Annotated in this window: 43 protein-coding genes (2 of these 43 cut by a window edge); 26 read left to right on the top strand and 17 right to left on the bottom strand. The window is 72.1% G+C overall.

Annotation, left to right across the window (positions count from 1 at the left end; all coding sequences use genetic code 11):
- From ACFQS1_RS00970 to ACFQS1_RS00960, 3 genes are all read left to right on the top strand, one after another.
- A protein-coding gene (locus tag ACFQS1_RS00970) for a right-handed parallel beta-helix repeat-containing protein (protein WP_378963918.1) crosses the window boundary here: on the top strand, positions 1 to 750 show its final stretch. It extends 1215 nt beyond the left edge of the window; only the last 750 of its 1965 coding nucleotides appear in the window; its start codon lies off the left edge, out of view; its stop codon occupies positions 748 to 750.
- A gap of 195 nt (positions 751 to 945) precedes the next feature.
- Entirely contained in the window at positions 946 to 3711 is a 2766-nt protein-coding gene (locus ACFQS1_RS00965) for an AAA family ATPase (protein WP_378963917.1), read from the top strand.
- A gap of 142 nt (positions 3712 to 3853) precedes the next feature.
- Positions 3854 to 4096, top strand: coding sequence for a hypothetical protein (locus ACFQS1_RS00960; protein WP_378963916.1), 243 nt, complete (start codon positions 3854 to 3856; stop codon positions 4094 to 4096).
- Here the strand turns inward: ACFQS1_RS00960 and ACFQS1_RS00955 are convergent.
- Together ACFQS1_RS00955 and ACFQS1_RS00950 are read right to left on the bottom strand one after the other, a co-directional pair.
- Complete coding sequence (locus ACFQS1_RS00955; protein ID WP_465263191.1) at positions 4084 to 5097, bottom strand: TerC family protein; 1014 nt, start codon at positions 5095 to 5097, stop codon at positions 4084 to 4086. The genes ACFQS1_RS00960 and ACFQS1_RS00955 overlap by 13 nt on opposite strands.
- A 1238-nt stretch (positions 5098 to 6335) precedes the next feature.
- Positions 6336 to 7097 carry a dioxygenase family protein gene (locus tag ACFQS1_RS00950; RefSeq protein ID WP_378964621.1) on the bottom strand — a complete coding sequence of 254 codons (762 nt, stop codon included), beginning with the start codon at positions 7095 to 7097 and terminating at the stop codon, positions 6336 to 6338.
- Between the two features lie 448 nt (positions 7098 to 7545).
- Between ACFQS1_RS00950 and ACFQS1_RS00945 the strand changes: the two genes are divergently transcribed.
- Genes ACFQS1_RS00945 through ACFQS1_RS00935 form a run of 3 tightly spaced genes read left to right on the top strand, consistent with a single transcriptional unit; the run spans position 7546 to position 10355 of the window.
- Positions 7546 to 8196, top strand: coding sequence for a GOLPH3/VPS74 family protein (locus ACFQS1_RS00945; RefSeq protein ID WP_378963914.1), 651 nt, complete (start codon positions 7546 to 7548; stop codon positions 8194 to 8196).
- 45 nt (positions 8197 to 8241) lie between these two features.
- Entirely contained in the window at positions 8242 to 9756 is a 1515-nt protein-coding gene (locus ACFQS1_RS00940) for an APC family permease (protein ID WP_378963913.1), read from the top strand.
- The gene (locus ACFQS1_RS00935; protein ID WP_378963912.1) at positions 9753 to 10355 is read left to right on the top strand and encodes a GNAT family N-acetyltransferase; all 603 of its coding nucleotides are present in this window, start codon (positions 9753 to 9755) and stop codon (positions 10353 to 10355) included. Before ACFQS1_RS00940 ends, ACFQS1_RS00935 begins: the two co-directional genes overlap by 4 nt.
- 55 nt (positions 10356 to 10410) lie before the next feature.
- Here ACFQS1_RS00935 and ACFQS1_RS00930 read toward each other — a convergent pair whose 3' ends face one another.
- Both ACFQS1_RS00930 and ACFQS1_RS00925 read right to left on the bottom strand, forming a co-directional pair.
- On the bottom strand, positions 10411 to 12180 hold the full coding sequence (locus ACFQS1_RS00930; protein WP_378963911.1) for a serine/threonine-protein kinase: 1770 nt from the start codon (positions 12178 to 12180) through the stop codon (positions 10411 to 10413).
- A 119-nt stretch (positions 12181 to 12299) separates the two neighbouring features.
- Entirely contained in the window at positions 12300 to 13559 is a 1260-nt protein-coding gene (locus ACFQS1_RS00925; RefSeq protein WP_378963910.1) for an alpha/beta fold hydrolase, read from the bottom strand.
- A gap of 115 nt (positions 13560 to 13674) precedes the next feature.
- On the opposite strand from ACFQS1_RS00925, the gene ACFQS1_RS00920 reads away from it, so the two are divergent.
- Both ACFQS1_RS00920 and ACFQS1_RS00915 read left to right on the top strand, forming a co-directional pair.
- Positions 13675 to 14094, top strand: coding sequence for a YciI family protein (locus tag ACFQS1_RS00920; RefSeq protein ID WP_378963909.1), 420 nt, complete (start codon positions 13675 to 13677; stop codon positions 14092 to 14094).
- The gene (locus ACFQS1_RS00915) at positions 14072 to 15364 is read left to right on the top strand and encodes an RNA polymerase sigma factor (protein ID WP_465263190.1); all 1293 of its coding nucleotides are present in this window, start codon (positions 14072 to 14074) and stop codon (positions 15362 to 15364) included. Before ACFQS1_RS00920 ends, ACFQS1_RS00915 begins: the two co-directional genes overlap by 23 nt.
- Before the next feature lie 18 nt (positions 15365 to 15382).
- Here the strand turns inward: ACFQS1_RS00915 and ACFQS1_RS00910 are convergent, their stop codons facing one another.
- Complete coding sequence (locus tag ACFQS1_RS00910) at positions 15383 to 15649, bottom strand: ABC transporter permease (protein ID WP_378963908.1); 267 nt, start codon at positions 15647 to 15649, stop codon at positions 15383 to 15385.
- A 119-nt stretch (positions 15650 to 15768) separates the two neighbouring features.
- Between ACFQS1_RS00910 and ACFQS1_RS00905 the strand changes: the two genes are divergently transcribed.
- The 3 genes from ACFQS1_RS00905 to ACFQS1_RS00895 all read left to right on the top strand — a co-directional run bounded on the left by ACFQS1_RS00905 (position 15769) and on the right by ACFQS1_RS00895 (position 19014).
- On the top strand, positions 15769 to 17235 hold the full coding sequence (locus ACFQS1_RS00905) for a WD40/YVTN/BNR-like repeat-containing protein (RefSeq protein ID WP_378963907.1): 1467 nt from the start codon (positions 15769 to 15771) through the stop codon (positions 17233 to 17235).
- Between the two features lie 1134 nt (positions 17236 to 18369).
- A complete protein-coding gene (locus tag ACFQS1_RS00900; RefSeq protein WP_378963906.1) occupies positions 18370 to 18675 on the top strand; it encodes a hypothetical protein in 306 nt (101 codons plus the stop codon).
- Positions 18676 to 18735: 60 nt separating this feature from the next.
- Positions 18736 to 19014, top strand: coding sequence for a hypothetical protein (locus tag ACFQS1_RS00895; protein WP_378963905.1), 279 nt, complete (start codon positions 18736 to 18738; stop codon positions 19012 to 19014).
- A 37-nt stretch (positions 19015 to 19051) separates the two neighbouring features.
- Here the strand turns inward: ACFQS1_RS00895 and ACFQS1_RS00890 are convergent, their stop codons facing one another.
- Positions 19052 to 19804, bottom strand: a complete 753-nt coding sequence (locus ACFQS1_RS00890) for a GntR family transcriptional regulator (RefSeq protein WP_378963904.1) — start codon at positions 19802 to 19804, stop codon at positions 19052 to 19054.
- A gap of 139 nt (positions 19805 to 19943) precedes the next feature.
- Here ACFQS1_RS00890 and iolC point away from each other — a divergent pair, with 139 nt between their 5' ends.
- The 12 genes from iolC (at position 19944) to ftsH (ending at position 34180) form a co-directional block, all read left to right on the top strand.
- Positions 19944 to 20963 carry a 5-dehydro-2-deoxygluconokinase gene (gene iolC, locus ACFQS1_RS00885; RefSeq protein ID WP_378963903.1) on the top strand — a complete coding sequence of 340 codons (1020 nt, stop codon included), beginning with the start codon at positions 19944 to 19946 and terminating at the stop codon, positions 20961 to 20963.
- Complete coding sequence (locus tag ACFQS1_RS00880) at positions 20956 to 21825, top strand: Cgl0159 family (beta/alpha)8-fold protein (protein ID WP_378963902.1); 870 nt, start codon at positions 20956 to 20958, stop codon at positions 21823 to 21825. The genes iolC and ACFQS1_RS00880 overlap by 8 nt, the downstream gene beginning before the upstream one ends.
- Positions 21822 to 22730, top strand: a complete 909-nt coding sequence (gene iolB / locus ACFQS1_RS00875; protein ID WP_378963901.1) for a 5-deoxy-glucuronate isomerase — start codon at positions 21822 to 21824, stop codon at positions 22728 to 22730. The genes ACFQS1_RS00880 and iolB overlap by 4 nt, the downstream gene beginning before the upstream one ends.
- Positions 22727 to 24580, top strand: coding sequence for a 3D-(3,5/4)-trihydroxycyclohexane-1,2-dione acylhydrolase (decyclizing) (gene iolD, locus ACFQS1_RS00870; protein ID WP_378963900.1), 1854 nt, complete (start codon positions 22727 to 22729; stop codon positions 24578 to 24580). Before iolB ends, iolD begins: the two co-directional genes overlap by 4 nt.
- An 8-nt stretch (positions 24581 to 24588) precedes the next feature.
- Positions 24589 to 25536, top strand: coding sequence for a TIM barrel protein (locus tag ACFQS1_RS00865; RefSeq protein WP_378963899.1), 948 nt, complete (start codon positions 24589 to 24591; stop codon positions 25534 to 25536).
- Entirely contained in the window at positions 25523 to 26515 is a 993-nt protein-coding gene (locus ACFQS1_RS00860; protein WP_378963898.1) for a substrate-binding domain-containing protein, read from the top strand. The genes ACFQS1_RS00865 and ACFQS1_RS00860 overlap by 14 nt, the downstream gene beginning before the upstream one ends.
- Before the next feature lie 14 nt (positions 26516 to 26529).
- The gene (locus ACFQS1_RS00855; protein WP_378963897.1) at positions 26530 to 27579 is read left to right on the top strand and encodes an ABC transporter permease; all 1050 of its coding nucleotides are present in this window, start codon (positions 26530 to 26532) and stop codon (positions 27577 to 27579) included.
- A 3-nt stretch (positions 27580 to 27582) separates the two neighbouring features.
- Entirely contained in the window at positions 27583 to 28401 is an 819-nt protein-coding gene (locus tag ACFQS1_RS00850; protein WP_378963896.1) for an ATP-binding cassette domain-containing protein, read from the top strand.
- Positions 28401 to 29411 (top strand): Gfo/Idh/MocA family protein, encoded by a 1011-nt coding sequence (locus ACFQS1_RS00845; protein ID WP_378964618.1) that lies wholly within the window; start codon positions 28401 to 28403, stop codon positions 29409 to 29411. Before ACFQS1_RS00850 ends, ACFQS1_RS00845 begins: the two co-directional genes overlap by 1 nt.
- 44 nt (positions 29412 to 29455) lie before the next feature.
- A complete protein-coding gene (locus tag ACFQS1_RS00840; RefSeq protein WP_378963895.1) occupies positions 29456 to 30694 on the top strand; it encodes an FAD-binding protein in 1239 nt (412 codons plus the stop codon).
- Positions 30695 to 30813: 119 nt separating this feature from the next.
- Positions 30814 to 31995, top strand: a complete 1182-nt coding sequence (locus ACFQS1_RS00835; protein WP_378963894.1) for a hypothetical protein — start codon at positions 30814 to 30816, stop codon at positions 31993 to 31995.
- A 124-nt stretch (positions 31996 to 32119) separates the two neighbouring features.
- Positions 32120 to 34180: an ATP-dependent zinc metalloprotease FtsH gene (ftsH, locus tag ACFQS1_RS00830; protein ID WP_378963893.1), complete on the top strand. Its 2061-nt coding sequence runs from the start codon at positions 32120 to 32122 to the stop codon at positions 34178 to 34180.
- 137 nt (positions 34181 to 34317) lie between these two features.
- Here ftsH and ACFQS1_RS00825 read toward each other — a convergent pair whose 3' ends face one another.
- From ACFQS1_RS00825 to ACFQS1_RS00815, 3 genes are read right to left on the bottom strand one after another with little or no spacing between them, the layout of a single operon-like run.
- On the bottom strand, positions 34318 to 39147 hold the full coding sequence (locus tag ACFQS1_RS00825; protein ID WP_378963892.1) for a DUF4011 domain-containing protein: 4830 nt from the start codon (positions 39145 to 39147) through the stop codon (positions 34318 to 34320).
- Between the two features lie 48 nt (positions 39148 to 39195).
- Entirely contained in the window at positions 39196 to 41358 is a 2163-nt protein-coding gene (locus tag ACFQS1_RS00820; RefSeq protein WP_378963891.1) for an MMPL family transporter, read from the bottom strand.
- Positions 41359 to 41404: 46 nt separating this feature from the next.
- Positions 41405 to 41965, bottom strand: a complete 561-nt coding sequence (locus ACFQS1_RS00815; protein ID WP_378963890.1) for a TetR/AcrR family transcriptional regulator — start codon at positions 41963 to 41965, stop codon at positions 41405 to 41407.
- Between the two features lie 273 nt (positions 41966 to 42238).
- On the opposite strand from ACFQS1_RS00815, the gene ACFQS1_RS00810 reads away from it, so the two are divergent.
- The gene (locus ACFQS1_RS00810; RefSeq protein WP_378963889.1) at positions 42239 to 44497 is read left to right on the top strand and encodes an MMPL family transporter; all 2259 of its coding nucleotides are present in this window, start codon (positions 42239 to 42241) and stop codon (positions 44495 to 44497) included.
- A 259-nt stretch (positions 44498 to 44756) separates the two neighbouring features.
- On the opposite strand, the gene ACFQS1_RS00805 is transcribed toward ACFQS1_RS00810, so the two are convergent.
- The gene (locus ACFQS1_RS00805; RefSeq protein ID WP_378963888.1) at positions 44757 to 45968 is read right to left on the bottom strand and encodes a YncE family protein; all 1212 of its coding nucleotides are present in this window, start codon (positions 45966 to 45968) and stop codon (positions 44757 to 44759) included.
- A gap of 137 nt (positions 45969 to 46105) precedes the next feature.
- Here ACFQS1_RS00805 and ACFQS1_RS00800 point away from each other — a divergent pair, with 137 nt between their 5' ends.
- Positions 46106 to 47257, top strand: coding sequence for an RsbRD N-terminal domain-containing protein (locus ACFQS1_RS00800; RefSeq protein ID WP_378963887.1), 1152 nt, complete (start codon positions 46106 to 46108; stop codon positions 47255 to 47257).
- Here ACFQS1_RS00800 and ACFQS1_RS00795 read toward each other — a convergent pair.
- Positions 47234 to 48169, bottom strand: a complete 936-nt coding sequence (locus ACFQS1_RS00795; protein ID WP_378963886.1) for a LysR family transcriptional regulator — start codon at positions 48167 to 48169, stop codon at positions 47234 to 47236. The two genes, ACFQS1_RS00800 and ACFQS1_RS00795, sit on opposite strands and share 24 nt — an antisense overlap.
- 93 nt (positions 48170 to 48262) lie before the next feature.
- On the opposite strand from ACFQS1_RS00795, the gene ACFQS1_RS00790 reads away from it, so the two are divergent.
- A complete protein-coding gene (locus ACFQS1_RS00790; protein WP_378963885.1) occupies positions 48263 to 49600 on the top strand; it encodes an MFS transporter in 1338 nt (445 codons plus the stop codon).
- A gap of 158 nt (positions 49601 to 49758) precedes the next feature.
- Here the strand turns inward: ACFQS1_RS00790 and ACFQS1_RS00785 are convergent, their stop codons facing one another.
- The 6 genes from ACFQS1_RS00785 to ACFQS1_RS00760 form a co-directional block, all read right to left on the bottom strand.
- Positions 49759 to 50979, bottom strand: a complete 1221-nt coding sequence (locus ACFQS1_RS00785) for an alanine--tRNA ligase-related protein (RefSeq protein WP_378963884.1) — start codon at positions 50977 to 50979, stop codon at positions 49759 to 49761.
- 427 nt (positions 50980 to 51406) lie between these two features.
- Positions 51407 to 52975 (bottom strand): pectate lyase family protein, encoded by a 1569-nt coding sequence (locus ACFQS1_RS00780; protein WP_378963883.1) that lies wholly within the window; start codon positions 52973 to 52975, stop codon positions 51407 to 51409.
- Positions 52976 to 53366: 391 nt separating this feature from the next.
- Complete coding sequence (locus ACFQS1_RS00775) at positions 53367 to 54185, bottom strand: alpha/beta fold hydrolase (protein WP_378963882.1); 819 nt, start codon at positions 54183 to 54185, stop codon at positions 53367 to 53369.
- Positions 54182 to 54766, bottom strand: coding sequence for a TetR/AcrR family transcriptional regulator (locus ACFQS1_RS00770; protein ID WP_378963881.1), 585 nt, complete (start codon positions 54764 to 54766; stop codon positions 54182 to 54184). Before ACFQS1_RS00770 ends, ACFQS1_RS00775 begins: the two co-directional genes overlap by 4 nt.
- A 331-nt stretch (positions 54767 to 55097) precedes the next feature.
- Positions 55098 to 56465, bottom strand: a complete 1368-nt coding sequence (locus tag ACFQS1_RS00765) for an NAD(P)/FAD-dependent oxidoreductase (protein ID WP_378963880.1) — start codon at positions 56463 to 56465, stop codon at positions 55098 to 55100.
- A 181-nt stretch (positions 56466 to 56646) separates the two neighbouring features.
- A protein-coding gene (locus ACFQS1_RS00760; RefSeq protein WP_378963879.1) for a glycoside hydrolase family 53 protein crosses the window boundary here: on the bottom strand, positions 56647 to 57671 show its 3' portion. The gene runs 79 nt beyond the window's last position; 1025 of the gene's 1104 nt are visible here — the last part of the coding sequence; its start codon lies off the right edge, out of view; its stop codon occupies positions 56647 to 56649.

Raw genomic sequence — 57671 nt, 5'->3', positions numbered from 1 at the left:
CTGTTCGTCGAGGTGTCGCACGGGCCGTACCTGGTGGACCACAACGTGCTCGGCTCCAAGGCGTCGTTCGAGTCGTTCAGCCAGGGCGGCGCGTTCGTCAACAACCTGGTCGCCGGCACGGTCCGCCTCGAGGCGGTGCCCGACCGCGCCACCCCCTACCACCGCCCGCACAGCACCCAGGTGGCCGGGTACGCGGTGATCTGGGGCGGCGACGACCGCTGGATCGGCAACATCTTCCTGGGCGGTGACCTGGCCCAGGCGTACGGCCAGGGCGGCGACGGCCAGGCGACGCCGCACCACGGCCTGGCCGGATACGACGGCTTCCCGGCCTCGTTCGAGGAGTACCTGGAGCGCATCGAGGCCAAGGCCCCCGGCGACCACCAGAAGTTCCTCGACGTCCAGCAGGCGGTCTACGCGAGCGGCAACGTCTTCGCGGCCGGCGCCCGCCCGTTCGCCGGCGAGCGCAACCCGACCGTGCTCGAGGGCGGCAGCGTGGCGGTGGTCGAGCAGGACGGCGAGGTCTACCTGGAGGCCGACCTGCCGCCCGCGTTCGGCGACGCCCGGGTCGGCGTCGTCTCCGGTCGCGACCTGCCCCGGGTCCGCTTCGCCGACGCCGACTTCGAGGAGCCGGACGGCTCGCCCGCGATCATCGACATCGACCTGACCGGCGAGACGAAGCCGGCCGAGCCGTCGGCGGCCGGCCCGCTCGCCGGCCTGAAGCCGGGTCAGACCCGCACCCGCATCTGGTGAGCGAACCCGTCGGCGGGCCGGACCGGCTCGCCGACGGGATCCTCGAGGCCGGTGCGTTCGCCCATCTCGGGCGTCGGCTCCTAAAAGCGGCGGGCGCATCGTGATGTTTGTCAATACGTTGTCATATGTGAACCCATTGATGGCTGCCCTCCGTGTTCCTAGGCTGAATCCAGCTCGGACCGTCGGAGGTGACGCGTGCAGACCGACGCGACCTCCTTGCGCGGCCGCGGCGCGCTTCTCGCCGTCATCGACGCGCGGCTGGCGGCGGGCGGCGGCGTGGCCCTGCACGGCCCGGCCGGCATCGGCAAGACCGCCATCCTCGACGCCGTCGCGGCCCAGGCGGCCGCGCGCAACGAGCTCGTCGTCCGGTTGCGGCCCGTGCGGACCGAGCGCTCCCTCCCGTACGCGGGAATTGCCGACCTCATGTCGCAGCTCCCGGACGACGCCGCCCAGGCCCTGCCACCCGCCCAGCGCGCCGCTCTGGCCGCCCTGCGGCAAGGCCTCCCGCCGCGCGGCGGCACCCCGGCCCTGGCCCGCCGCCTGGTGCTCCCACTGCTGCTCACCCACTGTGCCCGGCGCCGCCCGGTGCTGCTGGTGCTCGACGACGCGCCATGGCTGGACGCCGAGTCGGCCGAGCTGATCGGCTTCGCCATGCGGCGGCGGCCGGGGCACCGGGTGCGGGTGCTGGCCGCGCAGCGCCGTCCCGATCCGGCCGGCAAGCGCCGCGCCGCCCGGCTGTGCCCGGCCCCGGTGCTCGAGCTGGCGGTGCCGCCGCTGGACGCCGACGACCTGACCGCGCTGCTCGAGGCGCGCGGGCTGCCCTGCCGCACGGCCAGCCGCATGCACGAGGCGAGCGCCGGCAACCCGTTCCTCGCGCTCGCGCTCGGCGGCGCGGTCGCACCCGGGCCGGCCTGGCGGCCGGCCCCGATCCCGGAGACGGTGCGCGAGCTGCTGCGCGATCGGCTGCGCGCGCTCCCCGCCGGGGTGGCCGCGACCCTGCTGGTCGCGGCGCTGGCCACCGAACCCACCACGACCATGCTGCTGCGCGCCGGGCGCGAGGACGCGGTGCGCGACCTGCGGCTGGCCGAGACCGAGGGTGTCGTGGAGCTGGACGGGGAGGCGGTCCGGTTCACCCCGCCGCTGCTCGCGCAGGTCCTCGCGGAGGAGGCCACCGTGGCCGAGCGGCACGGAGCGCACGCGGCCCTGGCGGCCGGCGCGGCCGACCCCACCGAGGCCCTGCGGCACCGGGCGCTGCGCACCGGACGGCCGGACGCGGCGGTGGCCCGGTCGCTCGCGGCCGCGGCCGACCGGCTGGGCGAGCGCGGCGCGGGCCGGGACGCGGCCGAGCTGTATCTGCTCGCCGCCGACCGCTGCCCGCACACGCTGGCCGCTCAGCGGCTCGACTGGCTGGTGGCCGCGGCCCGTGCCGCCACCACCGGCGGGGCGCCGGCGCTGGCCGGCCGGGCCGCCGAGGCGGTGATCGCCGCGGACGCGCCGGCCGGTCACCGGGTGCGGGCCCGGCTGGTGCTGCTCGACCTGGCCGGGCAGGGACTGGCCGAGATGGGGGAGACGTTCGCGGCGGCGCTGGCCGAGGCCGGCGACGACCCGGCCCTGCTCGCCCCGGTGCGGCTGCGGCTCACCTGGGCCGCGTTCCTGACCGGGGACTCCGATCGGGCCGCCATCGAGGCGGGGCGCACGGTCGAGGCCGCCCGGCGGGCCGGCGACCCGACCACCGAGGCGATGGGGCTGAGCCTGATCGCGCAGGTGCAGCGGCTGCGCGGCGAGGCGCGCTGGGCCGACACCCTGGCCCGGGCCCTGCGGCTGCCCGCCACCCCGGCGCCGGACTGGCTGCACTACGGGCCGCGCTATCTGGCGGCCCGTTTCGCGATGATCGACGACCGGCTCGACGAGGCCCGCGACGAGCTGCTGCGGCTGCTGGTGGTGGCCGAGCACGACCGGATCGGCGAGGCCCGGGTCGAGGTGCTGCGCAGCCTCTCCGAGGTGGCCACCCGGGCCGGCCGCTGCCGGGAGGCGCTGCAGTACGCGCACCGCGCCGTCGCCGCCGCCCAGCACGCGGGCCTGAGTCCCGGCCCGACCTGGTACACCGCCGCGGTCGCCGAGCTGGCCGGGGGCAGCCTGGCCGCGGCCGCCGGGTTCGCCCGCCGCGGGGTGCGCGCCAGCGAGCAGGAGGGCGACCGCCTCTACCTGCGGCGCAACCTGCACGCGCTGGGCCAGGCCGAGCTGCGGCTGGGGGAGACCCGGGCCGGGGTCGCGGCGCTGCGCCGGCTGCGCGACCTGGAGGCCGAGTCCGGCGGCGCCGACCCGATGATCGTGCGCTGGCACGGCGACCTGGCCGGCGGCCTGGCCGCCCTGGGCGAGCACGCCGAGGCGGCGGCCACCCTCGCCGAGGCCCGGGCGGCCGCGCACCGGCTCGGCAACACCCCGGGCACGGTCGGCTACCTCGACCGGGCCACCGCCGTGGTGCTGTCGGAGAGCGGGCAGGCCGACTCGGCGGTGGTGCTCTCGGCGGCCGCGGCGCAGCACTTCGAGCAGCTGCGCCAGCCGATCGAGCAGGCGCACGCGCTGCTGGTGCAGGGCGGCGCCGAGCGGCGGCGGCGCCGGTACGCGGCGGCCCGGATGGCGATCGGCGCGGCGCTGGCCATCTTCCTGGCCGCCGACGCGAAGCCGTGGGCCGAGCAGACCGAGCGGGCGCTGGCCCGTACCGAGGGCACGTCGGCGCCGGGCATCCCGCCCGCCGACCTCGGGCTGACCACCACCGAGCTGCGGATCGCCGCGCTGGTCCGGGACGGCGCCAGCAACCGGGAGATCGCCACCCAGCTCTACCTCAGCGTCAAGACCGTCGAGGCCACCCTGACCCGGGTGTACCGCAAGCTCGGCGTGCGCTCGCGGACGCAGCTCTCGTCGCGCCTGCAGGTGGCCGAGCTCAGCTCGCCGGCCTGACCGGCCGATGGGTGGACGGACAGTGACGCCCACTACAACGTTCTAGTCGAGTTTTACCTGCTCGACTTGGGGATGAAACCCCGGACGCGGAGCGTTGTAAGGGATGCCGAACCATCACGATCCGTAGAGGAGAGACACGGCCATGCTTCGCGACGTCCTGAGGGCCCTGGCGGACCGCCGGACCATGCGCATCGCCCAGCGCCGGCTCGCCGGAGAGCTGGCTTCCTTCCGCACCACCGCCGAGCGGGCCGAGCTCGACGAGCTCCTGAGCCGCCACACGGCCGAGGAGACCCGGGAGATCCGGGCCATCCTCTACCGCCAGGACGCCGAGCGTCAGCTGGCCAGCCGCCGGCAGACCGCCGGCCTCGGCGGCTACCTCGGCTGAGCCCGCTGCTCGTCCTTCTTCCGCGACACGGCCCGGACACTGCCCGCGTGGGCCTTGGTGTCCGGGTCCTTCCGTATCTTGATCAGGCTCGCGACCACCGTGATCGCGAGCACCACGACGATGACGGTGAGCGAGAGGCCGATGCTCACCTCGGGCACCGCGTGGCTGATGTCCTCGTGCGCCCAGTGCAGCACCAGCTTGACCCCGATGAACGCCAGGATCAGCGACAGCCCGGTCGACAGGTAGACCAGGCGGTCGAGCAGGCCCTTCACCAGGAAGAACAGCGCCCGCAGGCCGAGCAGCGCGAACGCGTTGGCGACGAAGACGATGTACGCCTGGTCGGTCACGCCGAACACCGCGGGGATCGAGTCGAGCGCGAACAGGATGTCGGAGCTGCCGATCGCGATCAGCACCAGGAACAGCGGGGTGAACATCCGGCGGCCGTCGACCCTGGTGATCATCTTGCCGTCCACGTAGTCGTCGGTCAGCGGCAGGAAGCGGCGGCCGGCCCGGACCAGCGCGTTGTCCTCGATGTCGGGGTCCTCGTCGCGGTGCCGGAACAGCTGGATCGCCGTCCAGATCAGCAGCAGGCCGAAGATCAGGAACATGAACGAGAACAGGCTGAGCAGGGTCGCGCCGAGCGCGATGAAGACGACCCGCAGCACCAGCGCGATGATGATGCCGAAGGTGAGCACCTCCTGCTGGTACTTCTCCGGTACCGCGAACGTGGTCATGATGATCACGAAGACGAACAGGTTGTCGACCGAGAGGCTCTTCTCGACGATGTAGCCGGCGAAGTATTGCGCGCCGAAGTCCCAGCCGGCGACGCTGCCGAAGACGACGCCGAAGGCGACCGCCACCGCGATGTAGAAGGCGGACCACAGGGCCGCCTCACGGAACCCGACGGCGTGCGGGCGCAGCACGCCGAGGGTCAGGTCGAGGGCGAGCAGGGCGACGATGACACCGATGGTCAGCGTCCAGCCGAGCGCGGTGACCTCCAGCAAGAGGGAACCTCCGAGCCGTAGTAAGCGGGGGCGATTCCCAGGAATTGTCCCCGCTTTTCCTGGGAGCTCCCTGTTAGTACCCCGTTCTGGCCGGGCTGGGCGAATTTCCCGCGCCGTTTTTCTCCGTACGGGCACGCCCCGCCCCCAACCGCAGGACAAGCCCGTCCCGCCGTCGACCGCGACGTGCGTGCGGCTCGGGCCTCTGCCGCGACCGCCGGGCTGAGCTCGGTGGTCCAGCCCCCACCTGTGGACAACGCCGATTTCTTGTCACACCCACGTGCTCTGCTGGGCCCCACCCAAGTGCTGGGGCGGGGGATGGACTGTGGGCGCCGCGGCGATCAAGTTCTTGCGGTGATCGGCCCGGCTGGGCTGGGGCTTGCCATGGCCCGGGGCGTGGTGGCAGACGTGCGGGAGCGGCCCGTCGCGCTGGGCGGGTCGAGGGTGTCACCGTGCGGCGACCAGCGTCCGCTGAGCGCGGCTCACTCCGACGGGGTAGCCGCGCGTCCCGATGACTGGGAGAAGGAGTCCACATCGTGGGCGGCGGAGCCACTGCTGCCATGATATATCATGTTAAATCGGGCGGATGCTGATCCTGCGCGACTAGCGGTGATGAAATTCCGTTCGCCGCAAGCCGTAGTTCATCAAGATCGACGGTGCGGCGCCGGCAAGCGAGCCAAACGCGGGGCCGCCGCCCGGCAAACGCCGCCCGGCAAGCGCCGGCCACCCGCCCGGCAAGCGCCGGCCACCCACCCGCACGGGTGACGGGCGCACTCGTCGTGACCACGCACGCGCCCGGGCCATGGCGCCCAGCTCGGCCACGGTCTGAGCGCGGCGGGCGGGCGGTGCGGTGACCATGCAGGTGCCGGGCCATGGCGCGCCAGCTCAGCCAACCTCTGAGCGCGGCGGGCGGCCGGTGCGGCGACCACGCACGTGCCGGGCCATGGCGCGCCCCGCCACCAGCGAGCGGCGACCGGACGCGCTCGGCGCGACCCGGCGCCGGGCCCCGCCACCGATCTCAGCCCGGCGGGCGCGGCAGAGGCCCGACCCGCACGCACGTCGCGATCAACGGCGGGCCGGGCGTCGCTGCGGTTGGGGACTGGGCGCCACCCGTACCGATAAGGCGGCATTGCCGACAACGCAGCCGCACCGACAACGCAGCCGCACTGACAACGCCGCCGCACCGATGAAGCCGGAGCGATGGAGCCGCACCGATGACGCTGCACCGATGAAGCTCGCTACGCGACCTGGAAAGAGCGTTTCGCCAAGCCCATCCAGAAGCCGTCGATCGGCTGGTCGGGCGCGCGCTCCGGGTCGTCCGCGGCGCCCAGGGTGAGGAACATCGGGGCGAAGTGCTCGATGGTCGGGTGCGCCCACGGCATGCCCGGGGCCCGGGACCGGAAGTCGGCCAGCTCGTCGACCGCGCCGCGGGCCAGCGTCTCGGCGGCCCACGCGTCGAACTCGCGGGACCAGCCGGGCGCGGCCGCGTCGGGCCGCCAGTCGCGCAGGAACGGCAGGCCGTGGGTGGTGAAGCCGGAGCCGACGATCAGTACGCCCTCGTCGCGCAGCGGGGCGAGCCGGCGGCCCAGCTCGAGCAGCCGGTCGGGCTCGAGGGTGGGCAGCGACATCTGCAGCACCGGGATGTCGGCGCCGGGGTACATGACGGTCAGCGGCACGTACGCGCCATGGTCGAGGCCTCGGCTGGTGCGGGCGACGTGCTCGCCGTCGGGCATCAGCTTCTCGACCCGCGAGGCCAGCTCGGGGGCGCCGGGGGCGGGGTAGCGCACCTCGTAGTACCGGCGCTCGAAGCCGCCGAAGTCGTAGACCAGCGGGACGGTCTCGGTGGCGCCGAGCATCAGCGGCGCGGACTCCCAGTGCGCCGAGGCCATCAGGATCGCCTTCGGCCGGGGCAGGCCGGCCGCGAGCTCGGTGAGCTGGGCGACCCAGCGCTCGTCGTCGACCAGCGGCGGGGCGCCGTGGCTCAGGAACAGGGCGGGCATGCGCGGCACGGGATCCTCCGTTGAAGCTTCAAGCAAGTACCGCCAGCGTACGCCAAATTTAGTTGTTTCGTCAAGTAACTACACAGCGTGAGTGTCGATCAGGATCGATACTGTCCGTTATTGGTCGATTGCACCCATACCTAACCATCGGTATCTATCGACATGATCGGCCGCGATCCCCCGCTCGTAGGTTAAATGTGTTTTACATCGAACGAGTGACATTTATAAAAGTCCAGGTCAGAAGTCTTTCACAGAATGCATTTGGGGAACCGCCACACCGGACCCAAACTCGCTCCGCAAAGGACATTGCGCCTGGCCTGCCGCGCTGGCATGCTACGCGATGTTGCGCAGGGGGGCGCTCACCGTAACGAATGGCGAAGACTCACCGGCATCACGGTTAGTAGTCACCACGGATAGTCAAACGCACCACAAATAAGGAGGGCCCGCAGTGGCGTCGTCGCCGCAGCTCCCCCTCGCCGATGACCTGTACTTGACCGCGCACGACACGGTCAAGGGCAAGTCGCTGCTGACGCCGGCCACTCTCGGCCTCGGGCTCGCGGCGGCGCTCATCGGCGAGCTTGTCTTCTGGCGGCGGCTGGACCTGATCGACGGCAAGCTGGCCTTGATCGACGATCGCCCGACCGGTGATCCGGCCACCACCGCCGTCCTCGACCAGCTGCTCCGCGAGGGCCACCACCGGGCGGTCCGCGACTGGATCTCGTTCCTGGCCACCGGCGTCGCCACCGACCTGGTCGAGCGCCGCCTCTCCCGGGCCGGCCTGCTGCACCGCCAGGAGAAGCGCGGCCTGCTGGGCACCAAGGTGGCGTTCGTCCCGGCCGACTCCATGGTCGCCGGCTGGCCCGCCACCCGGATCCGCACCTTCATCGGGCGCGGCGAGCTGCTCGACGTCTCCGACCTGGTCCTCGCCGGACTGATCCTCGCCACCGGCCTCGACCAGCACGTCTTCATCACCCTCGACGCCCGCGGCCGCGAGGCGTTGTTCGACCAGTTCCGGCGCCGCCTCCCGGCCATGCTGCAGGAGCTCGTCGCGCACGCGGAGGCCGCGGTGGGCGACGCCGTCATGGCCCGGCGCGCCTGACCCGATCACATCCCTCAACCCCTCAACCCCCACCCGGAGACCCACGTGTCCAGCACTACAACACCACCGCAGAGTCAGCTATCCAACGCCCTGGCTCAGGACCGCCTCGGCGTGGCCGCGGTGGTCTTCTTCGTGATGTCCGCCGCCGCCCCGCTGACCGTGGTCGCCGGCGTCGTGCCGACCGGCCTCGCCGTGACCGGCCTGACCGGCATCTCCATCGCGTTCATCGCCATGGCCGTCGTCCTGGCGATCTTCGCCGTGGGCTACGTCGCCATGGCCCGGCACATCGCCAACGCCGGCGCGTTCTACGCCTACATCTCGCGCGGCATCGGCCGGCCGTTCGGCGTGGGCGCCGCCTGGCTCGCGCTGCTGGCCTACAACTGCTTCCAGATCGCCGCGTACGGCGGTTTCGGCGCGATCGCGTCGCCGCTGTTCAAGGACTGGTTCGGCGTCGACATCCAGTGGTGGGTGCTGGCCCTGGTCTGCTGGGCGATCACCGCCATCCTGGGCGTGCGCGACGTCGCCGTCAACGGCAAGGTCCTGGCCACCCTGCTGGTCGCCGAGATCCTGCTGGTCGTCGTGTTCAGCTTCGCCGACATCTTCTCGCCGAACTTCAGCCCCTCGTCGGCCCCGCTCGACCTGGGCAGCCTCGTCGGCTCCGGCTCCGGCGCCCTGCTGGCCATGGCGATCACCGGCTTCGTCGGCTTCGAGCAGTCCGTGGTGTTCTCCGAGGAGTCGCGCGACCCGCGGCGCACCGTGCCCCGGGCCACCTACATCGCGATCGCGCTGATCGCCGTGCTGTACGGCTTCGCCTCGTGGACGATGATCTCCGCGGCCGGCGACGACGTGGTCGGCCGGGCCGGCAACGAGGGTCCCGACCTGTTCTTCAACGTCGCCTCCGACCAGCTCGGCAGCGCGGCGGTGCACCTCGGCCACGCGCTGTTCCTGACCTCGCTGATCGCCGCGATGATCTCGTTCCACAACATCATCTCGCGGTACACCTTCTCGCTCGGCCGCGAGGGCGTGCTGCCGCGGATGTTCGGCCGCACCGTGCCCGGCACCGGCGCGCCCAAGAACGGCTCGCTCGCCCAGTCGGCGCTCGGCCTGTTCATCATCGTGCTGTACGCGGTGATGGGCTGGGACCCGCTGGTGCAGATGTTCTTCTGGGGCGGCTCCTCGGGCGGCATCGGCGTGCTGCTGCTGATCACGATCACCTCGATCGCGGTCCTCGGCTACTTCGCCCGGCACCCGCAGGGCGAGGACTTCTGGCACCGCATCGGCGCCCCGGTCCTCGGCACCATCCTGCTGCTGGTGATGAGCTACCTGGCGCTGACCAACATCGCCACCCTGTTCGGCGTGGAGCCCGGCGCCGGCCCGACCTGGGTCGTCCCGCTCGCGTTCGCGGTGGTCGCGCTGGCCGGCATCCTCTGGGCGCTGGTGCTGCGCAGCAGCCGGCCCGACGTCTACCGGGGCATCGGCCTCGGCGCCCGCAGCTCCACCGCCGGCAGCGGTGGCGGCGGCTTCGCGGCGGCGCTCGCCGGTGACCAGGGGGCCAAGTGACGTACCCGGAGATCCGCCCGGCCCGCGCGGACGAGATTCCCGCGGTCGGGCAGTTGGTCGGCCTGTCCTTCCTCGACCTGCCGCAGTGCGCCTACCTGGTGCCGCCGCTGACCGCCCGGCTGACCGTGACGACCGACTACTTCACGATGCTCACCGAGCACGCGCACTCCTACGGCCGGGTCGACGTGATCGACAACCCGGACGGGGCCGGTCTCGCCGCCACGGCGGTGTGGTTCGACTACACCCGTGAGGCGCCCGACCCGGCGAACTACGAGGAGCGCCTGCGGTCGATGGCCGGCGAGTACCTCGACCGGTTCCAGGCGCTCGACGTGCTGTTCGAGAAGCACCACCCGCACGAGGAGCACCTGCACCTCGCGTTCCTGGCGGTCCACCCCGACCACCAGGACCACGGACTCGGCAGCCACCTGATGGAGCGCACGCACGCCGAGCTGGGCCAGGCCGGCACCCCGGCGTATTTGGAGGCCACGAACGAGAACAACGTGCGCCTCTACCGCCGGCACGGTTACGCCGACATGGATCCCTTCGAGATGCTGCTGCCCGACGGCACGCCCTTCTTCCGGATGTGGCGCGCGGTCTGAGGCTCGCGATGCGAAAGGGCGTGACCACCGTCCGGTCACGCCCTTTCGCGCTTGCTCACCAGTCGAACTCGGGGCCCCGCGCGCTGCCGGAGGGCAACAGCGGCCGCTGGGTGTAGCGCCAGGTCTCCACCACGACGTACCGATGCCCGCGGGGCGGGTCGAACTCCGCCGGCCCGCAGTTGTGCTTGAAGGCAAAATCGGTGAACAGCAAACCCTTGCATTCGTACGGTCCGGCGGCCACCTGGTCGGTCCGCACGTCGCGAATCGTCATCGCGAGATCGATCTGTACGCCCGGCGCGGCCTCCATCTCGCCCAGCACGCGCACCGACGGGCCGATCGCATAGCAGGGCCGGGCGAGGACCGGATGGCCGAGATCCCAGCTGTACGAGTCGCCGCAGCGCCACGGCCCGAACTGGACCTTCCCGCCCGCCCGGGCCGGGCCTGCCGAGGCGGCCGCCCCGGCCTGCGCCCGCCCGCCGTTCGCCGCCTCGCGGGCCTGCTCCGCCCGCTGCCGGGCCTGCTCCGGTGTCTCCGGGCCGCCGCTCGAGATCCCGGCCGAGGCCGCCTCGGGGACCTTCGACGAGAGCTGCCCCGCCGCGCCCGGCACTCCGGTGCTCGCGCCCGTGCCGGCCGCCGTGCCGCCGGGCCCGGGACCGCCGGCCCCCGGCCGGGTGGCGTCGCCCGTGGCGCCCGGGGGATCGCCGGCGCCGATGAGCTGCCACGCGTTGAAGCCGCCCAGCCCCGAGATCGCCACCGCGGCGGCCACCAGCGCGACCATCATGCCCGGGCGGCGCCACAGCCACGACCGGGGGCCGTTGCGCGGCCGCTTGCGGGCCGGGCGGCGCCGGGCGGAGGGATGCGGCTGTCCCAGGTGCGCTGTCGACCCGTACGCGAGATCGGGGTTCTGGGTGGTCGAGGTCAGCGCCGGGACGCCGGTCATCTGCCGGGCCAGGTCCCGCAGCGCGCCGCCCAGCTCACCGGCGGTCGGGCGGCGGGCCGGATCCTTGTCGAGACACCAGGCGATCAGCGACCACACCGGATGCGGCATGCCCGGCGGACGCTCCGGGGAGTCGTCGACGTGGCGGCGCAGCACGGCGAGCGGCTCGCCGGAGTACGGGGGAGCGCCGGTCACCAGCTCGTAGAGGACGATCCCGGCCGAGTAGACGTCCGAGGCCGGCTCGGCGTCGCCCTGGATCGCCTCGGGCGCCATGTAGTGCGGGGTGCCCACGATCGCCTGCGGCGTGGTCAGCCCGGCCGCGTCGAGGACCCGGGCGATGCCGAAGTCGGTGAGGCGCACCTCGTGCCGCCCGCCGGACTCCTGCAGCAGGATGTTGTCGGGCTTGACGTCGCGGTGCACCACGCCGAGCTCGTGCGCCTGGGCCAGCGCCGCCGCGACCTGGGCGAGCAGGGTGGCGGCCTCGGCCGGCGGCAGCGTGCCCGCCGAGATCAGCCGGTTGCGCAGCGAGCCGCCGCTCACGTAGTCCATCACCAGCGCCAGCGAGCCGCCGACGCTGAACAGATCGTGCACGCCGACGATGTTCTCGTGCCGCATCATCATCAGGATGGTGCGCTCCTGCACGAAGCGGATGACCAGCTTCGGCTGCCGCAACAGCCCCTCGTGCAGCAGCTTGACGGCGACGTACTCGCCGGTGGACCGGTCGATGCCGCGCCAGACGGTGCCGGTGGCGCCGTGCCCGACCGGGCACACCAGGACGTACGAGTTTCCGACGCAGCGACCGCTGAGATCGGCGGTGGCGGCCTCGGCGGGACCGGCGCCGCTCACGTCGCCGGGACCGCGGCCGCTCATGGAGAGGGATGACTGCACCCGCCCGATGCTGCTGAGCGCGCCGCGCGGCGGGCAACTCGCGGCGCCCGTTCTGTCAGGAAAGGCGCATCACGAGAATGCATCGTCACCGCTCATGTTCTGACTCGTTCGGCTATGGATCAGCGCAGCCCCGACGCCATGTCCATCAGGTGGCCGAGCACGGCCTCGCCGGAGGTGCGCAGGCCGTCGTGCTCGTGCTCGCTGGTGACCCAGGTGCGCACGTCGCCCACGGCCGCCGCCGTCGCCAGCGAGAGGCCGGCGTCGACGTACATGTCATCGGCGTAGACGGCGGCCAGGACCGGCACCTCGTTGGCCGCCAGCCGGTCCCGGTCGTAGAGCACCGGCCAGTCGCCGGCCTCGGCGAGCAGGTGGGCGGCCCCGGCGAACGGGCGCAGGGCGGCGATCTGCTCGAACATCCAGGGGTACATCATCTCGCCGGTGAACAGCAGCGGGTCGGCGCCGGCGGCGAAGGCGGGGTGCTGCTTCATCGCGCGCTCGGCGGCCCAGCCGGTCGGGCCGTTGCCCTGGCCGTAGCAGTACTCCTGCAGTGCGAACAGCGGCTGGTCGATGAAGCCGGTGTGCGCCATCACCTGGTAGCGGAAGGTGTCGCTGAGCTGGTCGCCGTGCCACGCCTCGTCGAGGATCCAGTGCACCTCGGCGTATCCGTAGCTCATCCCGAACGCGTTGCCGAGCGTGCGGAACCGCTCGACGGTGAGCCGGTCGCCGTCGGGCAGCCGCACGTCGTCCGCGGCCAGGTGATCGGCGATCCGGCGCACGGCGCCGGCGTCGCCGGGGAAGGCCCGGTAGAACTCGGCGTTCTTGCCGGCCACCCGGGGGTAGGTGCGGGCGTAGACGTCGTCGGCGGTCGCGGTCAGGCCGGGCAGGCCGCCGGTGACGAAGCAGTTGCGCAGGCCGTGCGGGGCCCGCGAGAGGTACGCCATGGTGACGAAGCCGCCGTAGCTCTGGCCGAGCGTGTCCCACTTGGTGCCGCCGGCGACCCGCTCCCGCAGGATCTCGGCGTCGGCCACGATGCTGTCGGCGCGCAAGAGCTTGAGGTATTCGGACAGCTCCCGGTCGGTGCGGCCGGCCACGGTGCGGGCGGTGACCGGCGTGCTGCGGCCGGTGCCGCGCTGGTCGGGCAGCAGCACCCGGTGGGTCCGCACGGCGTGGCCGATCCAGCTCTCGGCCCGCACCGGCCGGGGCGACTTGCCGCCCGGGCCGCCCTGGAGGAAGACCAGCCACGGCAGATCGTCGCCGGCCCGGTCGGCCGCCACCACCTCCCGCGCGAAGACCTCGATCGTCTCGCCGCCGGGCCGCTCGTGGTCGAGCGGAACGGTGACGGTGTGGTCGGTGAAGCGGAGCCCGGGATGCGCGATCATGCCCCTCACCCTAGGCTCGGAAATTTTCCGGGCGCCCTGTCGATCCGGTGCGGCGCCGTTCGACCTCGGGGTGAGAAGGTCGGAAGGCGACCGGACGGAACAGGGAGTTTTCACGATGGCGAAGTACATGCTGATCATGCGCGCTTCGGACGAGACCATGGCGAAGATGGGGGAGATGTCGTTCGACGAGATGCTCGAGACCGTGGGCCGCTACAACGACGAGCTGATCCGGGCCGGCGTGCTGATCGCGGCCGAGGGCCTGGACGACGCGGCGCAGGGCGTGGTGGTCGATTACTCCGGCGAGACCCCGGTGGTCACCGACGGGCCGTACGGGGAGACCAAGGAGCTGTTCGGCGGCTTCTACATCCTCGACGTCGCCACCAAGGAGGAGGCGGTCGAGTGGGCCAAGCGCATGCCCGCCTTCCCCGGCGCCAAGACCGAGATCCGCCGGGTGCCCAGCATCGAGGAGTTCCCGCAGGACAACAAGTGGGTCCAGAACGAGAAGGCCTGGCGTGAGCGCACCGGCCAGCTCTGATCGGGCCAGCTCTGATCGGGCCGGTTCCTCGGGAGTCGAGCGGGCCCGGCGCGCGGTCGAGGCGGTCTGGCGGATGGAGTCCGCCCGCATCGTCAGCGCGCTGGCCCGCTACACCCGGGACTTCCCGCTGGCCGAGGACGTCGCGCAGGAGGCCCTGGCCGAGGCCCTGGTGGCCTGGGAGCGCGACGGCGAGCCGGCCGACCCGGTCGGCTGGCTGCTGTCCACGGCCCGGCGGCGGGCGATCGACGCCTTCCGCCGCCGGTCGGCCCTCGACGAGCGGTACACCACGCTGGCCCGGCAGCTGCCCGAGTCGGCGGAGCTCGACTGGGACCCCGACCGGATCGGCGACGACATCCTCGCGCTGATGTTCGTGTCCTGCCATCCGGTGCTCTCGCCCGAGGCCCGGGTCGCGCTCACCCTGCGCGCGGTCGGCGGCCTCGGCAGCGAGGAGATCGCCCGCGCCTTCCTGGTCCCGGTGCCGACGATCCAGGCCCGCATCACCCGCGCCAAGAAGACCATCGCGGCCGCCGGCGTGCCGTTCGAGCTGCCGCCGGCCGAGGAGCGCCGGCCGCGGCTGGGCGGCGTGCTCAGCGTTCTGTACGTCATCTTCACCGAGGGCTCGACCGCGACCGCCGGCGACCGGCTGCTGCGCACGGATCTGGCCCGCGAGGCCATCCGGCTGGCCCGCATGCTGGTCGCGCTGCTGCCCGGCGAGCCCGAGACGCACGGCCTGCTGGCGCTGTTCGAGCTGACCGCGGCCCGCTTCCCGGCCCGCACCGGCCCCGGCGGCGAGCCGATCCTGCTGGCGGACCAGAACCGCCTGCTCTGGGACCGCTCGGCGATCCGCCGCGGCTTGGCGGCGCTGGGTCAGGCCCGGGCGGCCGGTCGCGGCCTCGGCCCGTACGGCCTGCAGGCGGCGATCGCCGCCTGCCACGCCTCGGCGCCGTCGGTGGCGGAGACCGACTGGGAGCGGGTGGTGCTGATGTACGAGGCGCTCGGCCGGGTGGCGCCGTCGCCGGTGGTCGAGCTGAACCGGGCGGTGGCGGTCGCGATGGCGAGCGGTCCATTGGCGGCGCTGGCGATCGTCGACGAGCTGGTGGCCACTGACCGCCTGGCCGGCTCCCACCTGCTGCCGACCGTGCGGGGCGAGCTGCTGACCCGCCTCGGGCGGGTCGCCGAGGCGCGGGCCGAGCTGGAGCTGGCCGCCCGGCTGTGCGGGAACGCCCGCGAGCGCTCGGTGCTGCTGGGCAAGGCCGAAGCGCTGGGCTGAGGCCGCCGGGAGGGCCGCTTACGGCGAGCCGGCCGCCCAGCCGCGGCCACGGCCCGCCGCGCGCCGCCAGTCGGCGCGGGCGAGCAGGCCGAAGACCGCCGTCGTCACGGCGAGCAGGATCACGATCGCCCATTCCAGCGCGCCGCTGCCCCGATCCGGATCCCACCCGGTGAGCAGCTCGATCCACTCCCGGGAGATCAGCGTGACCACGAGGAGCACCCCGGTGGCCGCCGCCAGCGCAGCCTCGATCCAGAACCGGGCGGGAAGTCTTCGCTGACGGGTCAAGGCAGCTCCTCGGCGAGGTCGTCCGTCCATTGTCGGACGTCGCCGGCGCGGCGGAGCTGTCCGTCGGATAGTCGACGCATTGTCACCAGCCCGTCGCGCGGCTCGTAACGTCCCATGCCATGCCCGTGTTCTCGGAAGGGCTACGGCCGGACGAGTTCGCCGTTCTTACGCTCGGCGCGGTGCAGGCGCGCGTCCGCGACACCGACGCGTCCGTCGACGTCGAGGTGCGCAACGAGGGTGCCGATCCCGTCGCGGACGTGGTCGTCGCGGTGCTGGCGGAGGCCCGGGTGGCGGCGTCCGCCACGGTGGCCGTGCGGCCGGGCGAGGCCGCGCGAGCCACCCTGTCGTGGCCATGGCGCGGCGGGCCGGAACACGTCACGGTGGTTGTCGACCCGGATCAGCTGCTGACCATGGAACCGCGGACGGCGTGTACGCGTACGGTCTCGATGGACCGCACGCCGGCCGCGGCCGCGGCGGCGCCCAGCCGGTGGGTCTCGCTCGGCCCGGCGCTGATCCGGTCCGGGCTGGGTGCCACCGGCCGGCTTCATCACATCGTGATCCGGCCGGACCGGCCGGCGACCATGCTGGTCGCCGGCGGCGGCGGGTCCGGGTCAGGGGTCTGGCGCACCGAGGACGCCGGCGCCACCTGGGCACCGGTCACCGACGCGTTCGGCACGCCCGACGTCAAGGCCCTCGCCATGGATCCCGCCGATCCGGCGCGGGTGTACGCGGCGACCACCGACGGCCTGCTGGTCACCACGAACGGCGGGACCTCGTGGTCGCGGGTCGCCGGCAACGACGCGCTGGGCATGACGGGCGCCGACGGCGCGCTGGTCGTCGACCCGGCGGACCCCGTCCGGCTGTATCTCGCCAACGCCCGCGGGGTGTCCCGGTCCGTCGACCGGGGCCGGACCAGGGCCGTGGTCCACGCCGCCGGGCAGGGCACCGACCTGATCACCGGCGCGCCGGCCGGGCGGCTGCTGGCGGCCGTCCGCAACGACGGCGACCTGGCGCAGACCGGCGTCTGGGCCTCCTCGGACAGCGGCGACAGCTGGCGCAGGCTCACCGGCTGCCCGGGCGGGCGGCTGCCGGCCATCACCGGGCCGACCGGGATCCGGCTGGCCCGGTCCGGCTCGACGATCTTCGCGAGCTTCAAGACCGGCACCGGCTGGACGCTGTACCGGACGACCGGCGTCGGCTGCTCGATCGGCGGACGGCCGGAGAGCGTGTGGGAGCGCGGCTGGCGACCGGAGGGCACGGCCGGCGGCGAGCCGATCTTCCGCCGGTTGTGGAAGTACCTGTGCGCGGACCCGGCCGACCCGGATTCGTCTATCTGGGCGGCACCGACATGTGGGTATCCTCCGACCGTGGCGACACCTTCACCCGGATCACCGAGCCGCATGTGGATCACCAGGGTTTCGCGGTGCACCCCACCCAGCCCAGGACGATCTTCACGGTCTCCGACGGCGGCGTCTACCGCTCGACCGAGCGTGGCGCCGCGGGTTCCTGGCTCTTTCTCGGCCAGGGCATCCGCAACACCGAGCTGTACGACCTCGCGGACGCCGCCACCAACCCGGATCTGCTGATCGGCGGCACCCAGGACAACGGGACCATCCGATGGGACCGGCCGTCGCAGACGTGGCGGTGGATCCGTGGCGGCGACGGCGCCACCGTCGCGATCGACCCGGAGAACGAGTCGGTGATGTACTCGATGGGCCAGTACGCCGACAGCATCAGCCGCTCCACCGACGGCGGCGAGAACTGGACCGCGATCTCCGGGTCGCTGCCCGCCGGGGAGTGCTTCAACCTGCACTATCAGGTCCATCCCGGCGACGGAGATCTGCTGCTGGCCTCGTGCATGTCGCTGTGGCGGTTCCGGATCGGCTCCGCCGCCTGGACCGCGATCTTCACCCCGCCGGGCGGCACCGTCGTCCGCAGCGCCGTCCGCACCCGCGACGACCTCTACCTCGCCGGCACGTCGCTCGGGGCGCTGTACGCCGGCCCGCACGGCGCCGGCTTCACCGAGGTCATGCGGAACTCGTTCGGCGGCGGGAAGGTCAATGACATCCTGATCGACCCCGACGACGACTCGACGATCTGGCTCGCCTGCGACGGCACCGGCGCCGGCCGGGTCGTGCGAGCTGTCGTGGGCGGCGACGCGGCGGACATCACCGGCACTCTTCCCGCGGGTCTGACCGCCCGCACCCTCGCCGCCGACCGCCTGAACCCCGGATTTCTGTACGCCGGCACCAACCGGGGCGTCTACCGGGCGAGGATCACCCGCGGTGCCTGGACGTGGTCGACGTACGGCAGCGGGTTGCCCGACCCGGACGTGCGTGCCCTGCGGGTGCACCCGCGCACCGGCGTCCTGCGGGCCGCCACGCTCGGCCGGGGCGTCTGGGAGATCCTGACCGGCCCGCCGCTCGGCAGCGTCCTGGCCGAGACCGGCCGGGTCACGATGGTGCGGGCGCACGACACCGGCACCGGCTTCGGCTCCGGCGGGGACCGGCTCGACGCCGACGCCGTGGTCCGGCTGGACGGCGCGCCCGCGTACAGCTTCGGCCTGCGGCTGCGGCCCGGCCCGGAGGCCGCCGCCGCGGCCGCCACGTTCGCGCTGCTGCGCGACGCCTTCCGCCGCAACCAGCCGGTACGCGTCGAGTACACCCGCACCGGCCTGCGCTCTGGCATGATCATCCGCGCCATCCGGGAGTGAGGCAGGAATGGCTTCCAAGCTCATCAACTCGTCCGGCAAAGTGACCCAGCTCCGCGCGGTCGAAGCCGGAACCCGCCACGGCCCGCCCGGCGACCAGATCGACGTCGAGGTGGTCGTGCAGCTCTCCACGCACCCGGACCGCGCGATGGGCTTCAAGCTGCGCGAGGACGACAACCGGTACGCCCACCAGGCCATGTTCGACCTGCTCCGGGACGCGTTCGCCAACAACTTCACCGCCCATCTCGACTATTCCATCGACCTCGAGGCGGGCAAGAAGAACGGCCTGATCCTGCGCGTCTGGCTGACCAGATAGCGCGGGCCCGGCACGGCGCGCGCGGCGGAGCCGGCCGGGGACCGGTTACGGTTGGCAACTATGACGACCTACTCCGGTCCCGCGAGGCTCATCCTCGCCGGGGGCACGCACGTGTCGGGCATGGCATCGCTCAGCACCAACCAGCGGGGCGGCGTCGAGGGCTGGGGTGGCACGTTCCGCCCGGACCAGATCAGCGCGGAGATCCGCGAGGCGGGCGACGGGCTGCAGCTGGAGTTGCCGTACGACCAGGTCGGCGCCGTGGCCGTGACCGGGGTCCGGAAGCTGCTCGCGACGCAGATCCTGATGTCGCTCGCCGGCCGCGGTCCGGCGCCGTTCTGATCCGGCCCGGCGCTCACCCGGACGAGGGACCCAGCGCTCAGCCGGCCGAGAGGTTGAGCTCGAAGCTGTAGCGGCTCGCCCGGTAGAGGTGGCTGCCGTACTCGAGGGCCCGCCCGGAAGCGTCCCAGGCGGTCCGCACCATGGTGAGCACCGAGGCGCCGCGCTTCTCGCCGAGGGTGCGGGCCTCGGCGGCGGTCGCCGGGCGGGCGCCGATCACCTGGGTGGCAATCCGGGGGACGTGGCCGGCGCCGCGCAGCAGCTCGTACAGGCCGTGCCCGGCCAGGTCGCCGGCGGTGAGCTCGAGGACGTCGACCGGGATCGCGTTGTGCATCAGCGCCAGCGGCTCGCCGGCCGCGTAGCGCAGGCGCTCGATCCAGGTCACCGGCGTGCCGGGGGACAGGGACAGGGCGGCGGCGACCGCGTCCGAGGCCGGCACGACGCGTAGGTCGAGGACGTCGGTGCGGGGGGCGCGGTCGCCGGCCACCAGATCGTCGTACAGGCTGGTCAGCTGGACCGGGCGGCGGACCTTGGGGTGCACCACCTGGGTGCCGACGCCGCGCTTGCGGACCAGCATGCCCCGCTCGACCAGGTACTGGATGGCGCGCCGGGTGGTGGGGCGGGAGACGCCGAGCCGCTCGGCCAGGTCGACCTCGTTCTCGATGCGGGCGCCCACCCCGATCTCGCCCTTCTCGATCAGCTCCTGCAGCCGGGTCGCGACCTGGTAGTAGAGCGGCACCGGGCTGGACCGGTCCAGATGGACCGGGCGCACCGGGGTCCGGTCGGATGTCACGGCATCCCCCTGTGAACTCTCAGCTGTCGCAAGTCAGTTTGTCAGGACAAAGTGTTGACGTGCGAGCAACCACGTTATTCCATCGAGGGCAGCCGACATAGAGCAACCTCCCGATTACCACCGGTAGAGGGGACAGCGCATGCCCGCGGACGATGTCCTGACGATGGGGCGCATCGGCGTCGACCTGTATCCGCAGCAGATCGGGGTGTCGCTGCGCGAGGTGCGCACTTTCGCGAAATTTCTCGGTGGCAGCGCGTCCAACGTGGCCGTCGCCGCCGCGCGGTACGGCCGGCGGTCGGCGGTGATCACCCGTACCGGCAACGATCCGTTCGGCGAGTTCCTGCACGACGCGCTGCGCGGCTTCGGGGTGGACGACCGGTTCGTCACGCCGGTGGCCGGCCTGCCGACGCCGGTGACGTTCTGCGAGATCTTCCCGCCGGACGATTTCCCGCTCTATTTCTACCGTTTCCCCAAAGCCCCCGACCTCGAGATCCGCGCGTCCGAGCTGGACGAGGAGGCGATCCGGGCGGCCCGCGTCTTCTGGGTCACCGGCACCGGGCTGTCCCAGGAGCCGTCGCGGACGGCGACGCTGCACGCGCTGCGGACCCGGGGCCGCCGCGGCATCACCGTCTTCGACCTCGACTACCGCCCGATGTTCTGGGCGTCCCGCGAGCAGGCCCGCCGCTGGTACGCCGAAGCCCTGCCGCACGCCACCGTCGCGGTCGGCAACCTCGACGAGGCCGACACGGCGGTCGGCGTCCGCGATCCCGAGGCTGCCGCCGCCGCCCTGCACGACGCGGGGGTGGAGCTGGCGGTCATCAAGCGCGGTCCGGCCGGCGTCCTGGCCTCCCGCACGGACGGGCCCTCCGGCACGGACGGGCACTCCGGCACGGCCGAGCAGGCCCGCACGGCCGGGCAGGCCCGCCAGGACGAGCAGGTCAGCGTCCCGCCGGTCCCGGTCGAGGTGGTCAACGGCCTCGGCGCCGGCGACGCGTTCGGCGGCGCGCTCTGCCACGGCCTGCTGGCCGGCTGGGAGCTCGAGGCGACGATGCGGTTCGCCAACGCCGCCGGCGCCATCGTCGCCTCCCGCCTGGCGTGCTCGGATGCCATGCCCACCGCGGACGAGGTGCGCGAGCTGCTGGGGGTGTCCCGTGCGTGACTTCGCCGATCTGCTGGAGGCGCGCACCAGGCGCCCGGAAGCCATCGCCGCGGCCGCGGCGGCCCGCAAGCGGCCCGGCAGCCTGTTCGGCCCGCACGGCAAGCTGATGATCATCGCGGCCGACCACCCGGCCCGCGGCGCGCTGCGGGCCGGCGCCGACCCCCTGGCCATGGCCAACCGGGCCGATCTGCTCGACCGCATCCGCACCGCGCTGGCCCGCCCCGGCGTCAACGGCGTGCTCGGCACCCCGGACGTCCTGGAAGACCTGCTGCTGCTCGGTGAGCTCGACGGCAAGGTGGTGATCGGCTCGATGAACCGGGGCGGCCTGGCCGGCGCCGCCTTCGAGATGGACGACAGGTTCACCGCCTACGACGCCGGCAGCATCGCCGCGGCCGGGTACGAGGGCGGCAAGATGCTGCTGCGCATCGACCCCGGCGACCCCGGCACGGCCGCCACCCTGCAGGCCTGCGGCACCGCGGTGGCCGAGCTGGCCGGCCGGCGGCGGATGGCGATGGTCGAGCCGGTCATCGCGCACCGGGCCGACGGCCGGGTGCGCCACGACCTCGGCCCGGAGGCGATGATCCGGGCGATGACGGTGGCCGCGGGCCTCGGCACCACCTCGGCGTACACGTGGCTGAAGGTGCCGGAGGTGCCGGACATGGCACGGGTGATGGCGGCGACCACGCTGCCCGCGCTGATCCTCGGCGGCGAGGTCCCCGGCGACGCCGACGCCGCCTTCACCAGCTGGGGCAAGGCGCTGCGGCTGCCGACCGTGCGGGGCCTGGTGATGGGCCGGTCGCTGCTCTATCCGGCCCGCGGCACCGTCGCCGACGCGGTCGACCGAGCGGTGGGACTGCTGTGACGGCCCGGGTCAACCCGCTGATGCGGCGGGGCAGCGCGGCCGACAAGCCGTTCGACGTGGTGGTCTCGCCCGAGAACGCCGGCTGGCGCTACAGCGGCCTGCGCGTGCTGGAGCTGCCGATCGGCGCGCGGGCGCGGTTCCGCACCGGCGACGACGAGATGCTCGTCCTGCCGCTCTCCGGCGGCTGCGACGTGACCTGCGACGACGAGCGGGTCACCCTCACCGGCCGGCGCTCGGTCTTCTCCCGGGTCACCGATTTCGCGTACGTGCCGCGGGAGTCGGCGGTGACCGTGCGGGCGCCCAACGGCGGGCGGTTCGCGCTGCCCGCCGCCCGGGCCGGGCGCAAGCTGCCGTTCCGCTACGGCGCGGCCGACGAGGTGCCGGTCGAGCTGCGCGGCGCCGGGCGGGCCAGCCGCCAGGTCAACAACTTCTGCACGCCGGAGAGCTTCGAGGCCGACCGGCTGATCGCCTGCGAGGTGCTCACCCCGGGCGGCAACTGGTCGTCCTACCCGCCGCACAAGCACGACGAGCAGGCCGACGGCGAGTCCAGTCTGGAGGAGATCTACTACTTCGAGGTGGCGTCCTCGCCGGCCGGCGGCGCCGGCTGCGGCTACCAGCGCGTGTACGGGCACCCGGACCGTCCGATCGACGTCTGCGCCGAGGTCCGCACCGGCGACGTGGTGCTCATCCCGTACGGCTGGCACGGCCCGTCGATGGCCGCGCCCGGCTACGACCTCTACTACCTCAACGTCATGGCCGGGCCGGGCGCCCGCGAATGGCTGGTACGCGACGACCCCGCGCACGGCTGGGTCCGCGCCTCCTGGACCACGATGGACGTCGACCCGCGCCTGCCGCTGTCCAGCTGCAAGGAACGACCCAGTTATCGAACGGGAGCGGGCTCGTGAGACTCACCGTCGGCCAGGCCGTCGCCCGGTTCCTGGCCAGCCAGTGGACCGAGCGCGACGGGGTGGAGCAGCGCGCGATCGCCGGCTGCTTCGGCATCTTCGGGCACGGCAACGTCGCCGGTCTCGGCCAGGCGTTGCTGCAGGCGCAGCGGACCGGCGAGGCAGACATGCCCTATCACCTGGCCCGCAACGAGCAGGCCATGGTGCACGCGGCCGCCGGCTACGCCCGGATGAAGAACCGGCTGTCCACGATGGCCTGCACCGCGTCGATCGGGCCCGGCTCGACCAACATGCTCACCGGCGCCGCCCTGGCGACGGTCAACCGGCTCCCGGTGCTCCTGCTCCCGTCCGACATCTTCGCGACCCGGGTCGCCGCGCCGGTCCTGCAGGAGCTGGAGGACCCGTCCTCGTACGACGTGAGCGTCAACGACGCGTTCCGGCCGCTGTCCCGCTTCTTCGACCGGGTGTGGCGGCCCGAGCAGCTGCCGGCCGCCCTGCTCGGCGCGATGCGGGTGCTCACCGACCCGGCCGGGACCGGCGCGGTGACCATCTGCCTGCCGCAGGACGTGCAGGCCGAGGCGTACGACTTCCCCGAGGCGCTGTTCGCCAAGCGGGTCTGGCACGTGCGCCGCCCGCTCGCCGAGCCGTCCTTCGTGGAGAGAGCGGCCGAGGTTGTCCGCAACGCCTCCCAGCCGCTGCTGATCGCGGGCGGCGGCGTCATCTACGGCGAGGCGTCCGAGGAGCTCGACCGGTTCGCCCGCGCGACCGGCATCCCGGTCGCCGACACCCAGGCCGGCAAGGGCGCGCTCGCCTGGGACCACCCGAACTCGGTGGGCGGGGTGGGCTCGACCGGCACCCCGGTCGCCAACCGGCTCGCCCGCGACGCCGACGTGGTGATCGGCGTCGGCACCCGGTACAGCGACTTCACCACGGCGTCGCGGACCGCGTTCCAGAATCCCGGCGTCCGGTTCGTGAACATCAACGTGGCCGGCTTCGACGCGGCGAAACAGGGCGCGTACCCGATCGTCGCGGACGCCCGCTCCGGGCTCTCCGCGCTGCTGGCGGCCCTTAGCGGCAAGCGGTTCCCGACCGATTACCGGGCCGACATCGCCACCTGGCAGGCGACCGTGGACGATGCGTACGCGATGGGGAACAGTCCGCTCCCCGCCCAGAGCGAGGTCATCGGGGTGGTGAACGAAGCGTGCGGAGCACGCGACGTCGTGGTGCAGGCGGCCGGCAGCATGCCCGGCGACCTGCAACTGCTGTGGCGCGCCCGGGATCCCAAGCAGTACCACGTCGAGTACGGCTACTCCTGCATGGGCTTCGAGATCGCCGGCGCGCTCGGCATCAAGATGGCCGACCCGTCCCGCGAGGTGTACGCGCTGGTCGGCGACGGCTCCTACCTGATGATGGCGCAGGAGATCGTCACCGCGGTGGCCGAGCACATCAAGCTGATCGTCGTCCTGGTGCAGAACCACGGCTTCGCCTCGATCGGCGCGCTTTCCGAATCCCTCGGCTCGCAGCGCTTCGGCACCAGCTACCGGTTCCGCGGCGCGTCGCAGGACTACGACGGCGGCCACCTGCCCGTCGATCTCGCGGCCAACGCCGAGAGCCTCGGCGCCGCGGTGATCCGCTGCCGGAGCGTCACCGACCTGCGCGACGCGCTCAACCGGGCGCGGGAGGCCGACCGGCTCACGGTGGTGCACATCGAGACCGACCCGCTCGCCCCGGCGCCCTCCTCCGAGTCGTGGTGGGACGTGCCGGTAGCGCAGACCTCCACGTTGCCGACCACGCGCGCGGCCCGCGAACGCTACGCGGAAGCCAAGCGCGACCAGCGCCACTACCTCTGAGGGTCCTCATGGAAATTCGTCATCTGCAACTCGGTAGCTGCCCGGACTCGTGGGGGGTGTGGTTCGCCGACGATCCGCGGCAGACCCCGTGGGACCGGTTCCTCGACGAGCTCGCGGCCGCCGGCTACCGCTGGCTCGAGCTGGGTCCGTACGGCTACCTGCCGACCGACCCGGCGCGGCTGGCCGACGAGCTCGCCCGGCGCGGGCTCTCGGTGGCCGGCGGGACCGTGGCCGGCGTGGGCGGGCCGCACAAGGACTTCGACGCGGTTGCCGCCGAGACCCGCAAGGTCGCCGCGCTGACCGCCGCGCTGGGCGCGCGGAACGTCGTCTTCGTTCCGGTGCCCGGCTATCGTGACGACCGCACCGGCGCCTATCGCGAAGCGGCGCGTCTGGACGACGACGCCTGGGCCGCGCTGATCCGCAACGCCGACACGCTCGGGCGGATCCTGGTCGAGGAGTACGGCGTCCACCTGCGGTTCCATCCGCACGCGGACTACCAGGTGGAGACCCAGGAGCAGGTCGAGCGGTTCCTGGACGAGACCGATCCGGCCGTCGTCTCGCTGTGCCTGGACACCGGGCACCTCGCGTACCGGCGCGCCGACGTGCCCGGCCTGATCCGCAAGTATCCGGAGCGCGTCGGCTACGTCCACATCAAGCAGATGGATCCGGTCATCGCCCAGCGCGCCGCCGCCGAGGACCTCGCCTTCGGGCAGGCCGTCGCGATGGGCGCCTCGGTCGAGCCGCCGGCCGGCGAGCCGCGGATCCCGCCGGTCCTGGAGGCGCTGAGCGAGCTGGGCGCCGACCTCTTCGTCGTGGTCGAGCAGGACATGTACCCGGTCGGCTTCGACGTTCCGCTGCCGATCGCGAGGCGTACCCGCGCCTACCTCAACTCGGTCGGCCTGCACTCCCGGGCCGCCGCCATCCCCACCGAGGAGACACCCGATGAACGCTCGTAGCCGCACCGTCCGCATCGCCGCGCTCCTCGCGGCCACGGCCCTCGCCGCCGCCGGTTGCAGCGGCGGCGGCCGCGAGAAGAGCACCGACGACTCCGGCGGGGGCGGCAACGCCGCCGGCAGCTCCGGTTACACCATCGCCTTCATCACCCACGAGACTCCCGGCGACACCTTCTGGGACAAGGTGCGCAACGGCGCGCAACAGGCCGCCAAGGACACCGGCGTCACGCTGAAGTACTCCAACGACCCGGAGGCGCCCAAGCAGGCGGCGCTCATCCAGAGCGCGGTCGACTCCAAGGTCGACGGCATCGCCACCACGCTGGTCACCCCGGACGCCCTGGCCGGCGCGGTCAAGGCCGCCACCGCGGCGGGCATCCCGGTGGTCGGCTTCAACGCCGGCATCGACCAGTACAAGGACCTCGGCGCGCTGATGTACTTCGGCTCGGACGAGACCCTGGCCGGCACCGCCGCCGGCAAGCGGCTGGCCGGGCAGGGCGTCAAGCACCCGCTCTGCGTCATCCACCAGACCGGCTCGGTGTCCCTCGAGGCCCGCTGCGCCGGCGTCAAGATCTCGGTGCCGGGCACCGAGAACATCCAGGTCAACGGCGCCGACGACGCGGCCGTCACGACCACCCTGCAGGCCAAGCTGGCCCAGGACAAGTCGATCGACGCGATCGTCACGCTGGGCGCGCCGCAGGCCATCGACACGATCAAGGCGAAGGACCAGTCCGGCAGCCAGGCCAAGCTGGTGACCTTCGACCTCAACGCCGAGGCCGCCCAGGACATCAAGGACGGCAAGATCCTGTTCTCGATCGACCAGCAGCCGTACGTCCAGGGCTACATGGCCGTCACGTCGCTCTACCTGAACGTCAAGAACGGCAACGACATCGGCGGCGGCAACGCGGTGCTGACCGGCCCGTCCTTCGTGGACAGCAGCAACATCGACAAGATCCTGCCGTTCACCAAGAACAACACGCGGTAGACGGAGGCGCCGTCATGACACAGACCGAGGAGCGGCCGGCCCCGGTGGCCGGCCGGGCCCGCCCGCCGCTGTCCGGCCGGCTACTGGCCCGCCCCGAGATCGGCGCGCTGGTCGCCGCGATCATCATCTTCGTCTTCTTCCTGGCGCTCGCGCCGTCGTTCCGCTCGGCCGAGTCCTTCTTCACCGTGCTCTACCAGTCGTCGGTGATCGGCATCGTGGCGGTCGGCGTCGGGCTGCTGATGATCGGCGGCGAGTTCGATCTGTCGGCCGGCGTCATCGTCTACACCGCCGGCCTGGCCAACTCGCTGTTCTGCTGGTATTTCGGCGTCAACCTGTGGGTCGGCGCGCTCGGTTCGCTGGCGTTCTGCCTGCTGATCGGCTTCCTCAACGGGCTGGCGGTGATGCGCACCGGCATCCCGAGCTTCCTCATCACGCTCGGCACGTTCTTCGTGCTGCAGGGCGCCAACCTCGGCGTCACCAAGCTGGTCACCGGCACGGTCTCCAGCCCGGACGTCAGCCGGATCGCCGGCTACGACTCGCTCGGCAAGATCTTCTCGTCCAGCTTCCGGATCGGGCCGGTGACGGTCTGGGGCACGGTGCTCTGGTGGATCCTGTTCGTGGCGCTGGCCACCTGGACGCTGCAGCGGACCCGGGCCGGCAACTGGATCTTCGCGGTGGGCGGGAACCTGGACAGCGCCCGCGCCGTGGGCGTGCCCGTGGTCCGTACGAAAATCGGGCTCTTCATGACGGTGTCGTTCCTCGGCTGGTTCGTCGGGATGCACCAGCTCTATCGCTTCAACACCCTGCAGGCCGGCAGCGGCGTCGGCAACGAGTTCCTCTACATCATCGCGGCGGTGGTGGGCGGCACCCTGCTCACCGGCGGCTTCGGCAACACCATCGGCGTCGCCATCGGCGCGTTCATCTTCGGCATGACCAGCCTCGGCATCATCTACGCCGGCTGGGACCCGAACTGGTTCAAGGCGTTCCTCGGCGTGATGCTGCTGCTGGCCGTGCTGGTGAACATGTACGTGAAGCGGATGGCCACGATGCGGAAGGCGGACTGACCCATGACCGACACCCTGGCCGGGCACGCCGACCGCCGCCTGCACAAGGGCGAGCCGCTGATCGAGATGGCCGGCGTCGGCAAGTCGTACGGCGCGATCCGGGCGCTGCGCGGCATCGACCTGCGGGTCGACGCCGGCGAGGTGACCTGCGTGCTGGGCGACAACGGCGCCGGCAAGTCCACCCTCATCAAGATCATGTCGGGGCTGCACCCGCACACCGAGGGCGTGGTGAAGGTCGACGGCGAGCCGGTCCGCTTCGGCAGCCCGCGCGCGGCCCTCGCGCACGGCATCGCCACGGTCTACCAGGACCTGGCGGTGGTCGGGCTGATGGAGGTCTGGCGCAACTTCTTCCTCGGCTCGGAGCTGACCGCCGGCCGGTATCCGCTGGCCGGGCTCAAGGTCCGGCGGATGCGCGAGATCGCCGACGCCGAGCTGCGCAAGATGGGCATCGTCGTGCAGGACATCAACCAGCCGATCGGCACGCTCTCCGGCGGCCAGCGCCAGTGCGTGGCGATCGCCCGCGCCGTCTACTTCGGCGCGCGGGTGCTGATCCTCGACGAGCCCACCGCCGCGCTCGGCGTCAAGCAGTCCGGAGTGGTGCTCAAGTACGTCGCGGCGGCCCGCGACGCGGGGCTGGGCGTCGTCTTCATCACCCACAATCCGCACCACGCGTACCTGGTGGGCGACCATTTCGTGATCCTGAAGCTCGGCGAGACCGCGCTCGACAAGAACCGCAGCCAGGTCACCCTCGACGAGCTGACCACCCAGATGGCCGGCGGCGACGAGCTGGCCGAGCTGTCGCACGAGTTGGGGCGCCGGTGATGCTGCGGGTCGGCGTCATCGGCACCGGCATGATCGGCCAGGAGCACGTCCGGCGGCTGACCACGGTGCTCAACGGGGTGACGGTCACCGCCGTCGCCGACGTGGACGCCGCGGTCGCCGCCGAGGTGGGCGGCCGCGCCGGCGCCACCGTGCACCCGGCCGGCGAGGACCTGGTGGCCGACCCTGCGGTCGACGCGGTGCTGGTCTGTTGCTGGGGGCCGGCCCACGAGCAGTACGTGCTCGCCGCGATCGCCGCCGGCAAGCCGGTCTTCTGCGAGAAGCCCCTCGCCCCCACCCAGGAGGCCTGCCTGCGGATCGTCGAGGCCGAGGTCGCGCACGGCAGCCGGCTGGTCCAGGTCGGCTACATGCGGCGGTTCGACTTCGCGCACCGGCAGCTCAAGCTCGTCCTCGACCGGGGCGAGATCGGCACGCCGCTGATGATGCACTGCGCGCACCGCAACGCCGGCGTGCCGTCGTTCTACCAGAAGGAGATGGCGATCACCGACACCGCGGTGCACGAGATCGACATGGTGCGCTGGATGTTCGGCGCCGAGATCGCCGGAGTGCGGGTGCTCGTCCCGCGCCGTAACAGCCACGGCGGCGACCTGCAGGACCCGCTGCTGCTGATCCTGGAGATGACCAACGGGGTCCTGGTCGACGTGGAGACGTCAGTGAACATCCGCTATGGCTACGACATCCGCGGCGAGATCGTGGGGGAGAGCGGCACGGCGTCGCTCGGCTCCCTGTCGCCCGTCGCGGTGCGACGGGACGGCCGGGTGGAACATCCGGTTCCGGCCGACTGGCGGGCGCGCTTCCTTGCCGCGTACGACGTGGAGCTGCAGGAATGGGTGCTCGCGATCGCCGGTGGCGGGGCGCCGCCGGGCCCGAGCGCCTGGGACGGGTACGCCGCCGCGGTGGTGTCGGACGCGGGAGTCGCCGCCCTGCGTACCGGGGAACGGGTTGCGGTGTCGCTCGCCGAGCGGCCGAAGCTCTACGCGCCGGGGCGCTGAGCACCTTCGCCGGGCCGCCGGTTGATCAACTGTAGGCTGGGGCGATGAGCGAGAGCGTCACGAACTGGGCCGGCAACGTCGTCTTCGGGGCCCGGCGGCTGCACCACCCCGCCTCGGCCGGCGAGGTGCGCGCCCTGGTGGCGGCCGGCGGGCCGCTGCGCGTGCTGGGCAGCGGCCACTCGTTCAACCGGATGGCCGACACGACCGGCGACCTGGTGTCCCTGGCCGGCCTGCCGCGCGTCTTCGAGATCGCGCCCGACCGCGCATCGGTGCGCGTCGACGGCGGCATGCGCTACGGCGAGCTTGCGGCCCGGCTGCAGCAGGAGGGGCTCGCGGTGCACAACATGGCCTCCCTGCCGCACATCTCGGTCGCCGGGGCCGTCGCCACCGCCACCCACGGTTCGGGCGTGCGCAACGCCAACCTCGCCACCGCCGTCCGCGGGCTCGAGCTCATCGACGGCCGCGGCGAGACGGTCACGCTGACCCGGGACGACCCGGACCTGGCCGGGGCGGTGGTCGGGCTGGGCGCGCCGGGTGTGGTCACCGCGCTGACGCTCGATGTGGTCCCCGCGTTCGAGCTGCGGCAATACGTGTACGACGACGTGCCACGCGCCTCGATCGAAGGCCGGCTGGGGGAGATGCTGGCCGATGGGTACAGCGTCAGCCTGTTCACCGACTGGACCGGGCTGGACGCCAACATGGCATGGCTGAAGCGGTCCGCGCCGATGTCGGGGCCGTGGTTCGGGGCCCGGCAGGCCGACGGGCCGCGGCACCCGGTGCCCGGCATGCCCGCGCAGAACAGCACCGATCAGTCCGGCGAGCCGGGCCCGTGGCACACCCGGCTGCCGCATTTCCGGATGGAGTTCACCCCGTCCGCCGGCGAGGAGCTGCAGTCGGAATACCACGTCGCCGCCGCCGACGGGCTCGCCGCGATCGACGCGGTGGCCTCGATCCGCGAGCGGGTGGCCACGGTGCTGCAGGTCTGCGAGATCCGCGCGATCGCCGCCGACCGGCTGTGGTTGAGCCCGAACTACGAGCGGGACAGCATCGCGCTGCACTTCACCTGGATCGCCGACACCGACGCCGTGCTGCCGGTGGTGGCGGAGGTCGAGCGGGTGCTCGCGCCGCTGGATCCGCGGCCGCACTGGGGCAAGGTGTTCACCATGGCGCCGTCGTCGGTGCGGGCGGCCTTCCCGCGCTTCGCGGATTTCGCCGATCTCGTGCGCCGGTACGACCCGGCCGGCACGTTCCGCAACGAGTGGCTGGCGACAATCCTGGACTGACCGAGATGGGGCTGACCAGCGCGGATTAACTCTTCCTTAAGCGTTGATCGTCCATGGGAGCGCTCCCGTAATCCCGGCCGAACGCGAATTTCGGCCCCTCTCGGAGAGCGCAGGTTCAAATGTACTCCAGGTCCCGGTTCTCTCAATCCCGCTCGAACGCGCGCCGCTGGCAGATCGGTGCCGTCGCCGGGGTCGCGGTCGCCGTCGTGGGCGTCGGTCTCGGTGTCGCCTCCGCCGACGAGGCCGTTCCCACGGTCAACTGTCCGGCCGTGTCGATCGGCGTGGCCGTGCCCGCCCAGGCGCAGGCCGAGGTGCAGAGCAACCTCCAGCAGCTGAACACGCAGATCAGCGAGGCCAACAACCGGCTCCGGAACTCGGCCGGCCAGGGCGGCCCCAACTTCGTCCAGAACGCGATCCTCGGCCCGCTCGCGGACAAGCGCTTCGCGGCGATCAACCGGATCGAGACCGCGATCGGCCGCAACGCCGCCAAGCCCGACCTGAACGCCGAGGGCCTCCGAACCTGCACGCTCAACCAGGGCGGCGGCAAGCCGGCCGAGCAGCCGACGACCGTGCCGCCGGCGAACAACGGCGGCGACGCCGCGGGCGGCGGCAACGCGGCGGCCGGCGTTCCCACCGTCAACTGCCCGCAGGTGCGCATCGGCGTGGCCGTGCCCGCCGAGGCCCAGGCCGAGGTGGTGCGCAACCTCGAGCTGCTGAACACGCAGATCGCCGAGGCCAACACCCGCCTGGTCGACACCGTCGGCCAGGGCGGCCCCAACTTCATCCAGAACGCGATCCTCGGCCCGCTGGCCGGCAAGCGCCTCGCGGCGATCAACCGGATCGAGACCGCGATCGGCCGCCGCGCGGCCAAGCCGGATCTGAACGCCGAGGGCCTGTCCAAGTGCTCGCTGAACGCCGACGGCGCCGCCTCCGCCCAGCAGGGCACCGGCGTCGGCGCCGGCGAGGCCGGCCAGAACGGCGGAGCCGGCCCGAACGGCGCCGGCCCGGCCGCGAGCATCAGCTGCCCCGACCTGACCATCAACGTGGCGATCCCGGCCCAGGCCCAGGCCGAGGTGCAGCGCAACCTCGATCTGCTCGGCACCCAGATCGCCGAGGCCAACAAGCGGCTGGCGAGCTCGGCCGGCCAGGGTGGCCCCAACTTCGTCCGCAACGCCATCCTCGGCCCGCTGGCCGACAAGCGCTTCTCGACGATCAAGCGGATCGAGACCGCGATCGGCCGCAACGCCGCCAAGCCCGACCTCGACGCCGAGGGCCTCAAGGGCTGCTCGGTCAGCGGATAAACACCCCGGACCGGGCGCCGGGCGGCCCCTGGTGGTGGGGTCGCCCGGCGTCCGCGACATCCCGGTCAGTCACGCGCGTCACGAGGGCGTTTCCCGGACACACGGAGGCGGTACCTTAGCGCTCATGCCCGCCGATGCGCCGCAACCGCCCGCTCAGCCGCCCCGACCGCACCCCTGGCGGGTCGAGGGCGCCCCGCCCGGCCACGGGCAGGACCCGCAGCCGCCCAGGCAGCGCCCCGCCTGGGTCCGCTTCGGGTGGATGCTGCTGGTGCTGCTCGCGATCAACTGGGTCATCTCCTCGGTGCTGCTGTCGCCGCCGGAGCGCACCTCGGTGTCGTACACGTTCTTCCTCACCCAGGTGCAGGCGGCCAACGTCGCCGAGATCACCTCGACCGGCGACACCATCGAGGGTCAGTTCACCAAGAAGGTGTCCTACACGCCGTCCGGCGAGACCAAGGCCGAGGAGGTCGACCGCTTCACCACCCAGCGGCCCTCGTTCGCCGACGACAACCTGTTCGCTCAGCTGCAGACCAACAAGGTCCCGGTGAACGCGAACCCGCCGGACGCCCCGGCCCCGATCTGGCAGCAGATCCTGGTCGGCTTCGGCCCGACCCTGCTGCTGGTCGGCCTGTTCATCTGGATCAGCCGGCGGGCGGCGGCCGGCCTCGGCGGCGCCGGCGGGGCGCTGGGCGGGTTCGGCCGCTCCCGCGCCAAGCTCTACCAGCCCGAGAGCGGGCCGCGCACGACCTTCGCCGACGTGGCCGGCATCGAGGAGGTCGAGCAGGAGGTCACCGAGATCGTCGACTTCCTCCGCGAGCCCGACAAGTACCGCCGGCTCGGCGCGCAGATCCCGCACGGCGTGCTGCTGTCCGGCCCGCCCGGCACCGGCAAGACCCTGCTGGCCCGGGCGGTGGCCGGCGAGGCCCAGGTGCCGTTCTTCTCGATCGCGGCGTCGGAGTTCATCGAGGCCATCGTCGGCGTTGGCGCCTCCCGCGTCCGTGACCTGTTCGAGCAGGCCAAAAAGGTGGCCCCGTCGATCATCTTCATCGACGAGCTGGACGCGATCGGCCGGGCCCGCGGCGGCGCCCAGTCGTTCGGCGGCAACGACGAGCGCGACCAGACGCTCAACCAGATCCTCACCGAGATGGACGGCTTCAACGGCAGCGAGGGCGTGGTCGTGATCGCCGCGACCAACCGCGCCGAGATCCTCGACCAGGCGCTGCTGCGGCCCGGCCGGTTCGACCGCCGGGTCACGGTGAGCCCGCCCGACCAGAAGGGCCGCCGCGCGATCCTGGCCGTGCACACCCGCGGCGTGCCGATCGCGCCCGGCGTCGACCTCGACTCGCTCGCCTCGACCACCCCCGGCATGGTCGGCGCCGATCTGAAGAACCTGGTGAACGAGGCGGCCCTGCTCGCCGCCCGGCGCGGGCACACCCAGGTGGAGATGGCCGACTTCAGCGACTCCCTCGAGAAGATCACGCTGGGCACGGTCCGCGGCATCATGCTCACTCCCGACGAGCGCGAGCGGACGGCGTTCCACGAGTCCGGGCACGCGCTGCTCGGCATGCTCACGCCCGGCGCCGACCCGGTCCGCAAGATCTCGATCATCCCGCGCGGCCAGGCGCTCGGCGTCACCTTCCAGAGCCCGTCGACCGACCGCTACGGCTACTCGGCGAAATACCTGCGCGGCCGCATCATCGGCGCGCTCGGCGGCCGGGCCGCCGAGGAGGTGGTCTACGGCGACATGACCACCGGCGCCGAGAGCGACCTCGACCAGGTCAGCAACATCGCCCGCCAGATGGTCGGCCGCTGGGGCATGTCCGACGCGATCGGCCCGGTCACCGTGCTGCCGCCGCCCGGGCAGGAGTCGCCGCTCGGCCTCGACGGCGTCGCGCCGGCGACCAAGGAGCTGATCGACGCCGAGGTCCGCAAGATCGTCGAGGAGTGCTACGCCGAGGCCCTGGAGCTGCTGCGCGGCCACCGCGCCCAGCTGAACTCGCTGGCCCAGAAGCTGCTGCAGAGCGAGACCCTGGACGAGGACGACGCGTACGCCGCCGCTGGCGTCGACCGGGCCACGGCGCCCGGCGCGGTCGCCCGCGGCGAGGCTCCCGGCGGCCACCCGGCCCCCGGCATCCCGGCCGTGCCGTCCTACCCCGACACCTCGACGCCGGCGCCCTCGGCCTGACGCTCGCGCTCTTCCGGTCCCGCCCGCCGCGCGCGAGCGGGATTGCTGAGGACGCGCGCTCAGGCGTCGATGCTTCCGGCCGCCCGTCCAGCCGGCCGCCCGTCCAGCCGGCCGCCGGGGGCGGCGGGCGGCCGCGCCTACTGCTCGCCCTCGATGGCGGTGGGCGGCTCGCCGAAGATGCCGGTGGAGGCGGCGGCGCCGAACGGCGAGTCGGTGGCGAACGACCGGCTGACCGGACGGTAGGGCGCGTTCCAGCGCCGCGCGGGCAGGCGGTCGAAGGCGGGGGCCGGGTCGGACAGCGCGCGCTGGATCGCGGCGAGCAGCCGGCCCGCCTCCGCCGCCTGGTCGGTGTACCAGGCCGTGGACCAGACCCGGTGCAGGTGCCAGCCGAGCTCGCGCAGCTCCTGCTCGCGCAGCCGGTCGCGGTCGCGGGCCGAGGGCACCGCGCGGTAACCCGGGCCGTCGAGCTCGATGCCGAGCGCGTACACCTCGTCGGGGTGATCGGGGTGCAGCACGCCGATGTCGATCCAGTGGCCGGCCGCGCCGATGCGGCGGCGGACGGCGAAGTTCCAGCCTCGGATGGTCTCCAGCACCGACTCCTCGAACGCCGACATGTCCGAGGTGTCGGCGGCGTCCTTGCCGAGGGTGGCCGCGTCCCGCTCGGCGTACTCCAGGAAGGCCTTGAGGTGCCGGACGCTCTCGTTGCCCATGTCCTGCACGTCGCCGGCGTGGATCGACGAGACCACCTCGACGCGCTGCCGGGCGCGGGTGATCGCCACGTTGAGCCGCCGCCAGCCGCGCGGGCGGTTGAGCACGCCGAAGTTGGTGCTGATCTTGTCGTGCTCGTCGTAGCCGTAGCCGACGGACAGGATGATCACGTCGCGGACGTCGCCCTGGACGGCCTCGAGGCTCTTGACGAAGAAGCCGTCGAGCCGGTCGTACTCGTCGAGCGGGAGCTCGGGGTGCTCGAGGAGCATGTCCGCCACCGCCGCCGCGATCGCGTCGGCCTGCGCCACCGACAGCGTGACGACGCCGAGCGACTTGCCGGGCCGGTGGGTGGCGTGGTGCCGCACCCGCTCGGCCACGGCGGCGGCCTCGATCGGGTTGTCCGAGGTGGTCAGGCGGCGGTAGACGCCGTCGACGTGGTAGAGCTGCACGCCGTGGTCGGGTTCCCGGGCGTACGCGCGCGGCAGCGAGACCAGGCGGCCCTGGTAGTAGGCCAGGTTCGCGAAAGCGAACAGCGCCTCGTGCCGGCTGCGGTGATGCCAGCCCAGCTCCAGCACCGGGAAGGTCTCGTGGGCGAGGTCGTGGATCGACGCGAAGTCGGTCACGTCGTCCTCGACCCGGTCGTAGAACGAGGTCGGCGGCAGCTGCTGGGCGTCCCCGACGGTGATCAGGGCGTCGCCGCGGTACACGCAGTTGATCGCGTCGGCCGTGGTGACCTGGGACGCCTCGTCGATGATCACGACGTCGAACTCGATCTCCGGCGGGAGCAGCCGGCTCACCGCCAGCGGCGACATCAGCAGGCAGGGCTTGAGCCCCTGCACCGCGTGCCGGGCCTGGGCGATGAGATCGCGGACGGCGAGGTGACCCATCCGCTTGCCGCCCTCCCGCCGGATGAGGGCCGGCTCGCCGGTCGTGGACGCCGAGGGGCGCCGGGACTCGACCGCGTACACGATGTCGGCCAGCGCCGCCGCGTTCAGCTCGTTGTCGAGCAGCTTGAACACCTCGATCAGGTGCACCCGGTCCTCGGCGGCCGGCGGCTCGAGACCGTGGTCGGTGCGCAGGATCTCGTCGGCCCAGCCGCGGTAGAGGGCGCGCTCGAGCACCGGCCAGATGCCCTCGGCCGGGACCTCCCGATCGGCGCAGAACTCCAGCGCCGGGCCCAGGCCGTACCCGAGAATGGTGTCCTTGGCGTCCTGGTGGACGAACCATTCCCGCTGTCCCGCCGCGTCGTGCAGCAGCTCCACCAGCAGATCGCGGGCCGTGTCGTAGTCGCCGAGCTGGGTGGTCAGCTCGGTCCGCCGGGCCGGGTCGAACGCGCCCAGCACCTGCTCGCGGGCGTGCTCCCAGCCGGCCACCGCGGCGCCCAGCCCGTCGCTCGGCTCGGCCTCGGCCAGCGCGTGCGCCTGCTCGGCGGTGAGCTGCCGGTCGTGCCCGGTGTGCAGGCGGCGGGCCTCGGCGGTCCAGGCGACGATCTCGTTCATCAGCTCGTCGTTGGTCTTGGTGCCGCGGTAGATCGAGCCCAGCACCGCGGCGTGCGGGCCGGCGGCGGCCCAGATCGCGGCCTCGGCGTCGACCGCGGCCTGCCGTTGCCGGGCGATCTCGACCGCCTCGGCGACGGTGAGGTCGCCGCGGCCGGCCGGCCCGCCGTACGCCCGCAGCATCTCGGCGGCCGCCCGCAGCGGCGCGATGTGCGCCCGCAGCCAGGTGATCGCGTCCTGGATAGCGCCCTCGCCCAGCTCGGGCCGGGGCGCGCGGGCCGGCGGGTCGCGCAGCGTGGTGCGGAACCGGTCGAACTCGTCCCGGGCCTCGCCGACGATGCGCAGCAGCGCGCTGTTGGGCCGGGGCGCGGTCACGTGCACGACGACCGCGGCGAGCGCGTCCGGCGGTGTCTCCCGGATCACCTCGTCGGCGGTGTGCAGAGCCTCCTGGACGGCGGCGAAGTCGGTGTCCATGCCGTCCCAGTGCCGGCCGAGGATGCCGGCGTGCTCCTCGGCCAGCTCGTCCAGCTCGTCGAGGGCGGCCTTCCACGCCGCCGCGTCCTCGACGTTGGCGATCGCCTCTTCCGGCGTGACCTCGGGCAGGGCCGACTCGATCGCGGTCTTCTTGGCCATCCGGGTGGACCGCAGCAGCTTGCGGGGGCCGCGCCGGCTGGCGAGCCGCTCGGCCATCTCCTCGATCGGCTCCTGCAGCACCCCCTCGTCGAAGTGCCGGCGGGCCCGCTCCTCGGCGGCGTCGACGGCTTCGACCGCCTTGCGCAGCGCCCGCACGGCGGTGTGGGCGGCCGCGATCCCGCCCTCGGCGAACCAGGCCGGCTCCGGCTTGATCTTGCGGGCGATCAGGCCGGCGATCGCGATGACCCGGGCCGAGTCGGGGAAGGTGACCACGTGCGGCAGGCCGAGCCGGGCGGTGACCCGGTCGAGGCTCTCCTGCCGGGCCTCGAGCCGGTCGGCCTCCTCGGCGAACTTGTTGGCCAGGTGCTCGGCCTGCGCGGCGTTGAGCGGCTTGAGGTCGATCGGCTCGGGACGCAGGTGGGTCAGGTCGGGCACGCTGCTCAGGTCGGCGGCGGACGGCAGGTCGGCCCACGGGATGCCGCCGTAACGCAGCGCGGCCAGGTGCCGGGTCAGCTCGGCGGCGGCCTGCTGGACCGGCTGCAGGCTGGACGCGGTCAGCCACTCCTCGACGATCTTGCCGGGCCGGCGGGCCGCGTGCGCGGCGAGGGCGGCGAGCGTGCTCGCCCCGGCCGGCTCGTGCAGGTCGAACGCGTCGGCCAGGCCGGCGTTGGCGAACACCATCTCGGCGAGCTTGCCCAGCGCCGTGAGGGCCTGGTTGAGCGGGATCTCCATCGGCTCGCGCCGGACCGCGTCCCGCCACAGGTAGGTCTCGCTGCGCAGCCGTCCCAGCCGCCCGACCGCCTCCCGGATCTGGTCGAGTCCCTCCGCGGTCAGATCCGCCGGGATCCCCGGCGGCACCGGAGCGGCGGGCACGTGCTGCAGCCGGGCACAGATGCCGATCACCTCGTGCAGGCTTCGACCGAGCGGCTGCCGGATGCAATTCATCGCTTCCGCGTACGCCGAGAGCCGTTCCCGCCGTTCGCGCACCGCGCGCCGGTCGATCGGGTCCATGGTGGCGAGCGGAGCCGGATCGGTATCCAGGGCCTCGGCCAGCGCCGCCGCCACCTCGGGCCGGCCGATCCGGTCGCTGTGCAGCGGTAGCAGGTAGTTCCCGAGCCCGGCGTCGCCGAGCCGCCGGTGCACGGTCTCGAGCGCCGCGGCCTTCTCCGAGACGACCAGCACCCGCTTGCCGGCGTGCAGCAGGCAGCCGACCATGTTCGCGATCGTCTGGGACTTGCCGGTGCCGGGCGGGCCGTCGAGCACGAAGCTGCGCCCGGCCACCGCGGCGGCGACCGCGGCCCGCTGGGTGGCGTCCGCGTCGAGCAGCAGCGGGACGTCCTCGGCCGGCGCGATCTCGTCGATCCGGGCCGGGTCGGGCGGGTCGAAGGCGAACTCGCCGGCCGCGTCCCGGGTGGCCAGGGCCCGCACCAGCGGGTGCTCGACGATGTGCGGCTCGTTCTCCAGCAGGTCCGCGTGTATCGACTCGCGGTGCACGGCGACGCCGGTCAGCACCATGGTCTCGTCGGCGTACCAGCCGGGCTGCTCGCCGATCGCCACGTCGATGTGGGCCCAGAGCACGGTCACGTCGAGGTCGGCGAGCGCGCCCACCTCGGGCAGCTCGATGCCGAGCGGGCTCATCCGCAACGCCAGGGCCGGGTTGACGATCGGGTCCTCGTGGCGGGCGCGCAACACCGGGCCGGCCGGGTCGATCTCGACCGGGACGAGCAGGATCGGGCTCTGGTACGGGGTGTCGCGGTCGTCGGTCCAGTGCATCATCCCGATCGCCAGGTACAGCGAGCTCACCCCGCGGTCGAGCATCTCCTGCCGGGACCGGCGGTAGAAGCGGTGCAGCAGAGCGCCGAGCTCCTCCTCGGGCAGCTCGGTGCGCAGGATTGGCCCGTTCGCCGTTTCGTCGCCCGGGAAACCGAGGACGCCGTCCTCCCGCAGCACCTTGAGCAGCGACTTCGGCGACGGACCGGTGATCAGGACGGCGTCGGACGGGGTGCGGCCGAAGTTCAGCAGCCGGTTGGCGTCGGTCAGGTCGACCAGGCCCGCGCGCCACGTTTCGAGCGCGGCCCTGACCTCGCCGTCGGGTTGCCCGCTCAGGTCCGCTGCATGATCCGGCCGCATGCGTCAATTGCAGCAAGTCGGACGGCCGTTATGTGGCGATATTGGGGATTAGGGGACCGGGACCCGCTGGGGCGGCGCCTCCCGTTCCAGCGCGGCGCCCTCGACGTCGAGCGCCGGCAGCCGCCGCAGCCAGCGCGGCAGCCACCAGGCCGCCCGGCCCATCAGCGCGATCGCCGCCGGGATGGCCACCATGCGGACCACCAGGGCGTCGAAGAGGATGCCGATGGCGAGCGCGAACGCGATCGGCTTGATCGTATCGTTGCCCTGCGGCACGAAGCCGGCGAACACCGAGAACATGATCGTGGCGGCCGCGACGACCACCGGGGCGGCCTGCCGGAAACCGGTGACCACGGCGTCGCGCGGGGTCGCGCCGTGGGCGTGCGCCTCGTGCATCCGCGACACCAGGAACACCATGTAGTCCATGGCCAGGCCGAACAGGATGCCGACGATGATGATCGGCGACAGGCTCAGCAGCGGCCCGGTGACCTTGGCGTTGACCACTTCTTGCAGCCAGCCCCACTGGAAGACCGCGACGGTGGCGCCGAACGCCGCGCCGATCGTCAGCAGGAAGCCCAGCACGCCGGCCACCGGCACCAGGATCGAGCGGAACACCAGCACCAGCAGCACGAACGCCAGGCCGACGACGAGCGCCAGGTAGATCGGCAGGGCGTCGCCGAGTTTCTGCGACACGTCGATGCTGATCGCGGTCTGGCCGGTGACATAGACCTTGGCCTGCGGGCCGTCGGAGACCTTTTCGCGTACGGCGTGCACGAGGCCGACGGTGTCCGGGGAGTCCGGTCCGCTCGCCGGGATCACGGTGATCAGGGCCGCGTTGCCGCTCGGGCCGGGCCGGGGCGGGGTGGCCACCGCCACGCCGGGCAGGGTGCTGATCCGCTCGCGTACGGTCGCCGCGTAGGAAGCGGAACCGGGCCCGTCCACCAGGACCAGCAGCGGCCCGGCGAAGCCCGGGCCGAACCGCTCGGAGATGATCGCGTCGGCCCTGGCCTGGGTGCTGCCGGGGACCTCCGGCTGGATCAGCGACGTCTGCATCCGGGTGACCGGGATGGCGATGACGCCGAGGGCGGCGACCGCGACGATCAGGCTGGCCCAGCGGCGCTTGGTGACCAGGTGGGCCCAGCCCTTGAAGAAGCCGCGGCCGTGCGGTTCGGCGGCGGTCGCCGTGCCGCGCTGCTTGCGGGGCAGCGCCCGGAGCCCGATGATGCCGAGCACCGCGGGCACCAGGGTGATCGCGACCAGCACGGCGATGACGATGGTTGCGGCCGCGGCCAGGCCCATCTCGGTGAGGAACGGGATGCCGGCCACGCTCAGGCCGGCCAGCGCGATCACGACGGTGAGGCCGGCGGTCACCACGGCGGACCCGGCGGTGCCGACCGCCATCGCGGCCGCCTGCGGGACCGGCAGGCCGCGCAGCAACTCCTGCCGGAAGCGGGTGAAGATGAACAGCGCGTAGTCGATGCCGACCGCGAGGCCCAGCATCACCGCCAGGATCGAGGTGGTCGACTGCAGCTCGACGAAGCCCGAGAGCGTGACGATGCCGAGCGCGCCGATGCCGACGCCGACGACGGCGGTCAGCAGGTTCATCCCGGCGGCCACCAGCGAGCGGTAGGTCAGCGCCAGCACCAGCAGCGCGACCACGACGCCGAGGCCCTCGGCCGGGCCGCCCACGTCGGCGCCCGACTCCTTCGAGGCCTCGCCGCGCACCTCGGCGGTCAGACCGCCGGCCCGGGCCTGGGCGACCGCGCCGAGCAGCGCCTCCCGTTGCTCGGCGGTGATCTCCGAGGCCTGCACGCCGTAGCTGACCGTGCTGTACGCCGTGCTCTGGTCGCGCGAGACCACCGGCGACTTCGGGTCGAGCGGGTCGGTGACGGCGACCGCGCCGGGCAGCTTCGCCAGCCGGCCGACCAGCGTGCCGACCTGGCCGGCGGGGGCCGGGTCGGTGATCTTGGCGCCGTCCGGGGCGACCATGACGACCTGGGCGGTGGCGCCGGCCGAGGCGTCGCCGAAGCGCTGCTTGAGCAGGTCGAGCGCGATGGTCGACTCCTGCCCGGGGATCGAGAAGGTGTTCACGGTCGTCCCGGACAGAGTGGCCGCGCCGACGCCGGCCGCGATCAGCGCCACCAGCCAGACGACGGTGACCATGATCCTGTGACGGACGGCTGCCAGGCCGAGCCGGTGCAGCAGCGATGCCATGCGAGATCCTCTTCCGGTCGTCCGGTCTCCCGGCCGTCTTCTGATGTCAGCGGGCGTGGCCGAGCGCGTCGTAGCCGACCTCGGCGATGTCGTCGAGGGCGGCCGGGGTGAGCTTGTCGTGCAGGGCGACCGCGGTGACGGCGAGAGCGCCGAGGGCGCCGACGATCCGCAGCATCCGGGGCAGGTCGGTCTCGGCGACGCACTCCGGGTCGGCGACGCCGAACGCCGTGAAGACGACCGCGCCGACCTGCTGCAGCATGGCGCTCTCGGGGGCGCTCATCAGGCCGCTGAGCAGCAGCGCGACGGCGCCCGGCCGCTGGATCGCGAGCTCGGCCACACCGGTGATCACCACGCGGTCGCGCTCGGGACCGACCGGCAGGCCGTCGGCCTCGGCGGCGATCGCCCGCATCTCGGCGATCGCCCGCTCGATCACCGCCTCCTGCAGCGCCTCCTTGGTGGGGAAGCGGTGCAGCAGGCCGGTCTTGGAGTAGCCCACGGCGTCGGCGACCCGCTGGATCGAGGTCTCTTTGAACCCGTGCCGGGCGAACAGCGTCGCCGCGGTCTCGAGGATCTCGTCCTCGATCTCCTGCTTGGTCGGGCGCGGCATGCGGACCAGGCTAGTCGGTTGCGGACCGATCTGGTCGGGAACCGACCGTGGTGGTCCTCACATGCTTTTCGGGGAAAGCCCCTGACTTCTTCTCGGGGTCAGGAGTCTTTGCGTGGCGTTGTGCCCGTTTTGTGAGCGAGCACTGTCGCCGTCCGGACACTGCCCGGGATCCGGGTGCGACCGGGGTTCAGCCCGGATGTTCCCAGCTCCCGCCCTGTCTAACTTCAGCTGCGACACAGAAATCCGATTTTCGACGGGCAGGGGGACCCCATCATGGGGAAGCGGCCGGTGACGGTACGCATGGCGCGGTGGAGCGCCGAGCACCCGTGGCGCGCGATCGCGCTCTGGGTGGTTTTCGTGGCGGTGTGCTTCGTGGGGGGCAACGCCGCCGGCACGGTGGAGGCGACGGCGCAGGACGACGCGATCGGCGAGGCCGGCCAGGCTTACGTCATGATCGAGGACGGCAAGTTCGCGGAGGAGCCGGCCGTGGACAACGTCCTGATCACCGCGCCGTCCGGCAAGCTCTCCATGGAGCGGGCCACCACCGCCGCCAAGGACGCGGCGAAGGCATTGGGCACGGTCACGGGCGTGGCTTCGGTGGGCGAGCCGATCCCGGCCCGGGACGGCTCGGCGCTGCTGGTGCCGATCACCATGGCCGGCGACCCGGACACCGCCTCCGACCGGGTCGAGCCGCTGCGCGCGGCCACCGCGTCGGTGCAGGCGGCCCATCCGGACCTGCGCATCGAGGAGGTCGGCGGCCCGTCGATCGGCAAGGCGCTCGACGACACCCTCGGCAAGGACTTCCAGAAGGCCGAGATCCTCAGCCTCCCGGTCACCCTGGCCATCCTGATCATCGCGTTCGGCGCGCTCATCGCGGCCGGCATCCCGGTGCTGCTCGCGCTCACCTCGGTGGCCGCCGCCATGGGGCTCTCGACGCTCGCCTCGCACCTGGTGCCGATGGGCGACGCCACCTCCAGCGTGATCCTGCTGATCGGCATGGCGGTCGGCGTGGACTACTCGCTGTTCTACGTGCGGCGCGAACGCGAGGAACGCGCCCGCGGCAAGGGCCACGTGGACGCGGTGGAGATCGCCGCCGAGACCTCCGGGCACGCGGTCGTCGTCTCCGGCACCGCCGTGATCATCGCGATGGCCGGGCTGTTCCTCGCCGGCGACTCGACGTTCTCGTCGCTGGCGACCGGCTCGATCCTGGTCGTCGCGGTCGCCGTGATCGGCTCGCTGACCGTGCTGCCGGCGATCCTGGCCAAGCTCGGCCGCTGGGTGGACCGGCCGCGCGTGCCGCTGCTGTGGCGCCTGACCGCACGCCGCTCCGGCGAGCCCGGCCGGGTCTGGCGCAAGATCCTGGCGCCGGCGCTGAAGAAGCCGGCCGTGACCCTGGTGGTCAGCGTCCTGGCGCTGCTCGCCCTGGCCGGGCCCGCCATCGGCATGAAGCTCCGGTTCCCGGGGATCGAGGACCTGCCCCGCACCACGCCGGCCATGCAGGCCTACGACCGGCTCACCGCCGCGTACCCGAGCAACGGCACCAACCACATCGTGGCCGTCACCGCCCCGGCGACCTCGGCCGACGCTGTCAAGGCGGCGCTCGCGTCGCTGGCCCGCGGCACCGAGGGCAACCGGCTGTTCGCGCCTTTGGAGGCCACCGGGCCGGACATCGACCAGTCCGCGTCGAAGACGGTGACCGTGCTCAACCTGGCGACTCCCTTCGCGACCCGCAGCGACGAGGCCACCGACTCGCTGCACGAGCTGCGGCAGACGTTGGTGCCGGCCGCGCTGGACGGCATCCCCGGCGTGAAGTACGCGGTTGCCGGCGGGGTCGCGGAGAACGAGGACTACGCCGCGCACATCTGGAAGACGCTGCCGATCGTGGCCGGTTTCGTCCTGGTGCTGACGTTCCTGGTGATGGCGTGGACGTTCCGGTCGGTGGTGGTGGCGCTGACCTCCATCGGGCTCAACCTGCTGTCGGCGGCGGCCGCCTACGGGCTGCTGGTGCTGGTCTTCCAGAACACGTGGGCGGAAGGGCTGCTCGGCTTCACGTCGACCGGCGCGATCGTCACCTGGCTGCCGCTGTTCCTGTTCGTCGTGCTGTTCGGCCTGTCGATGGACTACCACGTCTTCGTGGTCAGCCGGATCCGCGAGGCGGTCGGGCGCGGCGTGCCCACCCGCGAGGCGGTCGCCGACGGCATCGTGGGGTCGGCCGGCGTGGTGTCCAGCGCCGCCATCGTGATGGTCGCGGTGTTCTCGATCTTCGCGACGCTCAGCACGATCGACATGAAGCAGTTGGGCATCGGCCTGGCCGCGGCGATCCTGCTGGACGCGACGATCATCCGGGCCGTTGTGCTGCCGTCGCTGATGACGCTGCTGGGGGCGGCCAACTGGTGGGCGCCGCGGTTCATGCGGCCGCGGGGGCGGCACGCTCTCCACGGATCGTCGCCGTCGCCCGCGCCGTCGCCGTCGTCTTCGCCCGCGCCGTCACCGTCGTCTTCGCCCGCGACTGAGCTGGCCGGGACGCGCTGACTTTCTGGACGCGCTGACTTTCCGGACGCGCTGACTTTCCGGACGCGCTGACTTTTCCGTACGCCGGTGGGCCGCTCTGCGCGGCCCACCGGCCGTTCCGGGTCTCTCGCCGGGCTTTCGTGGCGCGTCCTCCCTTGTGGCGCGTCTTCCCTTGTGGCGCGTCCTCCCTTGTGGCGCGCGTCTCTTGCCTGTGCTTTCTCTGGCGTGGCGTGTTTTCTCTCGCCTTTTCTCTCGCCCGGCGCGCGTTGTGCGCCTTCCGCTATGGCGCGGTCCAGCCGGTGGGGATGTGGCCGATCCGGACCCGCTGCGGGTGGTCACCCACCGCCACCGTGGCAACTTTCTGCCCGGTGGCGAAACTGATCGCGGAAACCCGGTCGGCGCCCGACTCGGAGATCACGCAGTTCTGGCCGTCACCGCTCACCGTCGCCCAGTACGGCTTGCTCGCGGTCACCAGCGGGCCGGGGTTCAGCGTCGCCCGGTCGACCACGGTCACGTAGTCGTCCATCGTCCCGGCGACGCAAAGTTTCGTGCCGTCGGGGCTCATCGACAGGCCGTGGTGCCGGGAGTCGTTCACCCAGGTCGTACGGTCCGGGTTGGTGGCCGGGTTGCGCGGCAGCTCCGTCACCCGGGTGATCTTGTCGGTGGCCACGTCGTACTCGACGAGCCCCGCGAAGAACGAAACCTGGAAGTAAAGTTTCGACTCGTCCGGCGTGAGCACCGCCGGACGGACCGCGTCGGACAGGTCCGAGCGGCCGGCGGCGTTCAGGCGGGGCCGCATGTCGATGGTCTTGACCACCCGATAGGTGTTCGCGTCGGCGATCGTGATGTGCCGGTCGCCTTTGGTCCAGTCCAGCGCGGGGTCGTCGAGCGAGGTGTTGACCTCGCCGATCGACATGTTCCACAGGTATCGGCCGTCGCGCGTGAAGATGTTCTCGTGCGGCTTGTCGCCGGCCGTGAACGAGCCCAGCTGCCGGCCGGTGACGATGTCCAGCACGTGCACGGTGTTCGAGGTGGACGCCGACACGGCAACTTTCGTGCCGTCCGGCGAAACCGCCATGTGGTCGGCCCGGTAGCCGGACACCGCGAAGCGCCAGCGGATCTTGCCGGTGGCGAGGTCGATCGAGACCACGTCGGCGAAGCTCGGCCGCGACGCGACCAGCGCGTCGCCGGCCGGCGTGGTGTACATGTCGTCGACCAGTTGGTCGTGACCTTCGCCCGGTCCCTGCTGGATGCCGAGGTAGTAGACCAGCTTGATCGGGTTGAGGTAGATCTCGAGCAGCCGCTGGGTCTTGTCGGGCACCACGTTTATCCGCCCGATCTTGGCGAAGTCGCCGCGGGAGTGGATGACGTCGACCGTCCCCTCCCAGTTGTTGCCGACGAACATGACCTCCTGCAGGTCCGTCGGTGCCTTGGCCGCCGTCAGCGGGACGACGGCCAGCAGCATGCAGAGAACGCTCCGAATTCGTCCCATGTGTACGGTTCCCTTACCCGGGTAGAGGCTGTTACTTTTCGGTAACACCATGGGAACAAGCCAACGATCGAAGTCGATAGAGGGCGACCCCCAATGCCGCTGCGCCTGTTTGTCACCGGCCGACAACCGGACCGCCCATGCTGACCGGCACCGTCGCCGCCCTCGTCCAGGACATGTCGCAGGACGAGCAGCTGGTCGACGACGTGGTCGCGTCGGCGCGGGCGCAGTTCCCCGAGGTGGCCCGGCTGCCCTGGGCGGAAAGCCGCCGGCACGTGGCGGCACTGCTCGCGGCCGGGTTCGCCGCTTTCTCGCGGGCCGCCGCCGAGGGCGACTTCGCGTCGGATCTCGACTTCAGCGAGGCCCGGCGGTTCGGCGAGGAGCGGGCCGCCCTCGGGGTGCCGGTGGCCGGGCTGATGGCCGGGGTGCACGGCGGCCGGTCGCGGCTGCTGGAGATCGCGATCAACCGGGGCCGGGAGTCGGGGATCCCGTACGACGAGTTGCTCCAGGCCCTGCTCCAGCTCGACCGCTACGGCACCGAGCTCGAGCGGCACGTCATCGACGGGTATCGGGCGGCCGAGCGGCAGCTGAACCGGGACGACCGCACGGCGCGGATCCGGGTGCTCCGGCGGCTGTTGCTGGACGACGACGGCGCGCCCGCCGCCCCCGAGGAGGATCCCGCAAGGTTCGGGCTGCACCCGAGCGGGACGTATCACTGCGTGATCTCCGATGTGGCCGACCCGGCCCGCGTGCGCGCCCTCGAGGAGGCGTTCAGCCGGTGCGGGGGAGCGCTGGCGCCGGTGGGCGGACGGCTGAGCGGGCTGACCCCGCGGGTGCCCGCCGGGCGGGCGCTGGATCCGGCCGTACTGGTGGTGACCACCCCGCCGGTGACGCTCGACCAGGCGCGCAACGCGTACCGGCTGTGCCGGACGGCGCTGCACGCGGCGCGGGCCGCGGAGTCGACCGGCATCTGCGACGTCGTGCAGCTGGCCGGGCAGACGGCGCTCGCGGCCCAGCCCATGCTGGCGACGTTCCTGAGCAGCGATCTGCTGGGTGCGCTGTCACCGGCGGACGACTTCCACCGCGAGCTGGCGGCCACGGCCCTGGCGTATCTCGACCACGGGCAGCGGCTCGATCTCACCGCGGGCGCCCTGCACCTGCATCCCAACACCGTGCGGTACCGGCTGCGCCGGCTTCAGGACCTGACCGGTTTCGGCACGCCCGCCGAAGGTTTGCCGGTGCTCGAGACCGTGCGGTGGTGGTGGGCGCTACAGGCCTGGTCGCGCTCCTGACCACGCCGGCGTCCAGATGCCCGCCGCCCGAAGCGGCTTTCGGGTTTCCAGGAACTCACGAAGCTTTCGCAGCGCGGGATGAGAATTGCCGGCCCGCCAGAGGATCGACATCGGATACACCGGCGACGGGTTGCGGACCGGGATGAGCCGCAGGCCATAGCTGTCCGGCCACAGGTAACGCGAGCTCGCGCCCTTCAGGGTGCCCAGGTCGGCGGAGTCGGCGATCTCGGCGAGCAGCGCCTCGTAGCCGAAGACCGGGCCGAGTACGTCGATGGTGAGCCCGAACGCCGCCGACAGCTCCTCGTAGTAGGCGGCCCACTCGGTGCCGGCGGCCATGCCGGGCATCCAGATCCGCAGCCCCGCGAGCCCGCGCGGCGTGATCTCCCGGGCGCCGGCGAGCGGGTGGCGCGGCCCCACGAGCAGCTCGTGCGGCTCGTCGATCACGTGCGCTGCCCTGATCGACGCGGGCGTCGGCATCGGGACGGCGTGGAACGTCGCGTCGATCGTGCCGGCCTCGACCGCCGCGATCGCGCCGTGCACATCGGCGGTGAGCGTTATGACGTCGAGTTCGACCTCCGGGTGCGCCCGGTAGAACTCCTGCAGCAGCACCGCCGGCGCGATCCGCCGGCTGTGCACGTCGACCCGCAGCGGCCGCCGGCCCTTGCGCACCGACGCGTCGGCCCGGTCCGCGACCCGCAACAACTCCCGGGCGTGCGGCAGGAACGCCTGACCGTCGATCGTCGGCCGGGCGCCGCGCGGCGTGCGGGTGAACAGCAGCACCTCGAGCTCCCGCTCCAGCGCCGCGATGCGCTTGGAAACGGCCTGCTGGGTGATGCCCAGGGTCACGGCTGCCTCCTGGAATTGCCCCGCTTCCGCCACCGCCACGAATGTGCGCACCGCCTCCAGATCCACGCCCGGCACCGTACCCGCACAACTTTCGGTTGTGACGCGCCGCCCGCTTCGTTGTTTGATCCATTCGCCGTCCGAGCGCTTTGATGTCGCGCCATGGGGCGACAGTTTCGTTGGTTGTGGGCGGCCTACGCGGTCAGCGCGTACGGCTCGGGTCTCGGTTTCGGCGCTCTGCCGCTGATCGCCGTCCTCGTCCTGCACGCCTCGCCCGCGCAAGTTTCCGCGCTGTCCGCGGTGGGCCCCGCGGTCGGCGCCCTGATCGCCCTGCCGCTGGGCCCGTGGGTCGAGTTCCGCCGCAAGCGCCCGGTGATGATCGCGATGGATCTCGTGCGCTTCGCGGCCATCATTTCCCTTCCTTTCGCGTACGCGTCGGGCATGCTCACCTTCGCGCAGCTCCTGGCGGTCTCCGCCACGACGGCGGCCGCGAAGATCGCCTTCAACGCCGCGAGCGGTTCTTTCCTGAAGTCGCTCGTGCCGGCCGGCAAGTTGCTGACCGCCAACGCCCGCTTCGAGTCGACGCAGTGGAGCTCGATCGCCGTCGGTCCGCCGCTGGGCGGCGCCGCGATCGGCCTGTTCGGCCCGGTGACCACGGTCGTGGCGGACGCGCTGAGCTACTTGCTGTCGGCGTTGGGCATCCTCGCGATCGGCGGCCGTGAGGATCGGCCGCTGCGCCCGTCCCGCCTGCCCGGCGCGCACTCCTCGGACTCGCCGGGGTCGCGCTCGTCGGGCGGCTCTCCGCTTTCGTCCCGTTCGCGTTCGTCGGGCGGCCATCCGGTTTCGTCCCGCTCGCCGGAAACACATCCGCTGCTCGACGGGTGGCGGCACATCCTCGGGCACCCCGGCCTGCGGGCCCTGTTCGCCAACCAGCTCGCCGTCGGCGGCCTGATCATGGCCACGGAGCCGCTGCTGGCCGTACTCATGCTCCGCGACCTTGATTTCCCACCCTGGCAGTACGGCCTGGCCTTCGCCGCGCCCTGCCTGGGCGGCTTGATCGGCTCCCGCCTGGCCCGCCGCGTCGTGGCCCGCCACGGCCGGCGCCGCGTCATCCGCGTGGTCGGCACCCTGCGGGCGATCTGGCTGATCGGCCTGGTTCTCGTCCGCCCCGGGGTGGCCGGCCTCCTCACCGTCATCGCCGTCGAGCTCGCCATCATCATCAGCATGAGCCTGTACAGCCCGGTCCTGGCCACCTACCGCCTCCAGCAGACCCCGCAGGACCGGGTCGCCCGGACGCTCACCGCCTGGTCCATCGCCAGCAGCGCCTCGATCGCGGTGTGCACTGCCCTGGCCGGCCTGCTCGCCGACGCCACCAGCCCTCGCACGGCGATCGGCGTTGCCGGGCTGTTGATTCTGGCCAGCCCGCTGCTGCTGCCCGGCCGCCGGGCCTTACGCGACGATCAGGATGTTGATTCTTGCCCGGCCACTGTTGCCGCCTAGCCGCAGCGACCGGAGTCGTTGTCGCACACCGCCGACGGTGGCTGCCTTCAGCGCGGGCGGTTCGATGGTCGCTGTAGGCGTGGAGCCGTTCTACCAAGCCGCCGGTGTTCCCCGGCCGCGCGCGGTCGGTGACTCGCGGCCGGGGCGTGTGCCGGGGTTCAGCCCACGGATACCTTGCGGATTGTCTCGTCGACCTCCTCGCGGGTTGTCTCGTCGAGCAGGTCGACGAGGTCGCGGGGCAGGCCGTGGGTGTCGTGCAGGTAGTGGTAGTCGTCGTCGGTCAGGTGGCCGTCGCCGCGCGTGCGCCGGCGGGAAATTATCGGGCGGCCTTTCGTCATGAGGATGCGGAAGCGGTCCTCCTCGTTTCGCAAAGTTTCGCGGACGGTGCGTACCTCGATGTCCTGCCGGAAGTGGCCGATGGTGTGCTCGATCGGATCGATGGGCAGGTCACCCAGGGTGCGGGTCGGGTCGGTGCGCCACAGGGTGGTCAGGACTCGGCGGATCAGCCGGCGGAGTACGTAGCCGCGCTGGGTGTTGGACGGGCGGATGCCGTCGCCGATCACGACCACGGTGGAGCGCAGGTGGTCCACGACGATGCGCAGGGAGCGGTCGTCCAGGTCGTCCCACAGCTTCGGGACGGTTTCCGTCCAGGGCCGGAAAATGTCGCACTCGAAGACGGATCGCCGGCCCTGCAGGATCGTGAGCATGCGTTCGAGGCCCATGCCGGTGTCCACCCGCTCGGGCTCCAGCGGCTCCAGCGTGCCGTCGTCGTGGCGGCGGTAGCGCATCATCACGTGGTTCCACACCTCCGTCCACCGGGGGTCGGTCGTGGGAGTGCCGCGCGGCGGGGTTTCGCCAGTCCAGACGAAAATTTCCGAGTCGGGGCCGCAGGGGCCGGTCGGGCCGTTGGACCACCAGTTCTCGTCGCGGGTCAGCTCGACCGGCACGCCCAGGTCCTCCCAGGTGCGAAGGGAACTGTCGTCGGGGCCGACCTGGTCGTCGCCGCCGAAGACGGTGACGTGCAGCCGGTCGGGGCTGATGCCGAAGCCGTCGCGGAGCAACTCGTAGCCCCACTTCAGGCTCCGCACGCCGGGATAGTCGCCCAGCGACCAGGAGCCGAGCATCTCGAAGACGGTCAGGTGGGTGTCGTCGCCGACCTCGTCGAGGTCGGTGGTGCGCAGGCAGCGCTGCACATCCACCAGGCGACGGCCGCCCGGGTGCGGCCGGCCCTCGAGATAGGACGTCAGGGGATGCATGCCCGAGGTCGTGAACAGCACGGAATCGCCGGGCGGCGGGATCAGCGAGTGGCCCGGGATCACGGTGTGGCCGCGGTCCCGGAAGAAGTCGGTGAAGGTGCGCGTGGTCTGATCGACGTCCATGGTGATGGTCCTTTCGGGGGCAAAGCGGCCGAAAAGGGCCCACCGGCGGCGGCGAGGGCACCAAAAAGCCGGCGAACCGTTTCCGGTCGCCGGCGGAAGATGAAGGTCAGGCAGCGGCAACCGACGAGCTGATAGCTCGTGCGGTCGCGAAGACGGTGCTGCCGGTCATGCCATCCATGATACGACTGTCGGCCAGTGCTTTTCGGTGCGCCGCGGCCGCCGCTGTGTCTGCCGCGTCGGCCGCGGTTCTGGCACCCCGGGGTTGCGGTTCTGGCGCCCAGGCTGCGGTTCTGGCGCCCAGGCTGTGTTTCCGGCACCCAGGGCTGTGGTTCTGGCACCCCAGGGCTGCGGCTCTGGTACCCCGGGCCGCGGAGTTTTGTTGCGCCCGGGGCCGCCGCTGCGACGGTGGCCCCGGGGCGCTTGCTAATTAGGACGCGTACGTCTCGAACTCACCCACGCGCGGGGTCCCGGACGCGCTCAGGATGTCGAAGGTGACTTTCTTGAGGGACGTCGGGGTGAACGTGATGACGCCCGAGCCGGAGCCGGTCTTGAGGACCGCGCCGGTGTCCGCGTTGAGCACCCGGTAGGAACCGATGGCGCCGCCGCCGCTCGCCTCACGGATGTTGATGCGGGACACCGTGGTGGCCGAGCCCCACTTGATCGAGATGTAGCCGGTGCTGCCGTTCGGCGACCAGTACGTGGACATGCTGCCGTCCCGGACGTCGCCGTAGCTCGTGCCGCTCGCCTTGCTGGAGCCGTCCGAGCCCGCCCCGATGCTCAGGTTGGTGCCGCTGGGCTGGGTGGGCGGCGGCGTGGTCGGGCTGGGCGTGGTCGGGCTGGGCGTGGTGGGCCGCGGGGTGGTCGGCGTCGGCGAGGGGTTGCTCGTGGTCGAGCAGTTGCCCGTCGACGTCCTCATGCCGGTGTTGGCGCCCGCGGTGGAGCGGACGATGTTCGGCACGCAGGACGCGTTGTCCAGGCCGTAGGCGTACGGAATGGAAATGCTCGTGTTGGACGGCATGGACGGACCCGCGGGGTTGGTCTCGCTGCCGGGCGCCGACCAGGTGACGTTGTCGAGAATGTTTCCGGACGCCTGCCAGTACCCGGCCGCGTCGGTGTAGAAGGTGCCGAGGACGTTCATCGAGTCCTCGAAGTAGTTGTTCTCCACCTTGGCGCGGGCGCCGGCGCGCGAGTTGATGCCGGATTCGTTGAGGCTGTAGTAGTAGTTGTTGTAGATGTGCGCGATGCCGCCGCGCAGCAATGGCGTGCGTGAGTCGATGTTCTCGTAGCGGTTGTGGTGGAACGTGATGAAGCTGTTCGAGGTGTCGCTCTCGCTCGAGCCGATCAGCCCGCCGCGGCCGGAGTTCTTCAGGTAGGCGTAGGACAGCGTCACGTATTGCACGTTGTCCTTCAGGTCGAACAGGCCGTCGTAACCGGCCGATTCGCCGCCCGAGGCCTCCAGGTTGACGTGGTCGACCCAGACATTGCGCACGGTGCTTTCCATGCCGATCGCGTCGCCGCCGTTGGAGGTGGGCGAGCCCGATTTCTTGACGTTCCGGACCGTCACGTTCTGGATGATGATGTTGCTCGAGTCGCGAATGTGGATGCCGAGCTGGTCGAACACGGCGCCGCTGCCCACGCCGATGATCGTGACGTTGCTGATCTGCTTGAGCTCGATCTTGTCGGCGGCGGTGTTGCAGCTGTTGCCGGAAACTTTCGTGGTGTTGCCGTGGTTGATCGTGCCCTGGACCTCGATGGTGATCGGGGTGCTGCTGCTCGCCCTGCTGCACAGCGCCTGATGGATCTGCGTGCCGGTGGTGGCGCGCACGGTCGTGCCGCCGTTGCCGCCGGTCGTCCCGCCGTTGAGGGACGCGTAGCCGATGGGGCTGCCCACCGCGGCGGCCGAAGCCTCCAGGGACGGCAGGCCGACCGCGACGGCGGCGCCCGCCGCGCCGGTGGCCACTGCCGCGAACACCCGCAGCGCGACTGATCGTCTCATCCTTGCCTCGCTTCTTCGTCGAACCGGGTTGCCCGACCTGCCTACCGCCGCAAGCAGCGGTCCCACGAGGGCAGGAAAACGCTTTCCTGTGCGAGGATAGAGACACATCGATGACGTACGCAAGAACGAGTTCCCCGGACGGCAACCTGGCCACCCGGGCCTCGGCCGTGCCTCCACCGAGCCGGATGTCTTGCGCCTCCCGTACCGCTGCCCCCGCCGCCCGGGCCGCTATCTTGCGTCGCGCCCGGGCCGCTGCCCGCACCGCCTGCGCTTGCCGCTGCCCGCGCCCCCGCCGCCCTGCGCCCGCCGCCCCGGCCCCGGTCCCGGTCAGCCTGCGCGGCGGAGCGGTAAGTCCTAAACGTTCGGCCATGGGTGGCGCAAGTAGTGCTTGTCAGCCGGAAATTTTCGCGAAAAAGGTGCGCAGGGCGACGGCCATCAGGTCGGGGGCCGTGCTCGGGGCGAAATGGGACTGGCCCGGCCACGTGACGCGGCGTGCGGTGGGGACGGCCGCGGCGAGGGCGTCCATGGTGGCGGGCATCGGCTCCCAGGTGTCGGCACCGTTCAGGATGAGGGTGGGCACGGTCAGGTGCGACCACCGGGCCGGGTCGGGGTCGTCGTCGGCGAGGGCCTCCAGGTCGTGCAGCCAGCCGATCGCGGAACGGCGGGCCTCGGCCGGGTCGGGTTTCCGGTCGCCGGCGGCGGCTGCGAGGGCGGTCACGATCGGCGGCGGGACGCGGGTCAGCTCGTTGAGGACGGCGAACATTGCGGCGGCGTCGTTTCGCTCGAAGGCGGCGCGGTAGCGGTCCAGCAGCGGCGCGACGGTTGGGCCGGAAGCGAACAGCGGAGGCTCGAAGACGGCGAGCGACAGCAGCGACTCCGGCAGCGCGGCGGCGGTGTGCAGGGCGAGCGTGGCGCCGTAGGAAGCGCCGACCAGATGGGCGGGGCGGCCGATGGTGCCGAGGATCGCGGCCAGGTCGCCCACCTCGTCCTTGACGGACTTGCGGGTTGGCGGGACTTCGCTCGGCCCGTAGCCGCGGCGGGCCGGCATCCACAGCTCGTACGAATCGGTGAGGCGGTCGGCGAGCGGGACCAGGCTGTGCAGGCCGCCGCCGGAGCCGTGCACGAGCACGACCGGGGTGCCGGCGCCCTGGCGGCGGACTGCCAAGCGGGTGCCGTCGGCCGCCCGTACGTCGAAATCCTGGTTTGTCATCGGGTTTGCTCCTCCCGGGCGGGCCAGTGGGTCAGTGCCGTGTGGATCGCGTCGACAACGTTGCGGAAAGACGTGTCGAGGGCGCGCGGGTGGCCGAAGCCGTCGGAAGACTCGAGGGTGGCGAATCCGTGCAGCGTGCTGCGGACGAAACGGACCGCGTCGGTGAGGGCCGGCTCCGCGAGGCCATAGCCGCGGAAAGTTGCGTAACTCAGGTCGATCAGGCGCAGGTGGCCGGCGGAGTTGTGGCCGACCTCGGGCGGCAGTTGAAGGTTGGTCCCGGTGTATTGCCCGGGGTGGGTGACCGCGAAATTTCGGTACGCCTGCGCGAAACCGATCAGCGCCTCGCGGCCGGAACGGCCGGCCACGGCGAGCGCGATCTGATCGGAGAAGGCGGCGGCGGCCCGCACCGCGACCTGGTGGAGCAGCGCCTCACGGTTGCGGACGTGGCCGTAGAGGCTGGCGTCGGCCACGCCGAAATGACGCGCGACCGCGGCGACCGTCAAGCGGTCGAGGCCCAGCGAGTCGGCCAGGTCGGCGGCGGCCGCGGCGACGCGTTCGGTGGTGAGGCCCTGCCTCGGCATGCCCATCCTTAGGACGCTCGGGTAAAACCTAGGAGCCCTAGGTTAGCACCGAGCTGCGGCAATTGCGATCGCGGCGGCACGTGGCCGCCGCTGTGAGCCGGGATCGGGACACGGCTGCGCTGCCGACCAACGGGGACTCGCCGGCGCAACCAGGACAGGCCGCAGAGGGGCGTTCCGGCCGGCGAACCCCCTGGCGCGGCGGGGAGGCCGCCGCGCGTCTCGGCCGGCGAACCCGGCTGGCGCAGCGGGGGAGGCCACCGGGCGCGTCTCGGCCGGCCGGACCGCTGGTGCAGCGGGACGGCCGGCCGGCGCGGTGTGGGCTAACGCCGGGCTAACGCCCGGACACGTGCTCCTCGGCGATCTCCTCGCGGGCGCGCTCGAACGGGTCGCCGTACTCGTGGATGGCCCGGCGGGCGAAAGCCTGCTGGACCGTCGCGACGCGCTCGGAGCGGCCGCGGCCCAGGAAGCTGATCGCCCAGTGCATCACGGCGCTCACCCTGTTCTTGAAGCCGACCAGGTAGAACAGGTGGACCGCCACCCAGATCAGCCAGGCCAGGAAACCGTCCAGCCGCAACTTTCCGATGCTGGCCACCGCGGAGAAGCGGGAGATCGTGGCCAGGCTGCCCTTGTCGAAATACTTGAAGGGTTTTCCGGCGGGCTTTCCGGCCAGGCGTGCCTTGATGGCCTTCGCGGCGTACCGGCCGCCCTGGATGGCCACCTGAGCGACGCCGGGGAGCTGCTGGCCGTGCTCGTCGTCGAGGTTGATCAGGTCGCCGACGACGAAGATCTCGGGGTGGCCGGGGACGGTGAGGTCGGGCTGGACGAAGATGCGGCCGGCCCGGTCGGTCTTGGCGCCGGTGACCTCGGCGAGCTTGCGGGCCAGCGGCGGGGCCGAGACGCCGGCCGCCCAGACCTTCGTCATCGACGGGATCCGCTCGTGGCCGCGCTCGGTCTCGACCTCGATGCCGGTGGCGTCGACGCCGACGACCTTGGTGTTCAGCTCGACCTCGACCCCGAGCAGGTGCAGCTGGCGCAGGGCGCGGGTGGACAGGTGATCGCCGAACGTGTTGAGCACCGCGGGCAGCGCGTCGACCAGGATGATCCGGGCCTTGCGCGGGTCGATGTGCTTGTACTGGCCGGGCAGGTTGCGGTGGGCGAGCTCGGCGATCTGGCCGGCCATCTCGGTGCCGGTCGGGCCCGCGCCGACCACCACGAAGGTCAGCCAGCGGTCGATGTCCTCCTGCTCGGTCTGCAGGTCGGCGATCTCGAACGCGCCGAAGATGCGGGCGCGCAGCTCGAGCGCGTCGTCGATGTTCTTCATGCCGGGCGCGTGATCGGCGAAACTGTCGTTGCCGAAGTAGGACTGCGCCGCGCCGGCCGCCACGATCAGGGTGTCGTAGCCGACCTCGTAGTCGATGCCGGGGCCCTCGACGGACACGACCTTCTTGTCGACGTCGATTTTCGAGGCCCAACCCAGGCGTACGTCTACGTTGTCCTGCCGCTTGAGCACCTCCCGGATCGGCGGCGCGATTTCGCCCTGCGAGAGAATGCCGGTGGCGACCTGGTAGAGCAGGGGCTGGAACAGGTGGTACGCCGTACCGTTGATCAAGGTGATGTCCACGGGGGCGTTCTTGAGCGCCTTGATCGCGAAAAGTCCGCCGAAACCCGCGCCGATGACCACCACACGATGCCGCTGCATCATCACTCCCAAAAGTGCTCGGTGTTCCGACCTGTACAGCGCCCTGATCAGGGTGATTATGCCGTGACGCCGAGCACCTGGGCGGGGCCGGAGGGCAAAGTCACTGTGCCGGGCCGGCTCCGCCTCGCACCGCGGGGGCGATCGCCGTCGATGACGGCGATCGCCCGTGGGCTCTACCCATTCACGGGGTCCAGACGATGTTGGGGTTTATGTGGCCGGTCCAGTCGAACGCTGCCATGTTGTCCCAGCCGTCACCGGTGCCGTTGATGTTGGCGGGGTCCCAGCCGTTGCCCCTGATGGCGTACCAGGTTGGCTCCCAGTAGAAGACGCCGATGGCGCCGGCGTTGCGGGCCGTGTTCTGCACCCAGGTGAATTGTTGCGCCTGCCCGGCCCAAGTCGCCGGAATGTTGTCGCAGAGCACCGTGCCCGGGATGGAGTTGGGCGTGCTGTCCGCGTTCGCCGTGGTGAACTGGTACGCGGTTTCCGCGATCACGACCGGCTTTCCGTAGCGGGACTTCACGTCGGCGATGACGTTGTACAGGTTGGCGAGCGTGCCGTGCCACATGCAGTAGTACGACAGCGCCGTCACATCCCAGGTGACACCTTGCGACCGGATGCCGTCGTAGAACCAGCGGGCGTTCGGGTCGCTGTCCGCGTCGGCGGTGTGGATCCACACCTGGGTCGAGCCGTTGCAGGCCTTCGTGGCGTTGTAGCCCTGCTTCAGCAGAGCGGCCAGCGGCGCGAAATTGTTGTTGGAAACTTTCCCGTTCGGCCACAGCATCCCGACGTTGATCTCGTTGCCGATCTGCACGCTGTCGGGGGTGGTGCCCTGCGCTTTCAGGGCGGTGCACACGTCGTACGTGTAGTTGTAGACATCTGTTTGCAGTTGCGTGAGCGAATGGGATGCCCACGCCGCAGGCGGATACTGCTTGCCCGGGTCGGCCCACGTGTCGGAGTAGTGGAAGTCGACCAGGAGCTTGAGGCCCTTGGCCTTGATCGCCCGGGCCTGTTGCAGGACTTTCGCCTTGTTGTTGTAGCCGCTGGCCGGGTTGTTCCAGATGCGCAGCCGCATGTAGTTGGCGCCCGCCGACTTGAGGATGTCGTAGGGGTCGGCGGCGGTCCCCGACTTGTTGTAGTACCTCGCGCCGAGGTCGAGGCTGCGCTGCAGCGACGAGACGTCCGCACCGAGCATGGTGAGGGTGTTCG

It is taken from the genome of Paractinoplanes rhizophilus (assembly GCF_042664765.1).
GTDB lineage: Bacteria > Actinomycetota > Actinomycetes > Mycobacteriales > Micromonosporaceae > Actinoplanes > Actinoplanes rhizophilus.
This window is presented reverse-complemented; position numbering and strand designations above follow the sequence as displayed.

Bases quoted from the DNA above. Each gene is read 5' to 3' on its own strand.
- ACFQS1_RS00920 (WP_378963909.1), top strand. From the start codon at position 13,675: ATGGCGAAGTACATGCTGATCATGCGCGCTTCGGACGAGACCATGGCG.
- iolC (WP_378963903.1), top strand. From the start codon at position 19,944: ATGCCCGCGGACGATGTCCTGACGATGGGGCGCATCGGCGTCGACCTG.
- ACFQS1_RS00765 (WP_378963880.1), bottom strand. From the start codon at position 56,465: ATGCAGCGGCATCGTGTGGTGGTCATCGGCGCGGGTTTCGGCGGACTT.
- ACFQS1_RS00850 (WP_378963896.1), top strand. From the start codon at position 27,583: ATGACCGACACCCTGGCCGGGCACGCCGACCGCCGCCTGCACAAGGGC.
- ACFQS1_RS00825 (WP_378963892.1), bottom strand. From the start codon at position 39,147: ATGCGGCCGGATCATGCAGCGGACCTGAGCGGGCAACCCGACGGCGAG.
- ACFQS1_RS00785 (WP_378963884.1), bottom strand. From the start codon at position 50,979: ATGGACGTCGATCAGACCACGCGCACCTTCACCGACTTCTTCCGGGAC.
- ACFQS1_RS00895 (WP_378963905.1), top strand. From the start codon at position 18,736: ATGACGACCTACTCCGGTCCCGCGAGGCTCATCCTCGCCGGGGGCACG.
- ACFQS1_RS00820 (WP_378963891.1), bottom strand. From the start codon at position 41,358: ATGGCATCGCTGCTGCACCGGCTCGGCCTGGCAGCCGTCCGTCACAGG.
- ACFQS1_RS00865 (WP_378963899.1), top strand. From the start codon at position 24,589: ATGGAAATTCGTCATCTGCAACTCGGTAGCTGCCCGGACTCGTGGGGG.
- ACFQS1_RS00805 (WP_378963888.1), bottom strand. From the start codon at position 45,968: ATGGGACGAATTCGGAGCGTTCTCTGCATGCTGCTGGCCGTCGTCCCG.
- ACFQS1_RS00840 (WP_378963895.1), top strand. From the start codon at position 29,456: ATGAGCGAGAGCGTCACGAACTGGGCCGGCAACGTCGTCTTCGGGGCC.
- ftsH (WP_378963893.1), top strand. From the start codon at position 32,120: ATGCCCGCCGATGCGCCGCAACCGCCCGCTCAGCCGCCCCGACCGCAC.
- ACFQS1_RS00905 (WP_378963907.1), top strand. From the start codon at position 15,769: ATGCCCGTGTTCTCGGAAGGGCTACGGCCGGACGAGTTCGCCGTTCTT.
- ACFQS1_RS00800 (WP_378963887.1), top strand. From the start codon at position 46,106: ATGCTGACCGGCACCGTCGCCGCCCTCGTCCAGGACATGTCGCAGGAC.
- ACFQS1_RS00775 (WP_378963882.1), bottom strand. From the start codon at position 54,185: ATGACAAACCAGGATTTCGACGTACGGGCGGCCGACGGCACCCGCTTG.
- ACFQS1_RS00790 (WP_378963885.1), top strand. From the start codon at position 48,263: ATGGGGCGACAGTTTCGTTGGTTGTGGGCGGCCTACGCGGTCAGCGCG.
- ACFQS1_RS00855 (WP_378963897.1), top strand. From the start codon at position 26,530: ATGACACAGACCGAGGAGCGGCCGGCCCCGGTGGCCGGCCGGGCCCGC.
- ACFQS1_RS00780 (WP_378963883.1), bottom strand. From the start codon at position 52,975: ATGAGACGATCAGTCGCGCTGCGGGTGTTCGCGGCAGTGGCCACCGGC.
- ACFQS1_RS00960 (WP_378963916.1), top strand. From the start codon at position 3,854: ATGCTTCGCGACGTCCTGAGGGCCCTGGCGGACCGCCGGACCATGCGC.
- ACFQS1_RS00845 (WP_378964618.1), top strand. From the start codon at position 28,401: ATGCTGCGGGTCGGCGTCATCGGCACCGGCATGATCGGCCAGGAGCAC.
- ACFQS1_RS00770 (WP_378963881.1), bottom strand. From the start codon at position 54,766: ATGCCGAGGCAGGGCCTCACCACCGAACGCGTCGCCGCGGCCGCCGCC.
- ACFQS1_RS00950 (WP_378964621.1), bottom strand. From the start codon at position 7,097: ATGCCCGCCCTGTTCCTGAGCCACGGCGCCCCGCCGCTGGTCGACGAC.
- ACFQS1_RS00810 (WP_378963889.1), top strand. From the start codon at position 42,239: ATGGGGAAGCGGCCGGTGACGGTACGCATGGCGCGGTGGAGCGCCGAG.
- ACFQS1_RS00860 (WP_378963898.1), top strand. From the start codon at position 25,523: ATGAACGCTCGTAGCCGCACCGTCCGCATCGCCGCGCTCCTCGCGGCC.
- ACFQS1_RS00900 (WP_378963906.1), top strand. From the start codon at position 18,370: ATGGCTTCCAAGCTCATCAACTCGTCCGGCAAAGTGACCCAGCTCCGC.
- ACFQS1_RS00835 (WP_378963894.1), top strand. From the start codon at position 30,814: ATGTACTCCAGGTCCCGGTTCTCTCAATCCCGCTCGAACGCGCGCCGC.
- ACFQS1_RS00815 (WP_378963890.1), bottom strand. From the start codon at position 41,965: ATGCCGCGCCCGACCAAGCAGGAGATCGAGGACGAGATCCTCGAGACC.
- ACFQS1_RS00925 (WP_378963910.1), bottom strand. From the start codon at position 13,559: ATGATCGCGCATCCCGGGCTCCGCTTCACCGACCACACCGTCACCGTT.